The organism is Clostridium ragsdalei P11, from assembly GCF_001675165.1.
Taxonomy (GTDB): Bacteria; Bacillota; Clostridia; order Clostridiales; family Clostridiaceae; genus Clostridium_B; species Clostridium_B ragsdalei.
Genome location: NZ_LROS01000003.1, coordinates 1 through 57671, shown reverse-complemented (window position 1 = coordinate 57671; position 57671 = coordinate 1). Strand labels below are relative to the sequence as shown.

56 protein-coding genes, 1 tRNA gene, 3 pseudogenes and 2 riboswitches (1 of these 62 running past the window's edge) are annotated in these 57671 nt (G+C 30.2%); of the genes and pseudogenes, 40 read left to right on the top strand and 20 right to left on the bottom strand.

What is annotated here, in order from left to right:
• On the bottom strand, positions 1 to 167 hold the start of the coding sequence (locus tag CLRAG_RS01380) for a hypothetical protein (RefSeq protein ID WP_065076725.1). The gene continues 586 nt to the left of window position 1, outside the view; 167 of the gene's 753 nt are visible here — the first part of the coding sequence; the start codon lies at positions 165 to 167; the stop codon falls past the left edge of the window.
• Positions 168 to 382: 215 nt separating this feature from the next.
• Between CLRAG_RS01380 and CLRAG_RS01375 the strand changes: the two genes are divergently transcribed.
• A complete protein-coding gene (locus CLRAG_RS01375) occupies positions 383 to 610 on the top strand; it encodes a DUF3892 domain-containing protein (protein WP_065076724.1) in 228 nt (75 codons plus the stop codon).
• Positions 611 to 730: 120 nt separating this feature from the next.
• Here CLRAG_RS01375 and CLRAG_RS01370 read toward each other — a convergent pair whose 3' ends face one another.
• The gene (locus tag CLRAG_RS01370) at positions 731 to 1711 is read right to left on the bottom strand and encodes a D-isomer specific 2-hydroxyacid dehydrogenase family protein (protein WP_065076723.1); all 981 of its coding nucleotides are present in this window, start codon (positions 1709 to 1711) and stop codon (positions 731 to 733) included.
• A gap of 440 nt (positions 1712 to 2151) precedes the next feature.
• Here CLRAG_RS01370 and CLRAG_RS01365 point away from each other — a divergent pair, with 440 nt between their 5' ends.
• Positions 2152 to 2724: a nitroreductase family protein gene (locus tag CLRAG_RS01365; protein ID WP_065076722.1), complete on the top strand. Its 573-nt coding sequence runs from the start codon at positions 2152 to 2154 to the stop codon at positions 2722 to 2724.
• A 771-nt stretch (positions 2725 to 3495) separates the two neighbouring features.
• Here CLRAG_RS01365 and CLRAG_RS01360 read toward each other — a convergent pair.
• Together CLRAG_RS01360 and CLRAG_RS01355 are read right to left on the bottom strand one after the other, a co-directional pair.
• Positions 3496 to 4206, bottom strand: a complete 711-nt coding sequence (locus CLRAG_RS01360; RefSeq protein WP_065076721.1) for a DUF554 domain-containing protein — start codon at positions 4204 to 4206, stop codon at positions 3496 to 3498.
• A gap of 76 nt (positions 4207 to 4282) precedes the next feature.
• Positions 4283 to 4789: pseudogene (locus CLRAG_RS01355) on the bottom strand (amidase domain-containing protein).
• A gap of 151 nt (positions 4790 to 4940) precedes the next feature.
• On the opposite strand from CLRAG_RS01355, the gene CLRAG_RS01350 reads away from it, so the two are divergent.
• The 3 genes from CLRAG_RS01350 to CLRAG_RS01340 all read left to right on the top strand — a co-directional run bounded on the left by CLRAG_RS01350 (position 4941) and on the right by CLRAG_RS01340 (position 8881).
• Positions 4941 to 7418, top strand: a complete 2478-nt coding sequence (locus CLRAG_RS01350) for an MBL fold metallo-hydrolase (RefSeq protein ID WP_065076720.1) — start codon at positions 4941 to 4943, stop codon at positions 7416 to 7418.
• Positions 7419 to 7523: 105 nt separating this feature from the next.
• Complete coding sequence (locus CLRAG_RS01345) at positions 7524 to 7796, top strand: metal-sensing transcriptional repressor (RefSeq protein WP_065076719.1); 273 nt, start codon at positions 7524 to 7526, stop codon at positions 7794 to 7796.
• A gap of 23 nt (positions 7797 to 7819) precedes the next feature.
• Positions 7820 to 8881: a DMT family transporter gene (locus CLRAG_RS01340; RefSeq protein ID WP_065076718.1), complete on the top strand. Its 1062-nt coding sequence runs from the start codon at positions 7820 to 7822 to the stop codon at positions 8879 to 8881.
• A gap of 421 nt (positions 8882 to 9302) precedes the next feature.
• Here the strand turns inward: CLRAG_RS01340 and alr are convergent, their stop codons facing one another.
• Both alr and CLRAG_RS01330 read right to left on the bottom strand, forming a co-directional pair.
• The gene (alr, locus tag CLRAG_RS01335) at positions 9303 to 10469 is read right to left on the bottom strand and encodes an alanine racemase (protein WP_065076717.1); all 1167 of its coding nucleotides are present in this window, start codon (positions 10467 to 10469) and stop codon (positions 9303 to 9305) included.
• A 184-nt stretch (positions 10470 to 10653) separates the two neighbouring features.
• Positions 10654 to 11544, bottom strand: coding sequence for a D-alanine--D-alanine ligase (locus tag CLRAG_RS01330; protein WP_065076716.1), 891 nt, complete (start codon positions 11542 to 11544; stop codon positions 10654 to 10656).
• Positions 11545 to 11793: 249 nt separating this feature from the next.
• Positions 11794 to 11901, top strand: a riboswitch (SAM riboswitch).
• A 135-nt stretch (positions 11902 to 12036) separates the two neighbouring features.
• Between CLRAG_RS01330 and CLRAG_RS01325 the strand changes: the two genes are divergently transcribed.
• Positions 12037 to 12858, top strand: coding sequence for a MetQ/NlpA family ABC transporter substrate-binding protein (locus tag CLRAG_RS01325; RefSeq protein ID WP_065076715.1), 822 nt, complete (start codon positions 12037 to 12039; stop codon positions 12856 to 12858).
• Between the two features lie 359 nt (positions 12859 to 13217).
• On the opposite strand, the gene CLRAG_RS01320 is transcribed toward CLRAG_RS01325, so the two are convergent.
• From CLRAG_RS01320 to CLRAG_RS01310, 3 genes are all read right to left on the bottom strand, one after another.
• Positions 13218 to 13778: a ferritin family protein gene (locus tag CLRAG_RS01320; protein ID WP_065076714.1), complete on the bottom strand. Its 561-nt coding sequence runs from the start codon at positions 13776 to 13778 to the stop codon at positions 13218 to 13220.
• Positions 13779 to 13934: 156 nt separating this feature from the next.
• Positions 13935 to 16094, bottom strand: a complete 2160-nt coding sequence (locus tag CLRAG_RS01315; RefSeq protein WP_065076713.1) for a YhgE/Pip domain-containing protein — start codon at positions 16092 to 16094, stop codon at positions 13935 to 13937.
• Between the two features lie 190 nt (positions 16095 to 16284).
• Positions 16285 to 18447 (bottom strand): YhgE/Pip domain-containing protein, encoded by a 2163-nt coding sequence (locus tag CLRAG_RS01310; protein ID WP_065076712.1) that lies wholly within the window; start codon positions 18445 to 18447, stop codon positions 16285 to 16287.
• A gap of 203 nt (positions 18448 to 18650) precedes the next feature.
• On the opposite strand from CLRAG_RS01310, the gene pdxR reads away from it, so the two are divergent.
• From pdxR to CLRAG_RS01180, 26 genes are all read left to right on the top strand, one after another.
• A complete protein-coding gene (gene pdxR, locus CLRAG_RS01305; protein ID WP_065076711.1) occupies positions 18651 to 20099 on the top strand; it encodes a MocR-like pyridoxine biosynthesis transcription factor PdxR in 1449 nt (482 codons plus the stop codon).
• Positions 20099 to 20647: an NUDIX domain-containing protein gene (locus CLRAG_RS01300; protein WP_065076710.1), complete on the top strand. Its 549-nt coding sequence runs from the start codon at positions 20099 to 20101 to the stop codon at positions 20645 to 20647. The genes pdxR and CLRAG_RS01300 overlap by 1 nt, the downstream gene beginning before the upstream one ends.
• A gap of 99 nt (positions 20648 to 20746) precedes the next feature.
• A complete protein-coding gene (locus CLRAG_RS01295) occupies positions 20747 to 21553 on the top strand; it encodes an energy-coupling factor transporter transmembrane component T family protein (RefSeq protein ID WP_065076709.1) in 807 nt (268 codons plus the stop codon).
• Complete coding sequence (locus CLRAG_RS01290) at positions 21550 to 22275, top strand: energy-coupling factor ABC transporter ATP-binding protein (protein WP_065076708.1); 726 nt, start codon at positions 21550 to 21552, stop codon at positions 22273 to 22275. The genes CLRAG_RS01295 and CLRAG_RS01290 overlap by 4 nt, the downstream gene beginning before the upstream one ends.
• Positions 22276 to 22386: 111 nt before the next feature.
• A riboswitch (cobalamin riboswitch) is annotated at positions 22387 to 22559 on the top strand.
• 176 nt (positions 22560 to 22735) lie between these two features.
• Positions 22736 to 24253, top strand: a complete 1518-nt coding sequence (locus CLRAG_RS01285) for a cobyric acid synthase (protein ID WP_065076707.1) — start codon at positions 22736 to 22738, stop codon at positions 24251 to 24253.
• A gap of 50 nt (positions 24254 to 24303) precedes the next feature.
• Positions 24304 to 25257: an adenosylcobinamide-phosphate synthase CbiB gene (cbiB, locus tag CLRAG_RS01280; RefSeq protein WP_065076780.1), complete on the top strand. Its 954-nt coding sequence runs from the start codon at positions 24304 to 24306 to the stop codon at positions 25255 to 25257.
• A gap of 33 nt (positions 25258 to 25290) precedes the next feature.
• Positions 25291 to 26400: a pyridoxal phosphate-dependent aminotransferase gene (locus tag CLRAG_RS01275; protein ID WP_065076706.1), complete on the top strand. Its 1110-nt coding sequence runs from the start codon at positions 25291 to 25293 to the stop codon at positions 26398 to 26400.
• Positions 26401 to 26421: 21 nt separating this feature from the next.
• Entirely contained in the window at positions 26422 to 27084 is a 663-nt protein-coding gene (locus CLRAG_RS01270; RefSeq protein ID WP_065076705.1) for an NAD(P)-dependent oxidoreductase, read from the top strand.
• Positions 27081 to 27953, top strand: a complete 873-nt coding sequence (gene hemC, locus CLRAG_RS01265) for a hydroxymethylbilane synthase (RefSeq protein ID WP_065076704.1) — start codon at positions 27081 to 27083, stop codon at positions 27951 to 27953. Before CLRAG_RS01270 ends, hemC begins: the two co-directional genes overlap by 4 nt.
• Positions 27954 to 27963: 10 nt before the next feature.
• The gene (gene cobA / locus CLRAG_RS01260) at positions 27964 to 29424 is read left to right on the top strand and encodes a uroporphyrinogen-III C-methyltransferase (protein ID WP_065076703.1); all 1461 of its coding nucleotides are present in this window, start codon (positions 27964 to 27966) and stop codon (positions 29422 to 29424) included.
• A gap of 5 nt (positions 29425 to 29429) precedes the next feature.
• Positions 29430 to 30404, top strand: a complete 975-nt coding sequence (gene hemB / locus CLRAG_RS01255) for a porphobilinogen synthase (protein WP_065076702.1) — start codon at positions 29430 to 29432, stop codon at positions 30402 to 30404.
• 23 nt (positions 30405 to 30427) lie between these two features.
• Entirely contained in the window at positions 30428 to 31762 is a 1335-nt protein-coding gene (locus CLRAG_RS01250) for a cobyrinic acid a,c-diamide synthase CobB (RefSeq protein WP_065076701.1), read from the top strand.
• Between the two features lie 106 nt (positions 31763 to 31868).
• The gene (cobT, locus tag CLRAG_RS01245; RefSeq protein ID WP_023162145.1) at positions 31869 to 32945 is read left to right on the top strand and encodes a nicotinate-nucleotide--dimethylbenzimidazole phosphoribosyltransferase; all 1077 of its coding nucleotides are present in this window, start codon (positions 31869 to 31871) and stop codon (positions 32943 to 32945) included.
• A 38-nt stretch (positions 32946 to 32983) separates the two neighbouring features.
• On the top strand, positions 32984 to 33604 hold the full coding sequence (locus tag CLRAG_RS01240) for a precorrin-8X methylmutase (RefSeq protein ID WP_013239823.1): 621 nt from the start codon (positions 32984 to 32986) through the stop codon (positions 33602 to 33604).
• A 25-nt stretch (positions 33605 to 33629) separates the two neighbouring features.
• Entirely contained in the window at positions 33630 to 34712 is a 1083-nt protein-coding gene (cbiD, locus tag CLRAG_RS01235) for a cobalt-precorrin-5B (C(1))-methyltransferase CbiD (protein WP_065076700.1), read from the top strand.
• A gap of 22 nt (positions 34713 to 34734) precedes the next feature.
• Positions 34735 to 35352, top strand: a complete 618-nt coding sequence (cbiE, locus tag CLRAG_RS01230) for a precorrin-6y C5,15-methyltransferase (decarboxylating) subunit CbiE (RefSeq protein WP_065076699.1) — start codon at positions 34735 to 34737, stop codon at positions 35350 to 35352.
• A 17-nt stretch (positions 35353 to 35369) separates the two neighbouring features.
• Positions 35370 to 35936 (top strand): precorrin-6Y C5,15-methyltransferase (decarboxylating) subunit CbiT, encoded by a 567-nt coding sequence (cbiT, locus tag CLRAG_RS01225; RefSeq protein ID WP_065076698.1) that lies wholly within the window; start codon positions 35370 to 35372, stop codon positions 35934 to 35936.
• A gap of 179 nt (positions 35937 to 36115) precedes the next feature.
• Positions 36116 to 36781 (top strand): cobalt-factor II C(20)-methyltransferase, encoded by a 666-nt coding sequence (locus tag CLRAG_RS01220; RefSeq protein ID WP_065076779.1) that lies wholly within the window; start codon positions 36116 to 36118, stop codon positions 36779 to 36781.
• Between the two features lie 12 nt (positions 36782 to 36793).
• Complete coding sequence (gene cobM / locus CLRAG_RS01215) at positions 36794 to 37570, top strand: precorrin-4 C(11)-methyltransferase (protein ID WP_023162139.1); 777 nt, start codon at positions 36794 to 36796, stop codon at positions 37568 to 37570.
• Positions 37551 to 38552, top strand: coding sequence for a cobalt-precorrin 5A hydrolase (gene cbiG / locus CLRAG_RS01210; RefSeq protein WP_065076697.1), 1002 nt, complete (start codon positions 37551 to 37553; stop codon positions 38550 to 38552). Before cobM ends, cbiG begins: the two co-directional genes overlap by 20 nt.
• 58 nt (positions 38553 to 38610) lie before the next feature.
• Positions 38611 to 39333 (top strand): precorrin-3B C(17)-methyltransferase, encoded by a 723-nt coding sequence (gene cobJ / locus CLRAG_RS01205; protein ID WP_023162137.1) that lies wholly within the window; start codon positions 38611 to 38613, stop codon positions 39331 to 39333.
• Positions 39334 to 39367: 34 nt separating this feature from the next.
• Positions 39368 to 40192, top strand: a complete 825-nt coding sequence (locus CLRAG_RS01200) for a sirohydrochlorin cobaltochelatase (RefSeq protein WP_065076696.1) — start codon at positions 39368 to 39370, stop codon at positions 40190 to 40192.
• A gap of 12 nt (positions 40193 to 40204) precedes the next feature.
• Complete coding sequence (locus tag CLRAG_RS01195) at positions 40205 to 40981, top strand: cobalt-precorrin-6A reductase (RefSeq protein ID WP_065076695.1); 777 nt, start codon at positions 40205 to 40207, stop codon at positions 40979 to 40981.
• Positions 40982 to 40993: 12 nt separating this feature from the next.
• Complete coding sequence (locus CLRAG_RS01190) at positions 40994 to 41851, top strand: GHMP family kinase ATP-binding protein (protein WP_065076694.1); 858 nt, start codon at positions 40994 to 40996, stop codon at positions 41849 to 41851.
• A 137-nt stretch (positions 41852 to 41988) separates the two neighbouring features.
• Positions 41989 to 42504: a cob(I)yrinic acid a,c-diamide adenosyltransferase gene (gene cobO, locus CLRAG_RS01185; RefSeq protein ID WP_023162133.1), complete on the top strand. Its 516-nt coding sequence runs from the start codon at positions 41989 to 41991 to the stop codon at positions 42502 to 42504.
• Between the two features lie 549 nt (positions 42505 to 43053).
• The gene (locus tag CLRAG_RS01180; protein WP_065076693.1) at positions 43054 to 43350 is read left to right on the top strand and encodes a DUF2325 domain-containing protein; all 297 of its coding nucleotides are present in this window, start codon (positions 43054 to 43056) and stop codon (positions 43348 to 43350) included.
• A 63-nt stretch (positions 43351 to 43413) separates the two neighbouring features.
• On the opposite strand, the gene CLRAG_RS01175 is transcribed toward CLRAG_RS01180, so the two are convergent.
• A complete protein-coding gene (locus CLRAG_RS01175) occupies positions 43414 to 44208 on the bottom strand; it encodes a metal ABC transporter permease (RefSeq protein WP_013239810.1) in 795 nt (264 codons plus the stop codon).
• 19 nt (positions 44209 to 44227) lie between these two features.
• Positions 44228 to 44893: a metal ABC transporter ATP-binding protein gene (locus tag CLRAG_RS01170; RefSeq protein WP_065076692.1), complete on the bottom strand. Its 666-nt coding sequence runs from the start codon at positions 44891 to 44893 to the stop codon at positions 44228 to 44230.
• 268 nt (positions 44894 to 45161) lie between these two features.
• Here CLRAG_RS01170 and CLRAG_RS01165 point away from each other — a divergent pair.
• Positions 45162 to 45236: transfer RNA gene (locus CLRAG_RS01165), tRNA-Glu, on the top strand.
• An 86-nt stretch (positions 45237 to 45322) separates the two neighbouring features.
• On the opposite strand, the gene CLRAG_RS01160 is transcribed toward CLRAG_RS01165, so the two are convergent.
• Both CLRAG_RS01160 and CLRAG_RS20060 read right to left on the bottom strand, forming a co-directional pair.
• Positions 45323 to 46504 (bottom strand): tyrosine-type recombinase/integrase, encoded by a 1182-nt coding sequence (locus CLRAG_RS01160; RefSeq protein WP_065076691.1) that lies wholly within the window; start codon positions 46502 to 46504, stop codon positions 45323 to 45325.
• 81 nt (positions 46505 to 46585) lie between these two features.
• Positions 46586 to 47113: pseudogene (locus tag CLRAG_RS20060) on the bottom strand (recombinase family protein); the annotation flags it as partial.
• A 543-nt stretch (positions 47114 to 47656) separates the two neighbouring features.
• On the opposite strand from CLRAG_RS20060, the gene CLRAG_RS01155 reads away from it, so the two are divergent.
• From CLRAG_RS01155 to CLRAG_RS01145, 3 genes are all read left to right on the top strand, one after another.
• The gene (locus CLRAG_RS01155) at positions 47657 to 48493 is read left to right on the top strand and encodes a hypothetical protein (protein WP_065076690.1); all 837 of its coding nucleotides are present in this window, start codon (positions 47657 to 47659) and stop codon (positions 48491 to 48493) included.
• A 244-nt stretch (positions 48494 to 48737) separates the two neighbouring features.
• On the top strand, positions 48738 to 48986 hold the full coding sequence (locus tag CLRAG_RS01150) for a hypothetical protein (protein WP_065076689.1): 249 nt from the start codon (positions 48738 to 48740) through the stop codon (positions 48984 to 48986).
• A gap of 253 nt (positions 48987 to 49239) precedes the next feature.
• Entirely contained in the window at positions 49240 to 50385 is a 1146-nt protein-coding gene (locus CLRAG_RS01145) for a hypothetical protein (RefSeq protein ID WP_065076688.1), read from the top strand.
• A gap of 43 nt (positions 50386 to 50428) precedes the next feature.
• Here CLRAG_RS01145 and CLRAG_RS01140 read toward each other — a convergent pair whose 3' ends face one another.
• The 3 genes from CLRAG_RS01140 to CLRAG_RS01130 all read right to left on the bottom strand — a co-directional run bounded on the left by CLRAG_RS01140 (position 50429) and on the right by CLRAG_RS01130 (position 52273).
• Positions 50429 to 50773: an ASCH domain-containing protein gene (locus CLRAG_RS01140; protein WP_065076687.1), complete on the bottom strand. Its 345-nt coding sequence runs from the start codon at positions 50771 to 50773 to the stop codon at positions 50429 to 50431.
• An 89-nt stretch (positions 50774 to 50862) separates the two neighbouring features.
• The gene (locus tag CLRAG_RS01135; RefSeq protein WP_065076686.1) at positions 50863 to 51237 is read right to left on the bottom strand and encodes an ASCH domain-containing protein; all 375 of its coding nucleotides are present in this window, start codon (positions 51235 to 51237) and stop codon (positions 50863 to 50865) included.
• Positions 51215 to 52273: a GNAT family protein gene (locus CLRAG_RS01130; RefSeq protein WP_065076685.1), complete on the bottom strand. Its 1059-nt coding sequence runs from the start codon at positions 52271 to 52273 to the stop codon at positions 51215 to 51217. The genes CLRAG_RS01135 and CLRAG_RS01130 overlap by 23 nt, the downstream gene beginning before the upstream one ends.
• Before the next feature lie 182 nt (positions 52274 to 52455).
• On the opposite strand from CLRAG_RS01130, the gene CLRAG_RS01125 reads away from it, so the two are divergent.
• Positions 52456 to 53454, top strand: coding sequence for a GTP pyrophosphokinase (locus tag CLRAG_RS01125; RefSeq protein ID WP_065076684.1), 999 nt, complete (start codon positions 52456 to 52458; stop codon positions 53452 to 53454).
• Positions 53455 to 53662: 208 nt separating this feature from the next.
• On the top strand, positions 53663 to 54235 hold the full coding sequence (locus CLRAG_RS01120) for a DUF1643 domain-containing protein (protein WP_065076683.1): 573 nt from the start codon (positions 53663 to 53665) through the stop codon (positions 54233 to 54235).
• 465 nt (positions 54236 to 54700) lie between these two features.
• Here the strand turns inward: CLRAG_RS01120 and CLRAG_RS01115 are convergent, their stop codons facing one another.
• The 4 genes and pseudogenes from CLRAG_RS01115 to CLRAG_RS01105 form a co-directional block, all read right to left on the bottom strand.
• A complete protein-coding gene (locus CLRAG_RS01115; protein ID WP_065076682.1) occupies positions 54701 to 55330 on the bottom strand; it encodes a VanZ family protein in 630 nt (209 codons plus the stop codon).
• A gap of 99 nt (positions 55331 to 55429) precedes the next feature.
• Positions 55430 to 55588: a glycine zipper domain-containing protein gene (locus CLRAG_RS20800; RefSeq protein ID WP_167351545.1), complete on the bottom strand. Its 159-nt coding sequence runs from the start codon at positions 55586 to 55588 to the stop codon at positions 55430 to 55432.
• Positions 55589 to 55620: 32 nt separating this feature from the next.
• A pseudogene (locus CLRAG_RS01110) lies at positions 55621 to 56060 on the bottom strand (ImmA/IrrE family metallo-endopeptidase).
• A 15-nt stretch (positions 56061 to 56075) separates the two neighbouring features.
• On the bottom strand, positions 56076 to 56510 hold the full coding sequence (locus CLRAG_RS01105; protein WP_065076681.1) for a helix-turn-helix domain-containing protein: 435 nt from the start codon (positions 56508 to 56510) through the stop codon (positions 56076 to 56078).
• A gap of 252 nt (positions 56511 to 56762) precedes the next feature.
• Between CLRAG_RS01105 and CLRAG_RS01100 the strand changes: the two genes are divergently transcribed.
• Both CLRAG_RS01100 and CLRAG_RS01095 read left to right on the top strand, forming a co-directional pair.
• Positions 56763 to 57374: a YqaJ viral recombinase family nuclease gene (locus CLRAG_RS01100; protein ID WP_065076680.1), complete on the top strand. Its 612-nt coding sequence runs from the start codon at positions 56763 to 56765 to the stop codon at positions 57372 to 57374.
• Positions 57374 to 57562 carry a hypothetical protein gene (locus tag CLRAG_RS01095; RefSeq protein ID WP_065076679.1) on the top strand — a complete coding sequence of 63 codons (189 nt, stop codon included), beginning with the start codon at positions 57374 to 57376 and terminating at the stop codon, positions 57560 to 57562. Before CLRAG_RS01100 ends, CLRAG_RS01095 begins: the two co-directional genes overlap by 1 nt.
• The last annotated feature ends 109 nt before the right edge of the window (positions 57563 to 57671 follow it).

The following is a 57671-nucleotide window of genomic DNA, read 5'->3' as shown; positions in this document are numbered from 1 at the left end:
TCAGAAGTATTTGGTTTTACATAAATGTTTTTGGATACCTCTTTAAAATTTGATAAACTTACTGTATAGCAATTTAATGCATGAACAGTTGATTTATTTAATGCTATAAAAAATAAAGCAAAAATTATCATAAATACTATAGAACTCTTAATAATAGTTTTTTTCATAAAATCCCCTCCAAAGTGATATATTTCTAACTTATGTTATAAATATATCACTTACATTTTGTACTGTCAATAACAAGACTCAGTTCATTATTAACTTCAATTGTGATTAGAAAAGTTATAATTGTGCAATCATAAGATAAAAAAATATGTTGTATAAGTAATTGAGTTTTCTACCAAAATATATATGAATGATATATCTAATCAGGAGGTATAGAATGAAAAATTCAAAAATAACTAAAGTAAGAAAAGATAAAAATGGAAAAATTACAGATGTATTACTTGAAAATGGAGAAGTGCTTCCTTTAAATCACGCTATAATGATGGCAAGGGAACACATAATTGAAGGTGTTGGTGTATTTAAAGGTAAAGATGGAGGAGAATATTTAGTAGCTGACCCTGATGTTATGGATGTTGAAAATTTAAAGGATTTACCAAGATTTTAACTTGATTATGGTTTAAGTCTAGTTGCTAAGATTTCTATATTCTATAAATAAGATAAAAAAACATTAAAATCAATGCACTCTTCTTTTATCAAAAAAAGAAGAGTGCATAAGAACTTTTGTTTATTCAATTTGCCATGGATTTTCTTTGCCTTCCATGAATAAAACACAACTTAAAATAGAATGTTCTACCATGTCACTTACAGCTTGATCTGTATAAAACGCTGTGTGAGGTGTAACAATTACATTTGGAAAAGACTTTAAAATTGCCATTTCCCTTTTATCTAGTATCTCACATTTTAAATCGTTATAGCAAAGTCCGAATTCATTTTCAATAACGTCTATAGCTGCACCACCAATTTTTTTATTTTCAATGGCGTCTATGAGATCTTCAGTATTGATAAGTGAGCCTCGGGCTATATTGATAATAAATGTACCATCTTTCATAAGTGCTATGGAATCCTTATTTATCATGTGATAATTGTCATCTGTTGCAGGTGCATGCATTGTAATAATGTCACTGTTTTTAAAGAGATCTTCTAGTGTAACATATGTAACATACTTCTTTATTTCTTCATTTTCGTATAAATCATAAGCCAATATTTTGCAGCCGAATCCACTTAAACGACTTATAACTGCACGGCCAATTCTTCCTGTACCAATAACACCTACAGTTAAATTGTGAAGCTCTTTACCTTGAACACCTTTTAAAGAATAATCCTGTACATTACTTCGTTCCATAATAGCTTTCATTTTTCTTATAGCCATAAGAATCATCATAATTGTATAATCGGCTACACTATTTGGTGAATAGTTTACATTGCCTATATGGACACCTAGCTCTTTCGCCTTTTTTATGTCTATATGGTCATATCCTATTGTTCTTGTGGATATAAATTTTACTCCAATTTCATGAAATTTTTCTACTAATTTATCTGAAATTTTAGTTGTGATAATGCTGATGCAGTCAAATCCTTTGGCCAAGTCTGCATTTTCCATAGTTGGTGGATCATCACACAATACAACCTCCACGTCGTATTTTTCACTGAATTTTTTGAAATATTCAGTTTCATCTTGTCTATGACTATATGCCAAAACTTTCATTGTATTCTAGCTCCCCCTTTTTATGAATAATATTTACTACATATAATTTTATAGTAACAGGAGATATAATTCAATGTTACCTTTGTATTTACTATATTTGATTGATATTCAATTTGTTTAGAGATATGATACTTGTAATGATATTAGGCATTTTCAAAGAAATAACAAGTCAGTATGCTAGCCTATTTTTTATCATACTGCGTCGGTAGAACCCTTAGATAGGATTCACTATCTGTGGAACCTGCCTCCTTGTCTGATAAACAAAGTTCTTGGCACTTGATGCTTAGAAATTGTTATCCAGGGACATAGCCGCTCTTTACTCACACTTGGAAAAGTGTGAGTATTAGAGCGGGTTAGTCATCGGATAAAAAACATTCTTCGTATCTTTGACTTGTTATTTTCTTTCAAATGCCTTAAGTTATTAGTTTGGAGGGATGAATATGATAAAAGAACTAGTTTTAAAAAATAGATCCTGTAGAAGATTCTATCAGGATGAAAAAATAACTGTGGAAACTTTAAAGGAGTTAGTAAACCTTGCTAGATTGTCAGCATCAGGTTCAAATTTGCAGCCACTAAAATATGTTATATCAAATACCAAAGATAATAATGAAAAAATATTTAAGACTTTGGGTTGGGCAGGGTACTTAAAGGATTGGAATGGACCTGAAGAAGGAGAAAAACCAAGTGGTTACATTGTTATACTTAATGACACGTCTATTAGTAAAAGTCCATCATTTGATCCTGGAATAGCAGCTCAAACTATTTTACTGGGAGCTGTAGAAAAAGGATTTGGCGGATGTATGCTTGGAAATGTGAATAAAAAAGAATTAAAGTTAAGTCTTAATTTGGATGAAAAATATGAAATTATATTGGTAGTAGCTCTTGGAAAGCCAAAGGAACAAGTGGTTATAGAAGCTATGGATTCAAATAATGATGTGAAGTACTGGAGAGATGAGAATAAGGTTCACCATGTACCAAAAAGAAGTTTAGAAGATATAATCTTAGACATTTAGATATTTCTAGGTTGAAAGTTCACTTATACAATATCATATAATGACAAATTCCATCACTATAAAAACTTTTAATAAGTCTAAAGCTTGGCATTTTGAAAAACTAAAGGAACTTAGATAAACTCGTACCTCAAACATATCTAAGTTCCTAAGGTTTTCTAAAATACCAAGCTAAGACTTATTTAAAAAAGTTTTTAAATGTGATTTCAATTTTGTCATTATATTTCATGTATAAGTTAAAATTTCAAGCTAGAATAACCCATATAGTGTTACTTTTAAAAATCAACTTATACTTTAAATATTTTTAATTAATAGTTAAGAATGAAGAATTAATAGTTAATGTGGATTTTTTTCCGTTGTACTACAAAAAATCTTTGATTAAGCTCTTCACAACTCGTTTTGCTAAAGCGAAACATTGCTGATTTATATAAATTTAAAGATTTTTTGCGATAGCTAAAAATCATCTTTTACTATTAACTTTTCATTATTAATTCTTAACTTAAAGATATGCCTGCGTATAAGTTGATTTTTAAGTTAGAAAATATACAGTAAAGTATCTCTTCATATACATTTATCCGATGGCTACCAACCGTAATACCTATCGCACACAGCGAAAGCGACTGTCGCTAAATCAAATATTTGGAATATATGATTTCCTTATAAAGTGGGGAATAACGTCTGAAACCAAGAACTCTGTTTATTTTTAGAAGTAACATCGTACGAAAAGTTCTAGTTGAAATTTGTAAGTATATGTTAAATTTTTATTTACAATGTTTAAAATGGAATATAGGATAAAAAGTGATGAAAGTTAGTATAAATTATGTATGCAAAAATTGGCATAAAGACTGAAGGCAGCAAATTTGCTATTTTTATTTTAGTTATGTTAAGCATATTTAGGGCAAGTCCAATAATGAGGAGGCTTCCTATTCCAGTCATATCAGCAATAACTGAGCTCGTCAGTACACTTTTTAAAAACACTGCTCCAAGGGTTATAGCACCCTGGTATATAAGTACACTTACAGATGAAATCATTACACCAATGCCTAAGGAAGAGGAAAAAATAATTGCGGAAACTCCATCTATTACGGATTTTGCAAAAAGTGTTTTGTAATTTCCATCAAGACCTGCTTCTAGAGATCCGACTATTGCCATGGCTCCTACACAAAATAAAAGGCTTGACGTTACGAACCCTTCTGATATCTTTCCACCTTTAGTTTTAAATTTACTTTCTATTAAATTTCCTAGACTTGTTATATGTTTATCTATATCTATTAGTTCTCCTAAAATTGTACCTATTACTATGGATATTATTAGAGTAAGTACATTATTTGTCTTTAAGGAACCTGAAATTCCAATGTATAGAACACATAAAGCAAGTCCACTAAAAACGCTTTCCTTAACTTTTTCTGGTATACCATTTTTTAAAAATATTCCAATTATACTTCCTATTATTATGGAAATAAAGTTTACTATAACTGCTATCATGTTTATCAAACCACCCATTTTTCTTATCTACATAGAGATATTATATACTTTTATAATAGGCATTGTAAACAAAATTTTATAGCCATATTTTCATAAAGTGCATTTTAGATGCCCAATCTTTTACGTAAGTTATGTTTAAGGCATTAAAAGTATGCTGGGATATGAGTGGCCGACCGTTACGGAAAGAAGTGATGATGGCAGAATGAGCTATTGTACCTTTACTATTTCGATAAAATATTAGATCGCCTATCTCAAGAGAAGAAATAGAAGGCACTTCTCTTCCTTTTATGCCGTAGGAATTTTTTTCAGCGTTAATTTTTAAATACCAGTAAAGAGAACCTGCCACGGTCCAGGAAACTGACCATTTATTAGTTCTAATGTTATACCACCAGGTGTTTTTACCTGAAAAGACCATAGGCGCTCCTCCTGCATGCAAGCACTGTGAAGTGAAATTTGTGCAGTCGCCGCCGATAGTTTAGTATATGGAAAAATATTTGTAGTTTGGATTGGGGGTGAGGGCGTACTTTATTGCATAATTTATAGCTGAAGTTCTAGAGTAGGATGAAGTATCTCTATAACTCATAATTTCTCCTATAAAATTAATCACAGTATATTTTATGTATAAATCTTAGGCAAGTGCGTAAAATAACAAATCTAATTTTTACTTTGCAATTCTATAGGATATAATAATTATAAAGTTGTAAAGGATAAAAAAGGAGAGGTGATAGACCAACATGAACATTTCATTTTTAGGAGGAGCTAGAGAAGTAGGTGGAAGTTGTATCCTTTTGAACATATATAATAAAAATATACTTCTTGATTGCGGCATAAGACAGAGTTCCTCTAAAGATACCCTACCGGATTTTAAATCAATTCAAGATCAGGGAGGAGTAGATGTTATAATTGTAAGTCATGCTCATATGGATCACATAGGTTCTCTGCCTATAATAAGTAAGGAATATCCAGGGGCTAGAATATATACAACTAGGATGACAAAGGATTTAATGAAAGTACTTTTGTATGATAGTTTAAAAATAATGAAAAATAGGGAAGGAGAGATTCCGCTTTATGCTGAAGGAGACGTTATAAGCATGTTAAATCGTGTATTTCCTATAAATTATATGGTGGAATTTTCTATATTTGAAAATATAAAACTTACTTTTTATACAGCAGGACATATAGCAGGAGCTGCTTGTATTTATATTACAACTCCAGAGGGATCATTATTTTATTCTGGAGATTTCTCAATATTTTCACAAAAAACTGTGGAAGGGTTGAAAGTTCCAAAACTAAGGCCAGATGCAGCAATCTTCGAATCCACTTATGGAGATAGACTTCATTCAAATAGAGAAGTGGAAGAGGAAAAACTCATTAATATAATAAGTGACTGTATAGAAAAAAAGGGGAAAATGCTTATTCCTGCTTTTGCTCTTGGAAGGGCTCAGGAAGTGCTTCTTATTATAAAAAAAGCAGTAAATAAAAATATATTAAAAGATATTAAAGTTTATGTGGATGGTATGATAAAGGATATAAACAGGACCTACAAATTAAATCCGCTGTACCTTAAAAATTCTTTAGGAAAAAAGATACTCAGAGGAATTGAACCTTTTTATGATGACAATATAATTGCAGTAGATAATAATAAACTTAGAGAAGAGATATTAAAAGACGATAGGCCTTGTGTAATAGTGTCAAGTTCAGGAATGCTTACTGGAGGGTACAGTCAATATTATGCAGAAAAAATAGCCCCTATGGAAAATGGGTACATAGTTATAACGGGATATCAGGACGAGGAATCCCCGGGAAGAAAATTACTAAATCTTTTAGATGAAGAAGAGGACAAAAAACTTTACATAAATGAAAAAACTGTTCCTGTAAATTGCAAGGTAGAAAAAGTAGGACTTTCCGCCCACAGTGATAAATATGAAATAAAATCTCTTATAGATTTTTTAACACCTAAAAATATATTTCTAGTTCATGGAAATGAAGAGGTAGTGGAAAACTTGTCAAAAGAGCTTTCAAAAGATGTAAGAGGAAGGGTATATGCACCTAGGTGCAGCGAAGTTTATGAAATAAATATAAAAAATCCAAGAAAACAGTGGAAAAAAAGTATTGATAAAGTTATGAACTGTTGTGAAGAAATGGATGAAAATAATGTAAAAAGGTTATGGGAGTTCGTACTTTATAATTACGGTGAAAGACTTTTTACATTAGAAGAACTTATATTTATATGGAAGGGAAATAACAAGAGCAAAAATGCTTTAGAAGATTTTCAAAGAATTATAGTAGAATGTCCTTATTTTGAAAGTGACACAAGGAGATTGTTTCTATTTAAAATCAATCCTGAGGATAAGGTCTCTCAGAATTTAAAAAATAATGAGATCAAATTAAATGAATTAAAAGAAGCTGCAGATAAATATTTTAATAAATTTAATACAAAGAAAATTAGTTTTATATGTGACCAGAAAAAGGTGATTTTAAATTTTGATTTTCCAGCTGTAGTTGATAAGAGTATATACGAGGAGATAAAAAAATTTGAAGAAGAGGTTAAGTGGAAGGTAGAAATAAATAATGCTGTAAATATAAATGCAGTTTCCGAAGTTGTAAGGATAAATTTACAGGATGTATCTATTAAAAAAATATCTTATAGATTAGGAGAAAATCAGGTTGTAGTTATGCTGAATTCTAAATGTAATGTGGAAAAAGAAAAATTATCTGAAATTGAAAACATTACAGGACTTCAAGTATTAGTACAATCTCCAGGAATAGATCTAAAAGATAGTACGATTATTAAAGCTGAAGATGAGTGCGAAATGATGGAACAAAATAAAGCTTTAAATATAATAGATGAAACTTTTGAAAGAGAACAGTTTAGGCCTTACAAAAAAAGTGTAAAGTCGAATCCTAAGGGAAGATATATAGAACTTACATTTATAAGCCCTGTAATTGGTAAAAAGTATAAAAAAAACATAGAGGAATTAGTTCGCCTTACAGGGTGGAATATGAAAGTAGCAAATAGTGCAAATCAAAATGAAATATTGCAAATTGCATCTATACTTTGTAAAAGTAAAGGGATAGATTTGAAGAAAAATCCGTCTTTTAATAGCAGTGATTTAAGTGTGGAATTAAAATTAGAAGATGATAATGTAGAAAATATGGAGGATGTAAAGAAAGAATTTGAGTATAAAACTGGATGCACGTTAAAATGGTAGAGATCAGGCCCCATAAGGGGGCTTGTTTTTTTAACACTATTTACAATAAAAGTATGATGTATTATAATTAAAATAACCCCTATAGGGGGATAAGGAGATGTTTATATGGAAAAACACAATCATCCAAATAATAAAGCAGTTGTAAATAGATTATCCAGGATAATTGGACATCTGGAGGCTGTAAAGCGTATGGTAGAAGAAGGAAGGGACTGTAGTGAAGTCATTATTCAAATATCTGCAGTAAGATCTGCACTCAATAATACAGGAAAAGTAATATTGAAAGATCATATCAATCATTGTGTGAAGGATGCAGTTGAAAAAAATGATAAAGAGGTCTTAGATAATTTGAATAATGCCATTGATAAATTTTGGGAATAATTTTTAAATTAGGAGTGTTATAAATGAGGAATACTAAATTATATCCAATATTTCAAGCTCTTTTTTCTGCACTACTTTTTGGAGCCAGTGCACCTATTTCAAAAATCCTTCTTGGACAAATAGATCCAGTTCCTTTGGCTGCTCTTTTATATATTGGAAGCGGTGCAGGGCTTTTAACATTTCAGACGTTAGAAAAAATTTTATACAAAAAAAATATAGACGAAGCAGGGTTAACTAGAAAAGACTTCCCATGGCTTTTAGGAGCTGTTATTTTTGGAGGAATTTTAGGACCTATAATTCAAATGATAAGTCTAAAAGTAACTCCAGCAGCTACTGCATCATTGCTTTTGAATTTTGAAGGTGTAGCTACTACAATTATTGCAGCACTGTTTTTTAAGGAGAATATCGGCAGGAGAGTTGGTGCGGCTATAGTATGTATACTCTCCGCTAGCGTGATTTTATCCTGGAACTTTGCAGGTCAGTGGGGAATATCTTTAGGGGCCTTAGGAATAATACTGGCTTGCGTATGTTGGGGAATAGATAATAATTTTACAAGAAATATATCTGCTAAAAATCCTTATACAATAGTTATAGTAAAAGGATTGGGAGCAGGGACATTTTCATTAATTTTGTCAATGATTTTAGGAAGTCATTTGCCAGACTTTAAAATAGTTCTTATGGCACTGTTGCTTGGATTTTTAAGCTATGGATTTAGTACGGTTTTGTTTGTATTTGCAATGAGAAATTTAGGTAGTGCTAGAACCAGTGCATTTTTCAGTGCAGCACCTTTTATAAGCACTATATTATCTTTTATTTTGCTAGGAGAAGTTCCAGGTGTTACTTTTGCACTTGCACTTCCTCTTATGATTGCAGGAACGGTTCTTATTATAAGGGAAAATCACAGTCATATGCATGTTCATTTATATATGGCCCATGAACACAGACATTGTCATACAGATGGACATCACAATCATCATCATCCTGGTATACCTGATAGTGTGTATCACACTCACTATCACGTTCATGAGAGAATGGAACATTGTCATCCTCATACTCCAGACTTGCATCATAGACATGCCCATTAAAGAATAGAGTTTCTAAACGAAAAATCAACGTATACTCCAAATATTTTTTACAACCTTCAGCTCGTTAAATATTTTGATAAGGCTAAGTAAAAAATTTAAAAAAATACTGAGAACTTTTGAAAACTCGTACCTCAAACAATTCAAAAGTTCTAGATTTTTTAAAAATTTTTTACTAAGTCTTATAAACAAAATATTTAAAAGAGCTTCATTGTTGTAAAAATATGCTTGCGTATAAGTTGATTTTTAAGTTAGAAACATATATCTGTAAAGTTTCCAATTGAAGTTTAAACTTATACATAAAATATAATGACAAAATTGAAAGCACATTTAAAAACTTTAGACTTATTAAAGTTTTTAACGTGATGAAATTTGTCATTATATGATTTAGTATAAGTGAACTTTCAATCTGGAAACTCTATATTTATTTCAGGTAATTTCTAATTTTGATTATTTTTCCGTCTTTTATATATACCCTTGGAACTCTTCTACTTATGGAGCAGAGTATTTCATAACTTATAGTTCCAATTGTTTTAGCTATATCTTCTGCATCAAATTTTAATCCGTTTTTTTCACCCATGAGTATTACCTCATCGCCTACATTTACTTCACCTACATCTGTAACATCTATCATGCACTGATCCATACAGATGTTGCCAACTACTGGTGCAAATTTACCATTGACTATTACTTTTGCCTTTCCTGAAAGCATTCTAGTATAGCCATCTGCATATCCTATTGGAAGTGTAGCTATTACACTTTTTCTTTCAGATTTGAACTTTCTTCCATAGCCAACGTATTTCCCGGCTTCTAATGTCTTTACGTAAGCTACTTTAGCTTTCAAACTCATTACAGGTTTTATGCTTAGATCATTTCTATCTACGTCATCTGAAGGGTAGTATCCATAAATTATTATTCCTGGTCTAACTGAATCACAATAGGTATCAGGCAATTCCATTATAGCTGCACTATTTGCGATATCTCTTATGTTTATTTTTATGTTTCTATTTATGAGCTCATTGTAAAATGTTTTGTACTTTTCAAATTGTTCATGTGAATATGTTTTGTCTTTTTCATCTGAAGTGGAAAAATGAGAAAATAAGCTTTGTATTTCTATATTGGGAAGCTTGCTTATGTTGTATATTTCTTCTATGCTATTTTCATTTGGCTGAAATCCTATTCTTCCCATTCCAGTATCTACTGCAACGTGTATTTTTGCAGTTTTCCATTTACTTTTAGCTACCTTTGATAATTTACTTGCATATTCATAAGAAGGCACCACTGGCTCTACGTCATAATCTATTATGTCATTCAAAAAAGTATCTGGTACTATGCCAAGTATCATTATGGGAGCTTTAATTCCATTTTCTCTAAGTTCTATTGCTTCATCTAACTCAGATACGGCCAATCTATTTACTCCATTTTCTAATAAAACCTGTGATACTTCTAAAGCTCCATGACCATAGGCATTAGCTTTAACAACACCTATCAGTCCTTTATTGTTGCCAACTTTCAGCTTTATTTGACGTATATTATATACAAGATTGTCTAAATTAATTTCTTCCCATACAGGTCTGTAATCTTTAAACAAAACACATTCTCCTTTCGATATTGATAGATATTATCCTATCAATAATAATGCATAATTAAAAATTAAGAGTTAAGAATTAATAGTTATAGATGATTATTAATTCTTAACTTAGAATATAATTTTCAATTAATAAAAATCTATTGATGTCTATGAATGCAACTTCAAATTAGAAATTCCACAAAAATTAGAGTGAATATTGAATTACTTTATCCAATAGTTGAGAAAAGGATATATCAACTCCACCAGCACTCTTAGGAAATAGGCTATTTTTTGTAAGGCCTGGTAAAGTGTTTAGTTCAAGCACATAAGGAATACCATTTTCAACTATCATATCTACCCTTGCATAGCTTTTGCATTTGAGAACTTCCCAGCATTGAACACATATTTTTTCAACTTTTTCTTGAAGAGATTTTTCAAGTTCTACAACTATTTCATCAGAACCACCATCTGCATATTTTGCAGTGTAGTCAAAGAATTCTGCATTAGGTTTTATTGCAATTACAGGAAGAGTTTTACCTTTTAACATACAGCATGTTATTTCATCTCCCTGTATATATTTCTCAATAACAACTTCAGTGTCATAATCTAGAGCTAACTTTACATTATTTTCAATATCTTCTTTTTTCTTAACTATATTAGTAGCAACACTTGAACCACCACAGTTAGGCTTTACAACTACAGGATAGCCTATCTCATCCAATTTATCATAATCAATTTCTTCTATAGATTTAACACAAATCCATTTGGCAGTATTTATATCTGCAGATTTTAACACTTTTTTACTCATATCTTTGTCCATGCAAATGGCACTTGTCAAAGGTCCGCATCCTGAGTAAGGTATATCCATGGTTTCAAGTACTGATTGTATAGTACCATCTTCACCAAATTTACCATGAAGTGCAATAAAGGCAAAATCTATATCTTTTACTTTTTCAAGTACATCTCTCTTTTTATCTATGACAATGGGTACAACCTCATATTTATTTTTATCTAAGCAGTTTACTATTTCTTTACCTGAATTTAGTGAAACCTCTCTTTCAGAAGATATTCCACCCATTATAACTCCTATTTTCATGTTAATTCCTCCACTGAACTTGTTATTTAATATTTTTCAATTACTATGTCTAATATTTATTTTATACATTTTCCATATAAAATAAAGAACCACAGGATAACTAGTTTATCCTAAATGTGGCTTTATGGTTAAGGAAAAATATTAAGTTAAAAGTAAAGTAAAAAATCTTTAAGAACAGAAAATGTTGTTGTTGACATCTTTAAATTTCGCTGTTATAATGTAAATCACAAGTTAACAAAATTTAATATTAACTTATCAAGAGAGGTGGAGGGACTGGCCCTATGAAGCCCGGCAACCAATACTATTTTTAATAGTATAGTGGTGCTAATTCCTGCAGCATAAGCTGGAAGATGAGAGGATCATTGAGATTTTTAGCTCGAGGTTGTTCCTCGAGCTTTATTTGGTTTTAAATTGAAAATATGATATGAAAATTTTATATTTCAGCTTAATGCTTAGAAATTGTCTATTATTTTATAATTGGAGGGAATCAAAATGAAAAAATTAATTACAGTTATTTTATCGTTAACATTGATCTTGGCATTAGCTGGATGTGGTGCGCAAAGCAGTACAAGTTCTTCAAGCAGTAGTAAAGGTGATGACAAAAAAGTAATAAAAGTAGGGGCATCTCCACAGCCTCATGCTGAAATACTAGAAAAGGTAAAGCCTATACTAAAGAAACAAGGATACGATTTACAAATAGTTCAGTTTACAGACTATGTAACTCCTAATAAGGCTTTGGATTCAGGAGATATAGATGCAAACTTTTTTCAACATATTCCATATTTAAATGAATTCAATAAAAAGAACAATACAAATTTAGATTATGTAGCAAAAGTACATCTTGAACCTATGGGGGTTTATTCCAATAAAATTAAGAGTTTAAAAGATTTGAAAAATGGTGCTGAAATTGCAATACCAAACGATCCTACAAATGGTGCAAGAGCATTAAAATTATTGGCTCATGAAGGAATTATAAAAGTAAAGAGCGGAGATCTTATTTCAAAGTTAGATATAACTGAAAACAAGAAAAACTTAAAATTCCAGGAGCTTGATGCACCACAACTTCCAAGAACTTTAACAGAAGTAGATGCGGCAGTTATAAATACAAACTATGCACTTCAGGCAAAGCTAAATCCACTTAAAGATGCTATTGCCATAGAATCTAAGGATTCACCTTATGCTAATATAATTGCTGTTAAAAAGGAAAATAAAGACAAACCTTATATTAAGGCATTGGCAAAAGCCGTTAATGATCCATCAATTAAGAAGTTTATACAGGAAAAATATAATGGAAGCATAATTCCAGCATTTTAGGGGATAGAGTTTCAAAACGAAAAATAAGCTTATACTCCGAATGTTTTTACAACCTTATATTTAAATGGGCTTCATTATTGTAAAAATGTTTCTGTGCATAAGTTTATTTTTAGTTATAAATAATACATATTTTAATTAATAGTTAATAATGAAGAATTAATAGTTAATGTGGATTTTTTTCCGTTACACTACAAAAAATCTTTGATTAAGCTTTTCATGGCTCTCGTTTAGCTAAAGCGAAACATTGCTGGTTAATATAGATTTAAAGATTTTTTGCGATAGCTAAAAATCATCCTTTACTATTAATTTTTCATTATTAATTCTTAACTTGTGAAACTTTGTTTCGCAATTCTTTTAAATTATTCACCTGTAAGCTTTACATGTTCCTCTTCAACCTTAGAAAGTGCATTAAATATCTTTGCAATGTTTTCTTCATGGATTTCTTTTTCATACTTTTTATAATACGCTACAGCATGTTTTTCTCTTTGACAAGCTGCAGCAAGCAAATTTTCATCGGTATTATATTTTGAATAATCCATATCCTTAAGTACTGGCATTTCTTTAATGCCGGCTATTTTCTTATGAATTCTAGCATGCATATATTCTATGCTTGATAAAGACTTAAACATACTTTTTACATTTTTATCTTTTGCCATATATGAAGCTTTCTTATAAAAATCTCCATTAAAAACTTCCAATTTAACTGCATGATCTATTATTTTCAAGGAATTTTGATTCAATTTATTTCTATCATATTTTATTTTTTGTCCATTTTCTATTAAATATTCAATTGGCGCTCCGCAAAATGGGCAATACATTATTTTTTCTTTACTATTTGAATTTATAAATGCTTCTTTATTAAAATTATAATTTTTTTCATTTATTTCCATACCACAAACAATACAAGTCATTTTAACCATAATAAACATCCTTTCTAACTTTCTTATATAAACAGTATTCATCATTCCCTTACATATTAGTTTTGCACCATAATAATTTACTATTCTGCATTATCAGATAAATACATTATACTATAATTATTTGTTATCAAGTTAATTATATAATTGTTGGTATTACTATAAACCTGATTCTTTGAATTCACTTTCTGCTTTATCAGTTAATTTGTGAAGAGGCTTTTTTAAAACAGAAATAATCAAAAATGCACCTGCAAAAGCTATTAAAGTGAGAAAATCCTTATACACATTACTCCAAATAGGTCCTGCTATAGCTTCTCTGAATCCATTTATAGCATATGTAAAAGGCCAAAGAGGTTCTAGTACTCCAAATATCTGAGGTAAGGTTTTTACAGGATAAAGTCCTCCTGCCCCTGCTATTTGAAAGACCATTATTACAACTGCAACGGCTTTTCCAATGTTACCCATAATAGATACCAATGTAACTACAATAATAGTGAAAGTAAAGCTGCAGGTAAGTGCAAATCCTATCATAAGCCATGAATTTTCAGGATTTATTCCTACTATATATATGTCTCCTAAAGTTATAATGGTAGTTTGTATAATTGATATTACCAAAAACAGAAGCAATTTCGAAAAATATTTATGTGACAATTTCACCTTTTCTCCACTTTCGAGATCTTTACATTTTAGTGTTAGTATGGAGCATAGTAGCAAAACTCCCACCCATATTGCAAGAGTAGTGTAAAAAGGTGTTATTCCATATCCAAAAAGACCTGAATTATATAGTTCAACATTTTTTACTTCAATAGGTGATGATATAAGATTTGATATTTTATTAGGATCCTTTTCCATTATATTTATTATTGAAGTTAAGTTTTCATCGTTTAAATCCTTCATTTTATCGCTTAATTTGTTCAAGTTATTTTGAATATCTATTAATTTTTTATTTAACCTGTCTCTTTGATTAACTAAATTTTTACTGCTTGATATTCCTGAGTTTGCCACAAGATTTAATTCAGGTACTAATTGCCCGGTTGCGCTAAGTACTGAATCAATACTATCTAAATTGGATGTCAATGCGTCTGATAATAAATTCATGGATTCATATGTTCCTGAATAAAACATATCTGATATATTGCTTATATCTTCCGATAATTCACTACTTAATGATGAAGATTCATATATAACTTGATTAATGCTATCTTGTGAAGAATTGCTATTTATTAAATCTTTTAACTCCGCTAAATAAATGTTTTCAGTATTTAACGAACTTCTCAGTGATTTCAATGAATTTATAAGATCACTTGTTATATTAGTATTTGTAATTTCATTTATCTCATTTAGAATTTTAATATCCATATCTACTTTGTCAATTAAAGAATTATTTAAAGTAGTCATATTTCCTATAATACTTGCGGCTGAGCTTTTACCAGCATCGGTATTATTTATATTTTGTAGGTTGTTAAGTAAAAGTTGAATTTGATTTTCTTTTGATTCAATTTCATTTATATCTTTATTCAAATCATTTTGTGTAGAATTCAGAGATTGTTTGGTAGATAAAGTAAGTGTTCTGCTCTGTGCTGTAATATTATGGAGACTGCTTATCTCTTTGGATAACTTTGGTAAATCTGTTTGAACTCCACTTAGATATTGCTGAAGACTTTTGGAGTTGGAATTTTCTTGTGATATATGATTTTTTATATCATTTACAGTGGATACGGCTTCGGGTAATGTATCCTTTAACTGTAAAATTTCAGGCTTGTCTGTTTCAAGCTTTCTACCTGTAGAGTTTAGTAGTTTGAGAGCTTCTTTGTTTACTGATTTTGTAAGAGAGCTTTTTATAGTATCTGCTAAGGAAGTTTTAGCTGAATCCGTAATTTTAGTTGCTATTCCATTTAGCTTTTCATTGGATTTATAGATTATATTAGGCTTTTCAGGGGATGCTGTAATTAAAGTTGAAAGCTTGCTGGAAAAGTCAGCAGGTATCTCTATAAGTGAATAATATTTTCCTGAATTAAGGTTATAATTTCCCTGCCAGTCATCTATAAAGATCCAATTTATAGAATTGTTTTTCTTTAAATTTTTAACTATTTCATCTCCAACATTTATATTTTTACCATTAATAGTTGTACCACTGTCATTGTTTACTACACCTATAGGCATTCTATTTGTATTGGCATAAGGATTCCATGAGGCTTTAATGCTAATCCAGGCATAGGGAGATGGCAGGATACACAATAATAAAATTAAGGCAAGTACTGATGGAGTTTTTATTATATTTTTAAAATCTCTTTTTAATAGTTTGAATACTACCTTCAATATAGTCCCTCCTAAAATTAATATTGTCTTAGGCATTTTCAAAGAAATAACTAGTCAGTATGCTAGGATATTTTTTATCATACTGTGTCGGTAGAACCCTTAGATAGGATTCACTATCTGCGGAACCTGCTTCCTTGTCTGATAAAAAATATCCGTCGCATCTTTGACTTGTTATTTTCTTTCAAATGCCTTAATCTCCCATACCAGATTGTGTAAGCTTGGTTCTAAATTTATAGATTTTATCTTGCAAATGTTTCTTTAAAAATATACCAAATAGTATAAAGCACATTGAAATTAAAAGCATAAATGTAAAATCCATAGCTACAGTACTTATGAGAGGTCCTGCGATGGCTTCTCTGAATCCGCTTACTGAATAGGTAAATGGAAACAAAGGCTGTATTATTCTAAAAATAAGTGGATCAAGTTGTATAGGATAAGTGGCTCCACTTCCTGATATCTGAGTTATAAGCAAAACAATGGATATAGCCTTCCCTAAGTTCCCAAACGTGGAAACAAGAGTGTATGTTATTACAGTAAAAGTAAAAGATGAAACTAGTGCTACCATTACCATTAAAAATGCATTTACCATTTGGACATTTAGCAAAAGTTTGTCCCCAACAGCAACTATAAATCCTTGTGCTAAAGCAAAAACTATAAAAGTACTCATTTTACCAAGATATCTTTCTTTCAAGTTCAAACCTTCATCACCTTTAAATCTGTCTGCATCCGTTTTAAAAATGGATACAAGAATAATAGAACCAATCCAGATGGAAAGTGTAGTATAAGCTGGAGCCATGGAGGAGCCAAAGTTTGAAATAGTGTATATATTCTGTTCCTTGATATTAAATGGACTTGACGCGACATTCCCCATAAAGTTGGGGTTATTTTGCAATATGGTGATTATCTGTATTATGTCATTATTAGTTACTAGTTTAAGTTTATTTGCCAAATCGTTAATAATACCCTTGAATTCAAGTAATCTATTGTTTAGTTTACTGGATGAATTTGCTGTCAGCTCACTCCCGTTTATTAACACATCTAAGGAATTATCTCCATGGGAAGTAAGATCCTGCATAGATTTTAAAACAGAAGAAGCTTTATCTGTGGACTCAACAAGTTCAGCTGCTGTGGAATTCAAGCTTTTTCTTACCTGTCCATTGTATTCATTGGTTTCGTCTATTAATTGCTGATTTAAATTTGCAGTGTCATTTGTTACTGAATTAATCAAATCTTTATTTATTTTATTTGAACTTTCAAGCTGTTTTTCAATATCGTTTATTTTGTTTTTCTCTGTATTTAATGAATCCCTAGTATTTTTTAATGAATTTATAAGTCTTGATGTATTGTCATCGTTCTTAAAATCATTAAATTTTTGAAGAATGTTAATGGTGGAATTGATTTTATTGTATAAGATATTTATCTCATAATTGATTTTAGTTACAGTGGTATCTATATTTGAGTACTTCAAATTTGAGGCTGCTGAATTAAAATTTAATATCAAATTTTGAATTCTATACACATCAGTCTTTGAGGTGTTTAAATTAATTGTAATGTTATCAAAGGTATTATTCATGGAAGACTGAAGGGATAGTATAGATGAGTTGTTGGTTTCATTACCATTTTCTAAGGTAGATATTCTTGAATTTATCATAGGAATAACTGATTTAATCTGAGAAAGCGTTGAATTCAAATCATTTGAATCATCACTTATGCCTCCAAGAACATCTGTTATAACATCCATATTGTCACTTAATTTTATTATTGCATCCTTCAAATTTATAATGTTTTGTTCATCATTTTCTGCGTTTTTACCAAGAATGTTCAAAGAAGAAAATATAGTTTGATTTACTGTATATATAAAGCTTGATTTTATTTGTTCTGCCAGTGTATTTCTAGCTGCATCAGTTATTTTAAGAGCTACTGGACTATTTTTTGTATTCACTTTATAAATGATTTGAGTTTTTTTAGGAGCATCTGATGTTATGCTGGTAATGTTCTTTGAGAAATCTTCTGGAATTTTTATCACCGCATAGTATGTACCATCTATAATACCCATATCTGCATTTTTAGCGTTTACAAATTTCCATCCTATTTTATGGTTATCTTTTAATTTTTCTACAATTTCATTTCCTGTATTTAAATTTTTCCCTTTCAAGTTCGTACCCTTGTCCTCATTAACTATGGCTACAGGAATGCTGCTTGTATTTCCATAAGGATCCCAACATGCTTTTATATTGACCCATGCATAGAGAGATGGAAGTATGCATACACCTGCAACAATCAACATTGTCATTTTATTTTTAACAATACTTTTCATATCTCTTTTAAAAACTTCTATAATATTTCTTAGCATATATGAATCCTCCTATTATAAATATCTAAAATAAATATATGGAAAATTGTTTTCAATAATGAAATAATATAATATTTTAGTATTAACTGACTAGTCAGTATTATTGAAACATTTTTTTTAATATATGTCAATAACTTATTTATAATATTATTCTTTATTTATTAGTAAAATTGTGCAAGAATATATTTGAGGTGAAACTTGTTATGTTTTCGGAACTGAAGATAAATAAAGAGAAACTTGTATATATACAGCTAAAAGATTATATTAAAGATATGATACTGAAGGGCATGCTTAGAAGCGGAGAAAAACTTCCTTCCACAAGAGAGATGGCTTCAATGCTAAAAATAAGCAGAAATAGCGTAATGTATGCTTATGAATTTTTGCAAGATGAAGGATTTGTATACATAAAAAAAGGAAGAGGTACCTTTGTATCGGATGTAAAAGTAGATTTTCAGGAAAAGTGGAGTATAGATTGGGAAGATAAAATAAATCAATATGGAAAACTTTCCGAAAGATTAGATATAATAAAACATGAAGCAAAATGGGAAAAAGGAATGATATCCTTTAAAAGTATAGCTCCTGATGAAAAACTTTTTAATGTAGATGAATTTAAAAAAGCTTTTTTAAATCGTATGTCTATAGAAGGAGAAAAAGTGTTGAATTATGGGTATGCTAAAGGTTATAGACCTCTTATTCAATATTTACTTAAATATATGGAAAGTAAAGGAGTTTGTACAAAGGAAAAGGGTATACTTATAACAAATGGATTTACAGAAGGATTTGATTTGATATTATCTTGCCTTACGGACAGGGGAGATAATATACTGTGTGAAAATCCAACCCATAATACTGCAATTAAAATTATGAAATTACATGGACTCAATATAACTGGAGTGAAAGTTGAAAAAGATGGAGTATGTTTAAAGGATCTTAGTGAAGAGCTCGGTAAAAATAAATTTAAGATATCATATTTTATTCCATCCTATCAAAATCCTACAGGTATTGTCATGCCTCCTGAAAATAGGGTAAAATTGTATAATATACTTAAAAGTTATAATGTACCTATAATTGAAGATGGATTTAATGAAGAGCTTAGGTATTCAGGAACTCATGTATCACCTATAGCTGCTTTTAGCGGCAGTGGAAATAGTATCCTATATATAGGAAGCTTTTCAAAGGTATTATTCCCTGGAATAAGGATAGGATGGATACTCGCGGATAAAGTGCTTATAAACTATTTAGAGAGTTGTAAAAGGGCTAGGAATATTCACACTTCTTCTTTAGATCAGGCAATTTTTTATGATTACTTAAATCAGGGAAATTTTGAAAAGTACATAAAGAAAGCTCGAAGAGTATATAAGGAGAAATATGAATTTACCTTAAAGTGTGCAAGAGAGTATATTCCTTGCGAAGAGATATTGGGTGAGGGTGGTATGCATATATTTATAAAGCTAAAGAATATAAGCTCCAGAAAGCTTTTAGAAAGGTGCTGTAATAGAGGAGTAATATTTACTCCTGGTGATGTATTTTATGTAAATGATGAGGGATATGATACCTTTAGGCTTGGATTTTCAAGGGTCAGTGAAGAAGATATAAAAAAAGGAATTATGATAATAGGCCAGGAGGCTAAAAAAATAGGAGGATGGACTTGATGAAAAAAATATCGGAAAAAACACTGTATAAAGGAAAGTGGATTCAATTACAGGAAATAACTTATAAGGGAAAAAATAATGAGGACTTAAAGTGGGAAAGAATAAAGAGAACTAATACCACAAATACAGTAGTAATAATTAGCAAGCTTGTACCATCTAATAAGTATATATTTATCAAACAATACAGAGCTGCTATAGATAAATACGTTATTGGATTTCCAGCAGGTCTTGTGGAAGGGGATAATATAGGCGAAAATGCACTACGAGAATTGGAGGAGGAAACTGGATATAAGGGAGAAGTAAAGTCAATGAGCCCTTTGCTTTATTCAAATCCTGCACTTTTAACAGATAAAGTTACATTAGCAAGGGTTGATATATATGAAGATTTAATTGAAAATCAAATTCCTATACAGAAATTGGAGCCAGAGGAAGATATACAGGTAATTGCACTTCACAGAGAAGAACTTAAAGATTTTCTAATTAAAGAACAGGCAAGTGGAACTGCTATAGGAATGGGTGTATGGTATGTTTTTTATGGATTAAACTAACAAGAATGTTTTTGTATTTAGTTGAATAATAATTGTTAGTATGATATATTTTTAACAAGGAAGTAGGAAAATTAAAAAATTAGAATTGAAGGTGTATTTATGGAGGATTGGCTTTTTAAAAAAGATGAATACGTTCCCAAAGAAGATAAAGACAAATTTATAGATAAAAGTATATTTTCTATATTACATCTATTATCTCTTATTAAAAGGAACAATAAAGTAAATAATAGCTTTATGTACAATTTAAATCCTATGTTAAAACTTTCCTTTACTATCCTAAATATATTATTTTTATCATTGTCTAAAAATTTTACCTATATAATGCTTGTAGATGTTTATTTTCTACTAATTCTAAGTTTTTTAGATGTTCAAGATATAAAAAGAATACTGCTTTTAAGTATTTCTATTCCATTTTTTACATTTATAATGCTCATACCTTCCATACTTATGGGGAATATTAGAAATAGTGAAATGCTTTTACTAAAAGTAGCTGGTACTATAATTTCAATAAATGTTTTATCTTACACAACTAAATGGCATGATATAACTAAGGCACTAAAAATGTTTTTTATACCAGACATATTTATTTTGGTATTTGACATAACTTTAAAATATATTTATATATTAGGTGAATTTTCTTTGGACATGTTTTATGCACTAAAGCTTAGATCTATAGGAAGAAATAGTAAAAAATATTCTTCTATTTCAAAGATAATTGGCAGTTTATTTTTAAAATCAAAAGAAATGGGAGATGAAATGTATTGCGCTATGGAATGCAGGGGATTTACAGGAGAGTATGTGTCTCACAAAAAATTTAAATTTAAGTTTTTTGATCTAATATATTTAATAGTTAATGTATTTATCATAACTATGTATTTTTACATATCTAGGGTGGGATTAAGATGATAAAAATTGAGGACGCTTTTTTTAAATATAAAAATAATGAAGTATTAAAAGATATAAATGTAACTATAGAACAAGGAGAATCCATAGCACTTATAGGTGCAAATGGAAGCGGTAAATCTACCTTCTTAAAATTATTAAATGGAGTGGTATTTCCCACAAAAGGAAATTACTATTTTGGTGATGTGAAAATATGCAAAAATGAATTGGAAAGAGGTAATTTCTCAAAGAAGTTCCATAAAAAAGTAGGATTTGTATTCCAAAACTCCGACGCACAACTTTTTTGCTCTAGTGTATACGAGGAAGTTGCTTTTGGACCAAGGCAAATGGGAATGGATGAAGATGAAGTAAATAAAAGGGTAAATGACTGTCTAGAACTTTTAAATGTGAAAGATTTAGAAAACAGGGAGCCCTATAACATAAGTGGGGGAGAAAAAAAGAGAGTGGCTATAGCTGCTGTACTTGCTCTCAATCCTGAAGTTCTGGTTTTAGATGAACCTATGAGTGGAATAGACCCTAAGGGAAAGAAATTCTTAAATGATCTTTTTATCAAATTAAATAAAGCAGGGAAAACTATAATATGTTCAACACATGATTTTGAATATGTTAATGGACTTTTTAAACGAGTTCTTGTATTTTCTGAAGATCATCATATAATAAGGGATGACTCTTACAACAAAGTAATGGAAGATACTGAATTTTTAGTAAAATATAATATCAAATAATGCTATTAACTGTAATACTTTAGAATTACATGAAATTTTTATTTGTTTTATGTAATATATTGGACATTTCAAGTTGACATAAAACTCTAATTATAATAAACTTAGAGTATAAATTAAATAGAAGACTCAGGTGCCTTTATAGGTGAAAAGGGAATGCGGTTAAACTCCGCAGCAGCCCCCGCTACTGTATTTGATGATGAACTTTAGTTACCACTCTTAAAAGAGGAAGGTTAAAGTAAATATGAATCATAAGCCAGGAGACCTGCCTGATTGTTATTATATGCTTTCGGAGGGAGAGAAACTTTTAGTGTGTTTAACCTCAGCTTAAGTTGAGGTTTTTATGTTAAAGGCAGTTAGCTTTCTAAAGCTTACTGCCTTTTGGTTTTAATATAGATATGTGTGTATTAATTAAAAGTAAACTTTTTATTATATTTAGGAAGTTTTGGGAGGAGTAATTGTTATGGCAAAAATTATGATTCAGGGAACTGGTTCTTCTGTAGGAAAAAGTATAATTGTTTCAGCCCTTTGTAGAATATTTAAACAAGATGGTTATTCAGTGTGTCCTTTTAAATCTCAAAATATGTCATTGAATTCCTATATAACATTAGATGGCAAAGAAATGGGACGGGCTCAGGTACTTCAGGCTTATGCAGCTGGATTGCAGCCGGAAGCATATATGAACCCTATATTGTTAAAACCAACTTCAGATAAGAAATGCCAAATCATAGTTAACGGAAAAGTGTATGGCAACAGCACTGCTATGCAATATCATAATATGAAGCTGGAATTTAGGGATATGCTTAAAGAACACTTTGAAAAGATGGAGAAGAAATTTGACATAATAGTAATGGAAGGGGCAGGAAGTCCTGCAGAAATAAATTTAAGAGATAGAGACATTGTGAATATGGGTATGGCAGAATCAGTAGATGCACCAGTACTTTTAGCAGGAGACATAGACAAAGGAGGAGTATTTGCATCCATTGCAGGAACAATGTTGCTTTTTACAGAGGATGAGAAAAAAAGAGTAAAGGGTACTATAATAAATAAATTTAGAGGAGACAAAGATATACTGGAGCCTGGCCTTAAGATGCTTGAGGATATAGTAAAGGTACCTTGCCTTGGCGTCATACCTCATTTTAGATTGGCCCTTGAGGATGAAGATGGAGCTGTAGAATTCAATAAAAAGGTTACAGCACCTATTGACATAGCTGTAATAAAGCTGCCTCATATATCTAATTTTACAGATTTAGATGCACTTAAAAGTGAAGAAGACGTTTCCGTAAGATTTATAACATCTGTAGAAGAGTTTGGGAATCCGGATTTAGTCATTATTCCAGGAAGTAAAAATACTATAGAAGATTTACTTAAAATTAGGCAGTGCGGCCTTGAAGACCGTATAAAAGAATATAGTAAAACTGGACTTGTCATAGGACTGTGCGGTGGATATCAAATGCTTGGTAAAGTCATAGAAGATCCTTATGGAGTGGAGACAGATGTAGGAAAAGTAGAAGGTATAGGACTTTTGGACATAGAAACTATATTTGAAAAAGAAAAAGTTACAACTAGAGTAAATGCAAAAAGCGAAATTGACTTCCCAATGAAAAAGGACGGCGAATCCTTAACTAATAGAAAATTGGATGTATACGGATATGAAATACATATGGGAATATGCAAATATGGAAAAGATGCAAGACCATTATTTAATATAACTGATAAAAATGGTGAAAAGGTTGACACAGAAGATGGTGCCATAAATATGTCAGGAAATGTAATTGGATCTTATATACATGGAGTTTTTGATGGAATTGACTTTAGAGAATTCATTGTGAATAAAATAAGGGAAAATAAAGGATTAGGGTATAAAAAATCAAAAGCATATGAAAATCTCAGAGAAGGAGAATTGGATAAGTTAGCAAGCATAGTGCGAAAGAATTTAGATATAGATAAGATATATAGTATTATGGGCATTAAAAGATAATAATTAATATTAGAAAAGAGGGGTTAAATTTGTCCAGTTCTTTTGTATTTATGAATTTAATAGATATTGTGATAGCAGTTGTAATTGATTGGATAATTGGAGATCCCTATTGGTTTCCCCATCCCGTTATATATATAGGAAAACTTATATCTTATTTAGATAAAAAGGGAAGAAAGCTTTGTAAAAAAAATGAGAGCTTAAAGGCCTTTGGTGGTTTGATAGTATTTCTAGTAGCAATGGTTAGTTTTATTGTGCCTTTTGCAGTGCTGATGCTTTTAAGAAAAAATGTTATTTTATATAACATATTAAATACATTTATTATTTGGACAACTATTTCTGCTAAATGCCTTGCTGTAGAGGCGAAAAAAGTATCCTATGCCCTTAAAAAAGAAGATATTGAAGATGCAAGGACCAAGCTTTCTTATATAGTTGGAAGAGATACATCCTCTTTAAGCAGTCAGGAAATAATAAGGGCAGATGTGGAAACTGTGGCGGAAAATACTTCCGATGGAGTAATAGCACCACTTATATATGCAGCTATTTTTGGAGCACCACTTGCTATGCTTTATAAGGGGATAAATACCATGGATTCCATGCTTGGATATATGAATGAAAAGTATAGGTACATAGGATTTTTCCCTGCAAAGGTAGATGACGTATTTAACTTTATACCTTCTAGAATTACAGGGGTACTTATGTGTATATCAGCTTTTGTAGTAAAAGGAAATCCTTTTAAGTCTTTTAAAATAATGATAAGGGACAGGAAAAATCACAAGAGTCCTAACTGTGCCTATCCTGAGGCAGCAGCAGCTGGGGCTATGAGAATACAGCTTGGTGGCACAAATGTTTATTTTGGCCAAGTAGTATATAAACCTACTATAGGGGATAAACTTATGGAACTAAGTTTTAAACATATAGGACAGTGCATAATAATTATGTATTTTACTGAAATACTTTTTATGATTTTATGTGGAATAGTTATAATTGGATTACCCAGAGCGTAATTTAGAAAATTAATGATATAGGGATGTGTTATTATGGAACATGGTGGAGATATATATACAGAGGGACTTTTAAAGGGAAGAAAGCTTTTGGATTTCAGTTCAAATATAAATCCACTAGGAGTACCTTTAAGTTTCAAAGAAAATATAGAGAAAGCATTAAAAGATGTAGAAAAATATCCTGATGTGGAGTATAGACAACTTAAAAATTCAATAAAAGAGTACATAAATTTCTCGTTAAGTTATTTTTATATTGAAGAAGAAAAAATATCAAGCAGCATGGAAGATACAAACATTGTATTAGGCAATGGAGCTGCAGAAATAATAGATCTTGTAATAAGTTCTTTTAAAAGCATCTGCATTGTAGTACCTTCTTTTATAGAATATGAAAAAAATGCAGCAAAATGGAACTGCCAAATAATACATTCACATTTAAAAGAGAATATGGAGTATGATTATAAAGATATCAGACAAAAAATCACAAAGTCAGAAGCATTAATTATAGGTAATCCCAATAACCCAAATGGCGGCGTAATAGATAAAGAGAAGTTTAAAGAAATACTTGATTACTGTGAGGAAAATCATAAAACAATAATTATAGATGAAGCTTTTGTGGAGTTTACAGGAAAAAGAGGATGTTCTTTTTTAAGGGAAGTTCAGAAATATAAATGTGTATTTTTAATCAGAGCTCTTACTAAATTTTTTGCACTTCCGGGAATAAGAATGGGATATGGTCTTTGTAAAAATAAAAATTTAATAAAAAGTATAAAATCCAAACAAAATCCATGGAACATAAACTCTTTTGCGGAAATAGCAGCTGAGAATGTTTTTAAAGATAAGAAATACATAGAAGACTCCATTTGCTGGATAGAAAAAGAAAGAAAATTTATGATAGATGAGTTAAAAGAAATCCCTTTGTTTGAAAAAGTGTATGATAGCTACAGCAATTTTGTATTATGCAAAATGAAATATGAAGATTGTGAGAAGCTATATGATAGATGTTTAAAGGAAGATATTCTCATAAGAAGATGCAGTAATTTTAAGGAACTTGATAGTAAATTTATAAGATTAGCAGTAAAAGATAGGCGGAGAAATGAAAGAATACTACAGGTGTTAAAAAAAATAAGTAAAGATGTAACTACTTAAGTTTTAAGGGGAGAAGGAGAGATGAAGGTAAACAATTTAGAAAATAATAATATGCTTGTGTCACTGCTATCTCCTAAAATAAAAGTAATTATATTAGGTGGAGGACATGCAGCTTACATTAAATCAAAAACCTTTTCAAAAAAAGGATGCCAGGTTTATATATTGTCTAAAAAGTTTATGGATGATTTTGAAAATATATCTGGTCTCTCTAATGTAAATATAATTAATGCAGAGTATGAAAAGAAGTATATAGAAGACAAGCACCTTGTGGTAATAGCTACAGATGATGTGAAAGTAAACAACAGCATAGCAGAGGATTGTAGAAAGTTATGTAAAATATATATAGATGCAACTAAGCCTGAAAATGGAAATTGCATTACACCCTGCCAGAGAAATACTAAAAATATTTCAATTGGGATAAATACAAAAGGAGTATCACCTGTAACTTCTGTATTTATTGCAAACAAGCTGGTAAATTATATAAAAGGCTATGATGAATTTGTAGAATTTACTTCTCATATAAGAAACAGCATTTGTAGTATAGATGATAAGAAAAAAATTATGAAGTTTATATGCACAGAGGATTTTTACTTTTTTTATAAAAAGGGAAAGGCCCTAGATGTAATAAATATGTTTTTTACAACAGCAAATTTAAGGATAACACAGGATGGTGATAACATTTGAATTTTAAAATTGCAACTCGAAAGAGCAAATTAGCCCAGACTCAAACTGAAATAGTAATGGATATACTGGAAAAAGATTATAATGCAAAATGTGAAAAAGTGCTTATAGAAACAATGGGAGATAAGAGACTTGACATAGCTTTAAACAAAATAGGTGGAAAAGGTCTTTTCTTAAAGGAAATTGAACTGGCACTTCTCAAAGATGAAGCAGATGCGGCAGTTCACAGTATGAAAGATGTACCTTTTGATGTGCCGGAAGATTTTGAAATAGCTGCTATTATGCAGAGAGAAGATGTAAGAGATGCCTTTGTATCTAAAGATAAAGTACCTTTTAATGAACTTCCTAGAGGAGCTAAAATAGGGACAAGTAGCAATAGAAGAGCAGAACAGTTAAAGATATTAAGGCCGGATATAGAGATAGCTCCTATAAGGGGAAATATACAGACTAGAATAAGTAAAATAGAAAGCCAAAATTTAGACGGTATAGTTTTGGCAGCTGCAGGAATTAAAAGATCTCACTTAGATGAACTAGTTACTGAGTATTTTAAAGTGGAAGATATGGTACCTGCAATTGGACAAGGAGCTCTCGGCATAGAAACAAAAAAAGATAGTAAAAATAAGAGCTTTTTCAGTAAATTAGACGATGAAAATACAAGAATTTGTGTAGAAGCTGAAAGAAGCTTTATGAGGACATTAAATGGAGATTGTCATTCCACCATAGGTGCTTATGCAAAAATAGATAAAGATACTATAAATATCATGGGAATGTTCATGGTAGGAAATAAACTTATAAAAAAAGATGTAACAGGGAACAAGGAAGATTATATGGTTTTAGGTGAAAAACTTGCAAAAATGATATTGAAAGCTTAAGGAGGATACTATGGGTAAAGTTTATCTTATTGGTGCAGGACCTGGAGATGAAGAACTTATAACTTTAAAGGCAGTGAGAAAACTAAGTGAATGTACTGCAGTTATGTATGACAGATTGGCAGGCCCTGGAATTTTAAAATATGTAAATGAGGACTGTGAAATATATTACTGTGGTAAGGAACCAGGTTGCCATTATAAAAATCAAGATGAAATAAATAACATGTTAGTTGAACTTGCTAAAAAGGGACATGTAGTAGGAAGAATTAAAGGCGGAGATCCCTATGTATTTGGAAGAGGAGGAGAAGAAGCACTGGCTCTTTTAAAAGAAAATATAGAGTTTGAGGTCATACCGGGAATAACTTCTCCAATATCAGCCTTAAATTATGCAGGAATACCTGTAACTCATAGAAAGGTAGCTCGAAGCTTTCATATCTTTACAGGAAAGACTGCTGAAAAGCTGGATATAAATTGGGAAGCTGCAGCTAAAATAGGAGGAACACTGATTTTCTTAATGGGATTTAGAAACTTGGAAGTAATATGCAGCAAGCTTAAGGAAAATGGTATGGATGAAAATACTCCTTGTGCAGTAGTTATGAGGGGAACTACTTCAAAGCAGAAAAAAGTTGTAGGAAAAATAAAAGATATAAAAGAAAAAGCTGAAGAGGCAGGATTAACTTCTCCCTGCATAATAGTCATAGGAGATGTTATAAAATTCAATGATCAGCTTGATTGGTATGAGAAAAAGCCTCTCTTTGGGAAAAATGTATGTATCACAAGATCAAAGGCCCAGTCTCGTGAAATGAGAGAAAAACTTCTTGATTTAGGAGCTCAGGTTACTGAAATACATTCTATAGAAATAAAATATACTTCAGAAAATATCAAAGAGTATTTAGATAAATTGCCGGAGTATGATTATATTATTTTCACCAGTGTAAATGGGGTGAATAGCTTTTTTGAAAGGCTTCTAACTGAAAATTATGATATTAGAAATATAAAAGGAAAATTTGCAGCTATAGGTCCTGCTACAGAAAGAGCCATAAAAAATAAGGGAATTATACCTGAAATAGTGGCAGAAAAGTTTGTAGCTGAAAGTCTCCATGATAAAATGAAAGGTTTCATAAGAAAAGGAGACAAAGTATTTATTCCAAGATCTAAAAATGCAAGGCCTTATTTGGCAGAAGCCTTGAGAGAAGAAGGCTGCATAGTAGATGAATGTTATACTTATGAGACAATAGCTGGTAGCTTAACTGATAAAAATTGTTTTAATGATGTAGATACAGTTATTTTTACAAGTCCAACTACAGTTAGAAACATGATAGAACTTGTAGGACTTTCTGCTATAAGGGAAAAGCAGGTAATTTCTATAGGACCTATAACAGGTAAAGAGCTGAAAAAGCATGATATAGATTATGAAATGTCTGAAGAATATACTACAGACGGAGTTATAAAACGACTATTAGAAGGGAAGTAAAAAACATGTTTAGAAGACACAGAAGACTTAGAAAGAATCCAATTATAAGAGATATGGTTAGGGAAACTGTACTCAATCCAAGCGATTTTATTTACCCATTATTTGTGGTAGAAGGAGAAAATATTAAAGAAGAGATATCTTCACTGGACAATAATTACCACTATTCTATTGACAGACTTCCTGAAGCTGTAAAAGAAATTAAAGATGCGGGAGTAAAGAGTGTAATTTTATTTGGAATTCCAGATCATAAAGATGAGGTGGCAACTTCAGCTTTTGAGGAAAATGGAATAATTCAAAAGGCAGTTAGAAAACTAAAAGAATTAGACTCAGAACTTTATGTAATTACAGATGTATGTATGTGTGAGTATACAAGCCACGGCCACTGTGGAATACTCAACGGACATGAAGTAGACAATGATGAAACACTTAAATATATAGCTAAAATAGCACTTTCTCATGCACAAGCTGGAGCAGATATGGTAGCACCATCTGATATGATGGATGGAAGAGTTGAGGCTATTAGAAACATATTAGATGAAAATGGATTTAAAAATGTAGCCATAATGGCTTACAGTGCCAAATACTGTTCTGCATTTTATGGACCTTTTAGAGATGCAGCGGATTCAGCACCTAAATTTGGTGACAGAAAGGGTTATCAGATGGATCCAGCCAATGTAAGAGAAGCTATGCTGGAAATAGAAGATGATATAAAAGAAGGGGCAGATATAATAATGGTAAAACCAGCTCTTCCTTATCTAGATGTAGTGAGACTTGCCAGGGACAAATTTGATTTGCCAGTAGCGGCTTATAATGTAAGTGGAGAATTTGCCATGGTTAAAGCAGCAGCTAAAGCTGGTCTTATAGACGAAAAAGCCATAGTAAAAGAAATGCTAACTTGCATAAAGAGGGCAGGAGCAGGAATGATAATTACTTATTATGCTCTTGACATATGCAGGTGGATTAAAGAAGACTTCAAGTAAAAAATGAAATAGGGTGATGGGTATTGAAAAGTATTATTGTATCATCAAACAGTAGTGGAGGCGGAAAGACTACAGTAACTATTGGACTTATGAAAGCACTTATGAAAAAAGGTTATAAAGTTCAAGGTTACAAAGTGGGACCGGATTATATAGATCCTGCATTTCATAGAAGTATAACTGGAACTAGTTCTAGAAATTTGGATTTATACCTTATGGGAGAAGAGGGAGTAAAGGCTTCTTTCAGTAGAGGAAAAGGAGACCTAGGAATAATTGAAGGTGTTATGGGATTATATGACGGCAAGGGGATAGACAGCAAGTATTCTACAGCTAATATAGCTGAGGTACTGGACTTGCCTGTGGTACTTGTTATGAGCCCTAAGTCTCAAAGTACTACCTTATGTGCTGAAATAAATGGAATAGTGAACTTTGAAAATTTAAATATAGCAGGAGTTATATTTAATAATATAGGAGATAGTTACTATAAACTTTTGAAAGCTGCTGTAGAAAAAAATTGCAATATAAAGGTATTTGGCTACATTCCAAAGGATGAAAGGCTTTCCCTTAAGAGTAGACATTTAGGACTTGTCCAAAGCAGTGAAGTAGGTGACTTAAATGAAAAAATAGACCTATGCAGTGAACTCATTTTAAAAAATGTGGATGTTGAAATGCTGCTGGGATGTTTTAAGGAAAACAAGAACTTTAAGGACGACTATCATATTGAAAATAGGAAGATAAGAACGGCAGTAGCTTACGATAAAGCCTTCAGCTTTTATTACAAGGAAAATATAGAACTTTTAGAGGAACTAGGTGAAACTACATTTTTTAGTCCCCTTGAAGATAAAAAGTTACCTTCTAATATAGATTTTTTGTACATAGGAGGCGGATATCCTGAAGTTTTTATAGAAGAGCTTAGCAATAATAGATCTATGATGGAAAGTATAAAAACAGAATTAAAAGCGGGACTTAGGTGCTATGCTGAATGCGGCGGACTTATGTATTTGACAGAGGGTATGGAAAATGTAGATAAAAGTGCTGTTTTTGATACAGTTGGATTTTTTAAAGGAAAGGCTCACATGACTTCAAGGTTACAAAACTTTGGATATGCAGAGATAGAAGTGGCTGAAAAAAATAACATTTTACCTTTAGGACTTAAAGTAAATTGTCATGAGTTTCATAAATCTTATATTGATTCACAGGAACAAAAAATTTACAACGTCACTAAAGATACTTACGATGGAAAAATAAAAAAATGGAACTGTGGCTATGTTAAAAACAATACTTTAGGAGCTTATGCCCATGTCCATTTTTTCGGAAACTTAGATATGTTACAAAAGATTTCAGGGGCATCAAAAAAATAAAAATAAAAAAGTTTTAAAAAATGCGTTACTATTTTTGTGTTTTTAGTGTCTTATATAGTAAAGGGTCAATTTAATAATTTTAAAAGTAAATTTGGGGGTATGTATTATGAGTTTATTTGAAGAAACTTTAAAGTGCATAGAGGGAAAAGATGAAGAGGCTGTAAAAAAGGCATGGAAAAGATTGGACAGCTTGACAAAACCTATAGGAAGCCTTGGAAAACTTGAAGAAATAGCTGCCAAGATGGCAGGAATTACAGGAAAAATACATAATAAAATAAATAAAAAAAATATAGTTATTATGTGTTCTGATAATGGAGTAGTAGAAGAAGGGGTAAGTAACTGTCCTAAAGATCTTACAGTAACAGTTACTAAAAATTTTGCAAGAGGTATAACAGGAGTTTGTGTGCTTTCAGATTTTGCCAAGTCTGACATAACTGTAGTAGATGTAGGAGTGGATTATGACTTTGATGATCCTAAAATAATAAATAAAAAAGTAGCCTACGGTACTAAAAACATGGTTAAAGGACCAGCCATGACTAGAGAAGAATGCATAAAGGCCATTGAAGCAGGAATAGAGTCAGTAGATGATCTTGTAAAAAAGGGATATAACCTTTTTGGAACAGGCGAAATGGGTGTAGGTAATACTGCCACTAGTTCTGCAATTTTAAGTGCAATCACAGGTTTACCAGTAGACCTTACAGTTGGAAAAGGTTCTGGAATAACAGATGAACAACTTAAAAGTAAAAAGAAAGCTGTACAAGCTGCTATTGATGTAAATAAACCAGATCCAAAAGATATTATTGATGTATTGTCAAAAGTAGGTGGGTTTGATATAGCAGGAATGTGCGGGTGCTTTTTAGGAGCTGCAAAAAATAGAGTACCTATTGTAATTGACGGATTTATATCTTCGGCAGCTGCCTTATGTGCTTTTAAATTAAACGAAAAGGTAGGAGATTATTTATTTCCTTCTCATCTTTCTGCAGAACCAGCTATAAGCTATGTGATGAGGGAACTGGGATTAAAGCCTATGTTAAATTTAGATATGAGACTTGGAGAAGGTTCAGGATGTCCTTTAGAGTTTTCAGTAATAGAGGCCGCACTTTATACTATGGACAATATGGCAACTTTTGAAGAAGCTGATGTAAAAAATTCAGATAAATTTATAGATATAAGGGAAAAGTAGTTTTTAACTTCATATAAGGAAATGGAGAATAGATTATTATGGATTATATAAAATCACCTATGGGAATAGAGAAAAGAAGTTTTGAAATAATAGGAGAAGAAATGGGAGAATGTAATTTCCCTGAAAGAGAACTTTCTATAGTGAAGAGGGTAATACATACTACAGGAGATTTTCAATATAAAGATATACTCTATATAAGAGAAGGAGCTGTAGATAGTGCCCTGGAACTTTTAAAAAAAGGTGTTACCATATATACAGATACAAATATGGCTGCAGCAGGAATAAATAAAAAGGCTCTTGCAAAGCTAAACTGCAAAGTAGAATGTTTTGTAAGTAGAAGTGAAATAGCAGATATAGCTAAAGAAAAAGAAATAACTCGTTCTATGGCAGCTGTAGAAAAAGCTGTAGAAGAAGGTGTGGAGTTTTTTGTATTTGGAAATGCCCCTACAGCACTTTATAAATTAAAGGAGCTTACTTTAGCCGGAAAGGCAAAGCCTAAATTTATAGTAGGAGCACCAGTAGGATTTGTAGGAGCTGCAGACTCCAAAGAGGAAATAGAAAAACTTGATGTACCTATGATAACTATAAGGGGAAGAAAAGGTGGCAGTAACATAGCAGCTGCTATAGTAAATGCACTTATGTATATGATAACTAGATAATTTAGCACTTTTAGGTGGTGATATTGTGCTTGACATGTATGTAAATTGTGATGGAAAAAGACTTAGATGTGGATATACTACAGGTTCTTGTGCGGCAGCAGCTGCAAAGGCTGCTTCCACTATGCTGTATTTTAAAACTGATTTAAAAGAAGTGAAAATAGATACTCCAAAAGGTATTGAACTTGTGATACCTATTGAAAAAGTAAAGCATGGAAAAGATTTTGTAGAGTGCTGTGTTTTAAAAGATGGTGGAGACGATATAGACATAACAAATGGCATAGAGATATGGGCAAGAGCAAATAAAATATCTAAAGGATATAGATTAAAAGGCGGCATAGGGGTTGGAATAGTTAAAGGTGAAGGACTATATGTGAAAAAAGGTGAAGCTGCTATAAACCCTGTGCCTAGAAAGATGATTGAAAAAGAAGTAAAAGAAGTACTTCCCGAAAACTCAGGTGTAGAAATAACTATATTTGTGCCCGAAGGTGAAAAAATAGCAAAGAAGACATTTAACCCAAGGCTTAATATAGTAGGAGGAATCTCTATACTTGGAACAAGTGGAATTGTAATGCCTATGTCTGAGGAAGCACTTAAACAGTCTGTGGAACTTGAGATAAATCAAAAGATAGCTAAAGGGTGCAAAGATCTTATACTTCTCTTTGGAAACATGGGAGAAAATATGGCAGCTAGTTTGAAGCTGGATAAAAACAAGATGGTTATAATGTCTAACTATGTTGGCTTTGCACTGGGATGCTGTATGAACAAAAACATAAAGAAAGTACTTGTAATTGGACATATAGGTAAGATGAGTAAAATTGCTTCAGGATGTTTTAACACCCACAGCAGGGTATCAGATGTAAGACTTGAGACAATGGCACTGGAACTTGCTTTAATGGGAGAAGACTTGCAACTTGTAAAAAAAGTGTATAATGAAAAAACTACAGAAGGAGCTGTGGAACTTCTAGGAGATGGATATGACGAGCTTTATGAAAATATAGGTATTAAGGTAAAAAATAGAATAGAACAGTACACCTATAATTCAATCGAAGCAGATGTTATAATGTATTCAATGAAAAGAGGAGTTCTCTACAGCAGTCTTTCTAAGTAAAATTTTAATAGTAGGTGTGGTTATGAATACAAAGGTTTTTATAGTAGGCATAGGACCTGGAAATAAAGATTACATACTTCCAAAGGCTGCAGCTGTAATGAAACAGTCGCAGGCTATATTGGGTTTTGAAAGAGCAGTAGATAGTTTGGACTTTATAGAAGGCAATAAGATAAAGGTAAAAAAGTTAACGGATATACTTGATATTTTGCAATCTGGAAAATATGAAAGCGTATCTGTTACAGCTTCTGGAGATCCACTTTACTATGGTATAACAGAGTATTTAAAAAAGAATTATGATGGTGACATAGAAGTTATTCCAGGTATAAGCTCTTTTCAATATATGATGGCAAAAGTAAAACTTAGCTGGCAGGGAGCCTTTTTAGGAAGTCTCCACGGCAGAGAGGAAGATTTTTTAGGCATAGTGAAGGAAAATCATATTTCTATATGGTTTACAGATAAAAAACATTCACCAGATTATCTGTGCAGCATTCTAGAAGAAAATGCTGTAGATGCAGTAGTGCATGTAGGAGAAAATCTTTCTTACGAGGATGAGAAAATCACTTCAGGAAGTGCTGCAGAGCTAAAAAATAAAGACTTTGGAGGTCTTTGTGTAGTTGTAATTGAAAATAAAACTCTATAAAAGTGGGAGAAATTTTTATGAGATATATAAAAGATGATGAATTTATAAGAGGAAACTGTCCCATGACAAAAGAGGAAATTAGAATACTCAGCATTGCAAAACTTGGCGTTGAGTCAGATTATAGGGTGCTGGATGTAGGTGCTGGGACAGGTTCTGTAAGTGTGCAGATGGCTAAGATATGCTCTAAGGGACAGGTAGTTGCCATTGAAAAAAATGAAGAAGCACTTTCTGTAATTGAAAAAAATATAGAAAAATTCAATGTAAACAATTTAACAGTTGTAAAAGGAGAAGCACTTGAAGTAGAGAGCAGTATAAAGCCTTATTTTGATGCTGTATTTATAGGCGGCAGCGGAGGAAATATAGAGGAAATAATAAAGAGATATGGTGCAAAGCTAAAAGAAAATGGAAAAATGGTGCTCAATTTTATAACCTTAAATAATTTATATAAAACTTTGGATACTTTAAAAAGTATGAATTATGAAGTAGAATGCATACAAGTATCAATAAACAAGACCAGGGCAAATAGCTATATGATGACTTCTAATAATAGTATATTTATAGTAAGTGCAATTCGTAATTTATAATTTGTTAAATAACAAATAACAGATAATGACAATTTATCTTCTAATATCACAAAACATTAAAATTATAGATTTGCTGAGGTGCGAAGGAAGTCATCATTATTTGAACTTTGATATTTGGACTTTAAACTTTGTATTATGTAGTGAGGATGTGAAAACTTATGGAAAAAGATACCTTAAAGATGGGTACTCTCTATGGTATAGGAGTTGGACCTGGAGATGAAGAATTACTGACGCTAAAAGCTGTAAATGTAATAAAGAAATGTGAAGTAATAGTTGCACCTTCAGCAAAAGATGGAGATAGAAGCATAGCTTTTGATACAGCTAAAAATTTTGTAGATGAAAGTAAAGAAGTTATAATAAAACACTTTCCAATGGGTGGAAAAGAGCAGGAAGGAAAGATATTTGAAGCTTTTAAGACTATAGAGGAAAGATTAAATGAAGGTAAAAATGTTGCATTTTTGACTATAGGTGACCCTTTTGTATACAGCACCTATATATATCTTTTGGAGCATATTAAAAACAAGGGGTATAAAACAGAAACTGTGCCTGGAATAACATCTTTTTGTGCTGCTGCAAGTCTGGCAGGACAGAGCATTGTTATAGGAGATGAAAGGGTTTTGATCCTTCCTGCATCTCAGGTAGATAAGATAACAGATGAAAAATTTGTAGTAATAATGAAAGTGTATAGAAAAGAAGAAAATGTGTTAGATGTATTAGAAGAAAAAGGATTCAAGTATGTATGTGTAAAGAGAGCTTATAGAGAAGGACAAGAAATACTTAAAAATAGAGAAGATATACTAAAAAGCAGAGATTATATGTCTCTTATAATAGCCCAAAGAGATTAAAGGAGGAAGAACATGACAAATAAAGTTTACTTTATAGGAGCAGGACCGGGAAATGCTGATTTAATAACAGTTAAAGGAAGAGATATATTAAAAACTGCAGATGTGGTTATATATGCAGGTTCACTCGTAAGCAAAGATCATTTGGAATACTGTAGAGTTGGAGTAAAAATATATAATTCTGCTTCCATGACCTTAAATGAAGTTATCGATGTTATAAAAAAATATCATGGAGAAGGAAAGAAAATAGTTAGACTGCATACAGGAGATCCAACCATATATGGGGCTATAAGAGAGCAGATGGATGAACTAGACAAGCTTGGAATAGATTATGAAGTTGTTCCAGGAGTAAGTTCCTTTACGGCTGCAGCAGCTGCTATAAACAGAGAATTTACCCTGCCAAGTATAAGCCAAACTATAATTCTTACAAGAGTAGAGGGAAGAACTCCCGTACCAGAGAAAGAAAATTTGGAAAGATTAGCTTCTGTAGGAGCTTCCATGGCACTGTTTTTGTCTGTAAGCATGATAGACAAGGTAGTGGAAAAATTAAAGAAAGGCTATGGTAGAAATGTGCCTATAGCAGTTATTCAAAAAGCTACCTGGGAAGATGAAAAGTGTGTTATAGGAACTTTGGATGATATTGTAGAAAAAGTAAAGAAGGAAAATATAACAAAGACAGCGCAGATACTTGTAGGAGATTTTATCAATTGCAAATATGATAAAAGCCTTTTGTACGATGAAAATTTTACCCATATGTTCAGAAAGGCAAAAAATGAAAATAGCGGTAATTAGCGTTACAACTGCAGGAGATAAAATAAGTGATAAGATAAAAAAGCATTTTCCTATAGATCTTTATTCTAAAAATAATATGGAAGGTTTTAAACTTAAAGATGCAGCGGAAACTGCCATGTCAAATTACAAGGCAGTTGTATTTATAAGTTCTACGGGTATAGCTGTAAGAGCCATAGCAAGCTTTATAAAATCAAAAGATAAGGATCCTGCAGTAGTTGTCATAGACAGTTCCTGTAAATTCATAATCAGCCTTTTAAGTGGTCATTTAGGCGGGGCAAATGAACTTACATGCAAATTGGCAAGTATCCTTAAAGCTGTTCCTGTAATAACTACAGCTACGGACAATATTGGGGTAAAAGCACCGGATGTTTTTGCAAAAGAAAATGGACTCATTATAAATGATTTAAAAGATGCTAAATACATAGCTGCCCTTTTGGTGGAAGGCAAAAAAGTAGGATTTATAGATGAGGATAAATTGTTGGATGCTCCCAAAGGTTACAGCATCAATTCAGACGATATACAAGGACTTTTGTATGTTACAAATAAATGTAAAGCCTTTGGCAAGGAAAATTTTAGAGATATAAAAACATTAAAACTCATAAGAAAAAATATTGTGCTGGGAGTTGGCTGTAGGAAAAATTTCGATTCGAAGCAGATGATAGAAACAGTTAAAAAGCTGCTTTTAGATTACAATATAGATGAAAGGGCTGTAAAGTATATTTCTACTGTGGAAATAAAGGCAAAGGAAGAGGCCATATTAAAACTTGCAGAATATTTCAAATGTGATTTGAAAATCTATTCTATAGAAGATATAAAGAAGGTACATCACAACTATAAAGGCAGTGACTTTGTTGAAAAAACCATAGGTGTAAGGGCAGTGTGTGAGCCTTGCACAGAACTTACGGGAGCATCTTTAATTACGGATAAAATAAAGGCAAATGGAATGACATTGTGTATAGGTGAAGTACATAAAAAACTGTGAATTAAAAATTGTGCATTGTAAATTGTGAATTGTGCACTGGATAAAGGATGTGTGTAAAATGGGTAAACTTTATGTAGTAGGAATTGGACCAGGTGGATATGAAAATATGACTTTACGTGCTGTAAAGGTAATAGAAAATAGTGAAATAATTGTAGGATATACTAAGTATATAGAGATGATAAAAGATCTAATTAAAAATAAAGAGGTAATTTCAACAGGTATGAGAGCTGAAGTGGAGAGATGTAAAAAAGCACTTGAACTTTCAAAAGACCACGTAGTTTCCATAGTGAGTACAGGTGACCCAGGAATATATGGTATGGCAGGGCTCATCTTAGAAATGAGAAAAGATGAAGATGTAGAAGTAATTCCAGGACTTACAGCTTCTTCTGCAGCAGCTTCCATAGTTGGAGCACCTCTTATGCATGATAACTGTAACATAAGTTTAAGTGATCTTATGACTCCCTATGAGCTTATAAAAAAGAGAATTGAACTTGCAGCTTCTGGAGATTTTGTAATATCACTTTATAATCCTAAAAGTAAGGGTAGACCTCATTATTTAAAAGAATGTATTGATATTGTGAAAAAATACAGGAAAGGCGATACCCCTATAGCCGTAGTTAAAAATGCACTTAGAGAAGGTCAGGAGCATAAGCTTTTTACACTTGATTCTTTTGATGATAGCGTAGTTGACATGATGTCTGTAGTTATAATAGGAAACAGTAACAGTTATATAAAAGATGGGGTATTTATAACTCCCCGTGGTTACAAAATTCCACAGTAGAATTAAAAACTATTCTTAAAAGAGGTGATAAGATTTGAAGGAAGCAAAAAGAGGAATACTTGTGGTAAGTTTTGGTACGAGCATATTGGAAACACTTAAAAACTGTATTGAAGACACGGAAAATGAAATTAAAAATGAATTTAAGGGATATGCAGTTAGAAGAGCTTTTACCTCCGGAATAATAATTAAAAAATTAAAAAATCAAAAGGGAATTTATATAGACACAGTGCCTGAGGCCCTGGATAAAATGAAAAATGAAGGCTTTAGAGAAGTTTATGTTCAGCCACTACATATAATGCCAGGAGATGAATATGACAAGGTAGTTCGCTGTATAAATGAATATCAAGGGTCTTTTGGTAAACTGGTTTTAGGTCGCCCTGTACTTTATAGGCAAAGCGATTATGTAATAGCTGCAAGGGCATTAGAAAAGCAGCTTCCACCTCTTAGTCAAAATGAAGCTGTAGTGTTAATGGGACATGGCTCTTCGCATCATAGTAATTCTAGTTATGCTCTTTTTCAATATGTATTAGATGATTTGAAAATAAGAAATATTTTTATAGCTACTGTAGAGGGGTATCCTGAAATTGATAATGTAATACCTAAGCTGAAAAAAAACAATATTGAGAAAGTAACATTAATGCCTTTTATGTTAGTAGCAGGAGATCATGCCACAAATGACATGGCAGGTGAAGACAAGGATTCTTGGAAACAAATACTTGAATCTAAAGGATTTGAAATAGATACATATCTTCATGGACTTGGAGAAAACAAGGCTTTTCAGAAGATATATGTGCAGCACATTAGAGATTGTATAGAAGGCAATCCTCTTATGGATGAAAAGATGAAAGTTAGAATGTAAGGAGATTTTCATATGATAGGATTAATTCTTGGAACTTCTGAAGGTAGAAAAATACTTTCTTTGCTAAATGAATTTACTTCTGATATATTTGTATCTACAGCAACGGAATATGGTGGAGAGCTTCTTAAAGAATATAAATATGCTTATATGAATAATAAACCACTTGATCTTCATGATCTTATAAGTGAATTAAGGGAAAAAGGTGTAAAAGTACTAGTGGATGCCTCACATCCTTATGCAGTGGAAGTTACTAAAAATGTAATTAAGGCATGCAATGAGCTAAATATACAGTATATAAGATATGAAAGGCCCTCTTGTATAGAAAAATTTAAAAATGAGGCTAAAGTTGTAGAAGTAGAGGATTATAATGAGCTTAAAGTGAAGCTTAAAGAGATAAAGGGAACTATATTAAATACTACAGGTAGTAAGAGCTTAGATAAGGTGTTGGGCCTAAACCTTAAAAATAGAATAATTTATAGAGTTTTACCTTCTGTTAAAGTTATAAAGGAATGTAATGACAGAAAAATAGACCTAGGGGATATAATTGCCTTAAAGGGGCCTGTCAGCTATGAACTAAATTGTGCCTTTATAAAAGATTATGAAGCTGAAGCCATGCTGCTTAAAGACAGTGGAAGGGAAGGCGGAACTTATGAAAAAATAAGAGCCTGTCTGGATTGTGGAATATATGCTTTTATAATTGGAAGAAAAAAAATGAATTATGATAATATTAATGTTTTTTACAATGTAAATGAACTTGTGAAATATATAAAGACAATAAAAAATTTGTAAAGGGTGTATTTTATGGAGACTTCAACAATTTATCCTGGAAGTTTTGGAGAGATACTTCAGGGAAAAATAGAAAATAGAGATCTTTTATTGTCTTGTCCAGTAAATATTTATACTAAAGTTAAGCTTATAGAATGTAATAATCCCGTAAGGAAAAGGTACTTAAAGAAGTCTTCTAGTTTTTTGTACAATATTCTTAAATCCTGGGGATATGAAAAGTATTTTGATAGTCTAGATATAGAAATAAACTCCGAGATTCCATATGGAAAGGGACTTGCCAGTAGTACGGCAGATCTTTGTGGAGTTTATTATTGTCTTATTAATATGTTTAATAAAAAATTCAATGAGGTAGAACTTGTGAAAAACTGTATAGATATCGAACCTACGGATAGTATAGTATTTAATAAGATGACTTTATTTGATTACAAAAGTGGTAATTATAAATTCACCATAGGAGATTATTTATCTTATAATATACTTGCTTTTGAAGGAGATAAAACAGTAGATACAGTTGAATTTAATCACAAAAATTTACCTAATTTATGTGATGTTAAAGACTTAGTTCCAATACTTAAAGAAGCAGTGAAAGAAAAAGATTTACATAAGCTAGCCTATGTATCAACTGAAAGTATAGTGAAAAATCAGGAGCGGCTTTATTATGACTTTTTAAACTTAGTGATGGATATAAAAGAAAAAACTTCAGGCCTTGGAATAATAGGTGCACATAGTGGAAATGTTTTAGGAATAATATATGATGATGCAGAAAAGTTTAAATTTGAAGAAAAGTTCCTAGGAGGATTAAATTTAAAAAATATAAAGATATATAAAGTAAAGGCTTTAAGTGAAATTTTACTGCCAGTGGAATGTATTTAGTATGATTATGTGATTGAAAAAATTCTATTTATAATAATTATTGACATAATATATGCATACTAATAAACTTAAAGTAAGAGAAAGAATTTAGGCATTTGAAAGAAAATAACTTATTATAAGGAAGAGGGTTGTTTGTTATGGATAAAGGATATATTCAAGTTTATACTGGAAACGGAAAAGGTAAGACTACGGCTTCACTAGGTTTATCTCTTAGAGCTGTATGTGCTGGTAAAAAAGTATTCTTTGGACAATTTGTTAAGGGAATGGAGTACAGCGAGTTAAAGGCAAAAGAATATTTACCTAATTTTACATTAGAACAGTTTGGAAGAAATTGCTTTATATGCGGTAAACCAAGCAAAGCTGATATAGAAGCAGCTAAAACTGGACTTAAAAAAGTTGAAGAAATAGTTACAAAGGGAGATTATGATGTAGTAGTATTGGATGAAATAAATATAGCTATATTTTATGAGCTATTTACAGTAGATGAAGTTTTGCAAATTTTAGATAAAAAGCAGGAAAAGACTGAAGTAATACTAACTGGAAGATATGCAGATAAGAGAATAATAGAAAGAGCAGATTTAGTTACAGAAATGAAGGAAATAAAGCATTACTATACTGAAGGGGTTCCAGCAAGAGTTGGAATAGAGAATTAACCTATAGAGTTTCTAAACAAAAAATCAACTTATACAGGTCATGTAATGACAAATTTTAGCACCATAAAAACTTTTAATAAGTCTAGAGCTTGGTATTTTGAAAATCTAAGAACCTTAGCTAAACTCGTGCCTCAAACATATCTAAGTTCCTAAGATTTTCTAAAATACCTCGCTAAGACTTATGGAAAAGTTTTTAAAGGTGCTTTCAATTTTGTCATTACATTTTATGTATAAGTTTAAATTTTAGTTAGAAGCTCTATATAAAGTTTACAAAACAATAGCATTTCTAAGATTATCAATTAAAACTATTCGATGAGCAATTTCTTACAACCTTCAGCTCGTTAAATTTTTCCCTAAGACTTATATACAAAGTATTTAAAAGAGCTTCACTATTGTAAAAATATTTCTACGTATAAGTTGATTTTTAAGTTAGAAGACTTATATAGAGTTTTTAGCTTAGTCGCAATATAAGGTTTACAAAATAGTGATATCAGTTTATAATTGATTATGAGAATTAATATCAATTATAAACTGAGGAGGAATTAATTTATGAGTATTTTAGTAGTAGGAGGAGACCGACTTGGAAATATAGAAGATAAATTGAGAGAAAAGGGATTTAATGAAATTGGCCATGTTACAGGAAGAAAAAAAGGTGATAGAAAAATAAAAATTCACGAAAATACAGATTTGGTATTGGTGCTTATAGATTATATAGGACATAATATGGCTAACATAATAAAAGAAAGATCAAGGAGAAATAATGTAGAAGTAATGTTTTGCAAACGTTCCTGGCCAAGTATAAGAGAGAATATAGAAAATTATACTACAAAAATAGTAAACCAATGAGCTTAAGATATGCGTAAGTATTTAAATTTATAAATACCTAAACATATCTGAGAACATAGAAAGTTATTTATTGAATAACCTTTTACCTATAATAACAACTAAAAGCAATACAACTGAAGTAATTGCTATAGTACCACCAGGGGCACTATTTATATAATAGGACAAGAATAATCCAATCATTATATCTAGAAATCCAAATATTATTGAAAATAAAAATGTAATTTTAAATCCTTTGTGAAGTTGAAGGGCTGCAGCCACGGGCATAGCTATCATGGATGAAATTACAAGAATCCCAAGAATTCGTATAGAAACAGAAATTGTAGCACCTACCAAAAGGGCAAATATGTAATTTATAAGCTTTACTTTTATTTTGCACACTTTTGCTCCATTTTCATCAAAGGTTATATACAATAATTCATTATGTAAAAGAGTTAAAGTTATAACAGAAATTATGCTTAATATAACTACTGTGTAAATGTCATTTTCAGATACAGTAAGTATACTTCCAAAAAGAAAGGAGTTTACATCTGCATTGGCTTTTCCAGTACTTATAAGTACAATGGCAATACCAACGGATAATGTAAGGACTATAACAAGTATTAATTCAGCGTATTTCTTATAATAATCTCGTAAAAACTCTATTACGAGTCCTGCAATGGAAGTAAATATAAAAGCAGTTAGTATTGGATTGAATCCGAAAACTAGACCTATTGCAACTCCAGCGAGGGATGAATGAGATAGGGTATCTCCAATCATAGAATATCTTTTTAAGACTAAAAATATGCCTACAGCAGGACAAAGTATAGATATAAATATACCTGCAATAATTGCATTTTGCATAAAACCGTATTGTAACATGATTTTCCTCCAGTAAAATTTAATTAAAATCAGATAGATTATGTACTTGTTGTTTGTATTCTTCAACAGTATACATTTTTAAATTGCCATCCTTCATGGTACAGATATGGGTAGAATTTTCCAGAGCAGCTTTTAAGTTGTGTTCTACAGCTAGAACCGTTATGGATTGGTGCCTATTTAAATGTTTTATTATACTGTATATTTCTTTTTGGCTTGGAACGTCTATTCCAGTAGAAGGTTCATCAAATATTAGGAGTTTAGGGTAGCCAATGAGAGCTCTTGCTATAAATATTTTTTGACGCTGGCCGCCAGAAAGATTCCCTATCAGTTTATTTTTAAAATCGCTCATTCCAACAGAACCAAGACATATATTTGCAGATTTTTTATTTTTTATTTTTAAAACTTTACTATGACATCTCATTAGTTCTGAAACTGTAATTGGAAATTCAGAATTAAAATTATCTACTATTTGAGGTACATATCCAATTCTTTCAGCTGCTATGTGTATACTGCCGCTTAAAGGACTTAACAGTCCTAAAATCAATTTTACAAGGGTGGTTTTAGCGCTGCCGTTTTCGCCTAAAATTGAAACATAGCTTCCGTCTTGAATATTTAAGTTTACTTTATTTATTAAATAAGGACATTTACCTGTATAGGAAAATGTCAGATCTTTAATTTCTATCATTAATGATTTCCTCCATTTATATTAAATGTACACGATAGGTGCAGTACATATAAGACCGACATATACTATTATATAACTAGTTGCGAACTAGTTGCAACTAAAATATTAATTTCTAATTCAATCTTTAATGTTTTTAATTGTGTATCTAGAATGGATGCTATCTAAAATAAAGTTTTTAGAAAAAATATTGAATAAAAAATGAAAAAAGTGTTGACTAATTGCTGATCAGGATATATAATATTAAATGTTGATTGCGAAAATTAAATATGGTCCCTTGGTCAAGCGGTTAAGACGTCACCCTCTCACGGTGAAATCAGGAGTTCGATTCTCCTAGGGACTACCAAAGATCAAAGAATGGCTCAGCTACAATAGTTGAGCCACTTTTATTTTTTGATTTAAGGTGTGCTTTTTTAAAATTTTACACCATTTTTACACCATAGTTTTAATATCAGCTAAAATGTCTGCTGATTTCTCCTTTTCTTTTTTTAAAACATGAGTATAAATATTGGCAGTTATTTCAATACTGCTGTGACCTAATAGCATAGAAATAGTTTTTAAAGGTATATTATGTTCAAATTGCTTAGTGGTATACGTATGTCTTAAAGCATGAAATTTTTTGTGAGGAATATTTAAGGACCTTAAGAATTTTGACCATGTTTTGTCTAAGTTTCCAGCGTTAATTAAGTTACCTTGTTCACTTAGAAATATGTAGTCTAAGTTGTCTTTGCAGTAGCTACTACCAGCTTTTAATTTTTCTGATTTTTTAATTTTAATTGAAGCTTTGACTATTTCTACTAATGATGCTGGAAGTGGAATTGTTCTTTTAGAGTTTTTGCTTTTTGGTTCTTGAACTATAGTTTGTTTACTTCTTTTATTGTTATCATCAAAAATTGTAGTAGTTGCCACAGTTCTTCTAATATGAATTTCTTTTAACTTATAGTCAATGTCATTTTCTTTTAAGCCAATTATTTCTCCACGTCTCATTCCTGTTGATAAAGAAAATAGAGCAATGTATTTAATTTTAGAGCTTTCAGCTTTAACGATTTTTGCTAGATCTTCATTATTGAATACAGGTATATGCCTTTCAGATACTTTATCTGAGTTCTCTTTTGGAATAGCAATCTTTTTCCCACCACATGGGTTCTTGAGAATATACCCACAGTCAACCGCATAATTTAAAAATTGTTTTAAAAATTTATTTACATAGTTAATTTGATTGCTGCTTTTGCCTTGCCTAAATAGCTTATTATAATATCTCTGTATTTGTATTGACTCCAATTTATCTAAACTCATACATCCTATAGGAGAATTTTCTATGTAATTTCTATATAATCCTTCATATCTTGCAAATGTAGTTGGTTTTATATTACCAGACATTTTTACAACTTCAAATAACCAACTTTTTAATGTTTGTGCAAGCCACATATTTTTTGTATCTTTTAAACCAGCATTCATGTTATTTATGTAGTCTAGTTTCTTTTTTTCAGCTTCTTTTCTGCTTTTACCAACAAATTGTTTCCTAATTCTTTTTCCATCAGCATCTATACCAATATCATAGTTTATTCTATAATACTTTTTCCCATTAGAAATAAAGTTTGTTTTTGTTGCCATTTAAATACCTCCTTGATAGAATTTTTGTTCGATATAAAATTAAAAAATATATAGGAGACATTGCTCCTGATAAGATTTTTACTTATGCATGGATTTTTGTTTTATTTCAGCGTCATAGTAGATCACCTTTTCTGATTTAAATCCCATAGGAGGAGGTCCACCTAACCAACGGCCTGTTTTTGCCAGTTCAATCATATTATCACGTACACGTTCAGCGATGGTTTCACGCTCTAATTGTGCGAATACAGAGGCCCTTACTTACCCATAGGAGTACTTGTGTCAAATTGTTCCTTTATGCTTATAAAAGATATATCATGTTGCTGTAGTAATTCAAGGGTGCTAGAAAAGTCAGCAACATTTTCTACTTACACGGTCAAGTCTATAACAGACTAAAGCATCAAATTTCTCATTCTTCGCATCTTTTATCATTTGTTGAAACTGAGGCCTGTCTATATTTCCACCACTAAAGCCTTCATCTTCATAAATTATAAATTCAATTTGTTCATCAAAATTTTTATTGCAGTATTATTTACACATTTCAATTTAATTTTCTATAGATTCACCTTTACTAGTGAACTTTGATTTCCTGCTATATATTGCTACTTTCATTATTAAATACCCCCAATATTAGTATTTAATAAGTTAATTCTAGCAAACACATGTTTGTATGTCAAAACAGATTATGTGGGAAAGTTATATATAAAGCCTTACCTTTTATATATAACAGTGTGTTTTGATAAGCATATAAAGTAATATAGAAAAATAATTAAAATGTTAATTGGAAGCCAATGAAATGTATGGAGTGCTTAGAAGTATTGCTTACAGGATAAGAAAAGAAGTTATAAATTACATATTAGAGTTAGGTGTGGTCAAAATGACTACGCCTAAAGTTATTTGAAGAATAAGCAGACATTTATTTTAGGTAAAAATTAGAACAATATAAAGATATATAAATACAATGATATTAAAAAACAAGTCATATGTTGACGAACGAAAGTTAAAGGATATTGATTCATATTGTAGAAATATTATCTAAAGAGTTGATGTAGGTAACATTATATATGAGTATAGAATTTGGTGAATAAAAGATAACCTTAAAATAGAAAAATTATTTTTATATACTGAATATTAATTTTTAAGAGGTGAGTAAAAGTGTTTCTGAAAATTGAACCAGGAAATGGAGCTGTAATAGGTGCTATAATAGCTGCAGGAATTTCTCTTATAAGTGCATTTATAAATATTTTTATTGTAATTAGCCAGTCTAAGAAGCAAAGGACTGCTGAAATTATAACAAGTAATAGAGTTGAATGGATGCAAAAACTTAAAGATTATATATCTGAATACTTAAGTAAAGTTAGATATTTTTATGATACGACTTTTCCTGAAAATCTTAATGAGTACTTTGGTGACTTGGGAAATATAACTGCAAAAATTGAATTACATTTAAATTTTAAAGGAAAGCAAGATAAAAAAATTATAAATATAATTCAAGAATTAAATAAGTCTTTAGAAACATTTCTACAACTAAAAAAGTATAATATTTACAGCAATCATGAAAAAAAGAAATTTGAAGGACGCAAAAAACTTATTCAGTTCTATTTTTATAAGGATAAAGATTTGGAAATGACAAAGAAGACGTTAGCTAATGTATTAATAAAGAATAAAATTATTTTTAAGAGTGAAAAAGAATTTAAACAATATATTAAAGATATTGTTCAAAAAGAAGACTTTGGTAAATTGGGTTTTGATATATGTAATGAATTGGCTAGTTATATTAATAATGATATAAAAAAATGTGTTAAAAAAGTAAAGTATAGTTCACAATTAATAATGCTATTAACTCAAGTATATTTAAAGACTGAGTGGGAAAGAGTTAAGGTTGAATCAAAAAAAGGAGATGCAAGTAAATTTAATTTTGATGAAAAATATAATGAAATTAAGCAAACAGTAAAAGATAAAATTTCAGAGTTGGAAAAATTAGTAGAATGAATTGTAGGGTACTCTTGATGTCTCAAAATAAATATGAATGGAACCAATATATATATTATACATATTGGCAAGGAATTAAGAGTACGTAAAAGGAGATCATATTTAATGAAATTTTTGAAATAGTAAGGATATTACAAATAAGGCCTAGAGCAGTGGATTTGTTTTAAGTTTTATTTTTTTGTAAAAATTAGCAGGAATATATAAATTATTGGAGAATATATGTTGATAAAGGGGGGTATTTATTATGAGTAATTATTTTGAAGATGATGTACCAGAAAAATTAGAAATAGGTAAAAGTTATACAGAAAAGGAATTATTGATTTTTGTTGTTGAAAATGAAGACTCAGTTATTCTTTGTGAAGATATTTCAATGTTTGATGAATGTTCAACTCGAAAACATACTGTTAAAAATATAATAAAGGCATATCCTCATTACTCTACAGGGAGGAATTATCAAATTGTATCTAAGCCAAAAACATATTATGTTATTTAAATCTGAAATATAGTCAGGGAAAATAAATAGCCACTGACTACGTTCGGAATTAGTGCTGACAACTACCAATACAATGTGTACAATTATCATAACCCTGTAGATGAGTTTGAGATAAAGTATCTGTATAGAATGTTCTTATATGTTCAGTCTTGATATTATTTATTTAACAATCATCTTGGTTAGTATCTAAATTATGAATTCCCATTGTATTACGATTGCCAATAAAATGGTTACCATTAAAAGGAGGAGAGACATGAATTTAATAGATGCTATAGTGAAATGGTCATTTATAATAATAATAGTCTATACTTGTTATGAGGCAATTTTTAAATGGTATAAGAATATGAATATATATGATATTATGAATTATTATCTAAAACATTATGAAAAATATGTTATGTGTATAAGTGCCTTAAAAGACATTGATATATCAATAAATAATGCGAATGAACTTATATCAGAAATTATAAAAATATATGGGGAGAGAAAAGAAAAAAAATTAATTATATCAGATAAACTACAAATTAAAAATATTATTAATAATTTAAATAATACTAAAGTTTCAATAATACCTTGGATATGCTCATTGATAACTATTGCTGTATCTATTGGAACAGCAATTTTAAATACAAGTACATTTAAAAGAATAGATGATAATACTAAGATTCAAACTTTGATTTATCTAGTTATAGTTATCATGGTTGGAATTACTGCAGAAATAATAGCAAATGATATTAAGGAAATAAGTGAATCTAGAAGATTAAGTTTTTATCAATTGTGCCTAGAAATAATTGATGATGTGGAAAATAGTAAATTTAATGATGAAAAATTAGAAATTGCTGATGAAAAAATTAGAAATAATAAGTTTTTTCTGAGAATGATAATTTTGATAGTGAGTATTATTATACTTATCTTTATTTTGAAAGGAGTTGAGCCTAAAATTATGAATTCCTTATTAGGAGCTATTGTTGGTGCACTAGTTGGTGGCGGTGTTACTTATTTATCTCAAAAATATTTTAGAATAATTGATGATGAAAAAAAAGAAAAACATTATGCTTCAGTGTTATATTATGATCTGGTAAGTATTGAAGACTATATAAATAATGAAAGGGGATCTGTGGATATAAGATATTTTGAAGATTGGCAACATATAGTTGCTAATTGTAATTTCTTAGAGTCATCAGATGTACAAGTCATTTACAGATTGTATGATCTTGTTTATAATTTTGACTTTGAATTTAAAGAGCGTAAACGTAACAGTGATGTTAGAAAAGAAAACATAGATGCATATAAAGAGTTAAAACATCTCTTAAACAATAAGCTCTTAGAAAATAGTGATACTGAAAAATTTTATGATTATAAAAATATGAAATCCAAATTACATAAAAAAAGTATATAAGAGGTTATTCACAAATTGATTTATAACCTCCTGGTATATATAGTTAATCTAAAATATGGAATTTTATGCCTAACACACCGAGTTGTTTTTCATCTGCAGACGAATAGATAGAAGATAACTCCTGTAAAAAGACATTTTTATCTTTTTTACTGATCCCCAAGTCTTTAATGTCAATTTGAGATAATAAACATTTAAAAGAAGAAAATTTAGTTATTTTATCTACAGATACTTTAATAGATTCACTGTGATTGGACATTTTAAAAAATATGATAATATCATTTATTGATAAAGATTTTCTTTTTGTATCGTTTAGTCTAACTTCGATTATTTTGCGATTTAATCTAATAAGATCAAAATATTTTTCTTGTAATCTCATGGTATGAACCATATGTATTCCTCCAATATATAATTAATAAATGATTATAGCATAAAAGGAACATATGTTCAAAAACAAATTTTACTAACTGTTTAAAGACTCTAATTTCTTAGATAACAGAAAGATTGAGGGGCCTTGAAGTCCGGTAATATGCTTGATGGATCTATAGGATGATCATATATCCATAAGTCATCTATTTTTAATGCGTATGCTACAGAATTATTTTTGAAGTATTCCTTGTAGTATTTGTATGTTATGCCAGCTTTTTTATTAGTTTTTGACCAAACTTTATCTACATCACCTGATACAATTTTATTTACTTTAAATTCACCTATAAAGACACCTGCAGGTTTTGTAGAATATATTATAACGGATTCAATATTTTGTTTAAAAACTTTTTTTCGAAATTCATACTTTTTTTCGCCTGATAGAATTTTATTTACAAATTCAGGTTTAATGGATAATATAGCCTTCATTTACTTCACCTATTTCAATTATTTTTTTTAGCTGATTAGAATTTAATTTAAAGAATCCCCAATATGAGGATGAATCTAATCCTACATTTTCAATTAAATCTTTGTTAATTATACGTTTTTTTAATGCAACATTATATGTCATTTTTATTATATAATAACCGTGCTTTGAATAGAATATTTTTTCTAACCTATCATCAGGAAAAACGCTATAATTTTTACAATACTTTTTAAAGTCCATAAAGTTATTAAATGTTTTAGTAGATTTAACATCTTCAACAGTACATATACTAGTAGCAACAGAGCGAAATTTTGCAAGTCCTGGTTTATCTGAAGTTCTATAGATTAATAGTAAGTCGTTTTTCCTTAAAGAGGCCACCTGTCGCATTTTACAAATATATATTTTTTCTATGCTATTTGTATGAGATACATCTTTAACTATGTCAAAAGGTTCGTTATTTAGCTTAGAATCTGGAAATAAATTAGTATGGTATTTTGGATAAATGCCTAATAAATATATATTGTTAGTATTTGGATTTATTCTAGGATAATCTAAAAGTGTATCATTATTTATTGATTCTAGGTCTTTTACTAAGACAAATTCTATTCCATTTGAAGTTGTTTTTTTACCATATTTATAAAAACCATATTTTTCTAAAAGCTTAATAAGTTCGGGATGACTTTCAAAAACAGTTACATAAATTGTATTAGCTTTAACATCTATTGCATAATCAATACTTTTTTTAATAAATCTTTCTCCTAATCTAGTTCCATGTGGGTTAATTTTTAATGTACCGATTTTGATTGCTGATTGAACATTTAAGATAGGATCAACATCTTTTATAGGTCCTTTTTCTATCTTTAGATATAAAAATCCTTCAATTTTGTTATTGATTTTTTGAATATATGCTTTTTGATTTTGCAATGTTTTTCTATGGAACCAATCTATAAATTCCTTATAATCATTTTTTAATGAATCAAAAAATGGATCATTTAAATTTATACTTGCAAAGTATTCGTAAGAAAAACTTTCTGACATAATATAGCCCTCCTTCATAGTGTAATATTGTTAATATTTATTAGATCTATGCTAACTAAGTTCTACATAAATTTTCTAATTCCTTCAAAATTATAAAAAAATGCTATGAGTAGGAGTAAAATGATTATGTAGAAAAATAAGTAAATATGTGGTAAAATATTATTTAAAAGGAAGGATAAAAGTTGGAATACTTAAAGAGTGAGAAAATTAAAAAATTATATATATCTAAAAGTAAAAATTACAAAAAACTAGGATTTAACCTTGTACAAGCCTTAAAGATATTACTAGATGAGGCAGGTATTAGTTATCTTACAGTATGTTATAGAATTAAAGATACTAACTCATTTATTGAAAAAATTGAAAGAAAAAATTATTTAAAACCTTTTGAACAAATTGAAGATATTTGTGGAATTAGAGTTATTTGTTATTATAAAAGCGATATAGATAAAATATGTCAAATAATAAACAAAGAATTTAAAGTCTTAGAATCTCAAGATAAAGAAGAATTATTAAAGCCAGATCAGTTTGGATATAGGTCATATCATTTTATAGTTAAAATAAAAGATGAGTGGTTGTGTACTCCTAATTATAAGGGACTAGGTGATTTAAAAGCAGAAATACAAGTAAGAACTAACTTAATGCATACATGGGCTGAAATAGAGCATAAATTAGAGTATAAAAAAGAAGAAGATATTCCTAAAGAATTTAAAAGGAAGTTCTCATTTTTAAGCGCAAAGCTTGAAGAAGCCGATGAACAATTTGAGTCTTTAAAGGATGATATTACAGATTATAGAAATAAATATAAGGAGAAAATATTAGATGCTGAAAAAAATAATATTGATCTATCTGAGTCAAGTGATGAAGTAAATCTTGATAACTTGCAAGCATTTTTAGATTGTTATTTTAGCGATAGAAAAGGAAATGTTAGAGGTGTAAGTGTAACAGTTTCTGAGCTTAACAGATATAAAATCAATATTCCGATGTTAACTAAGTTTTACAATAAATACAAAGATACGATATTTGAAATAGAAAGAAATCTATTTACGTCTGGTAGAAGAATTATATTTCTTACCCAGGTAGGAGCATTAAGAATACTATTAATGTTAGCTGATAATGAATATTTTAAGGATACTAAGTATTTTTTATATTATAAAAATGAAATTAGTAAATATAAAAAATGATAAAATAGGTAAATAATATTTTGTTAAAAAATTAGGGGTGATAGGTGTAGAAGATAAATTAAGAGTATTTAAATTGGAACAATTAAAAAGTATGGATACACCATGTTTCAATGCCTTTGTTTGCATATTAGAGAATAAATATAAGTTGATTTTATATATTATAAAAAAGATACATATTTTATGAACTTAAACAGTGAGGATGATATAGATGAGCAAAAAACAAATTTATAAGTACAAAGATTATGTTGATATAGAAGGAATTTTAATAAGTAAAGAGCAAGGTTATAGATATTCATTATTTATACCATTTAAAGAAGCTAGAAACAATAAATATGTTATTGTAATAATGAAAAACCCTAGTGAAGCAAATAAAACTATATCAGATAAATCTATTAATAATGTGCTTAATTTTTGTTATAATAAATATGACGGAGTTTATATTGCTAATTTATACCCATACTGCACATCTAATCCTAATAATTTGAAATATTTTATAGAACTAGAATCATATGGTGAAAAAATGAAAAAAAATCTTCAAGTTTTAGATACATTATTGAAAAAGACAGATGAAGTAATTGTTGCTTGGGGAACTAGCAGTAAAGGGAAAAAGTGTGAACAAAGTTATAAAAGTATTACAAAGATTCTTTCAGATAAGTTAAGTGAAACTAAAAAGAAAGTTTATGCTATGCGATTTATATCAAGTAAAAATCCTTGGCATCCACGAAATTGGGAAGAGGGTTTTAACTTAGAACTTTATGAGTTGAAAAAAATAGTACGTTAATTACAATTTCGGTTGAGAGTAAATAATAAAAATGGATCTATAACCAATATAACTCCATTTATGATACATGGCCATTATATAACTCATCTACCACAATTCTATTCTTATACATATACTGCGTGTCCAAGCCCTATGATATAATATATTTTAGACATAATTTGTAATTCATTCTGTTATTTATATAAAGACAATGGATTAAAGAGAAATTCACAGTTGTAATTTATTGTATAAGAAACTAAAAAGGAGGTTACTTCTTATGGATTCAGATATAACTCCATTTGTAATAGGAGCTTTAGGCGGCATTTTAATGATAATTTTAGGTTATATAAGCAATAAAGAGGATGAAAAAGAAAATAAAAATTGATACGTATTTTCTTATATTGTTTACTAACTAAGGCCACATCAAGATATTAATTCCAGCATGTGATCTATTTTTATACATATAAACGTTCATTTTAACATTGATTAAAATTTATAAAGAATTTTAGCCAAACCAAATTCATTAAATATAAAGAAACGTCCTAAAAACATAGCACAAATAAATATAAAAGGTTCTATTTCCAAATAACTTGTCTTTATATCTTTCTTTTGCACTCTATTAAGCATCTTATATAAACAATAACCTACTATTGCTCCCAAAGTATTCAGTATGAAATCATCAATATCCGTACATCGAGTATTGAAAAGCTGACTTAATTCTATTAATATAGAAAAATAACTTCCAATAATTAGGGACTTCCATTTGTCCCAACTTGTCCAAATTAGTGGAATTAAAAATCCAAGAGGAATAAACAATATGATATTTAAAACATACTCTACTATATCTATATTTCCAGAAAAGGGTATTAAATTAATTTCATTTGGGTTTATTTTCAATCCATACATTTTAATATTATATAATGTTCCAGCACCCGTAAAATGTAGAACTCCAAAAATATAAACTGCAAAAATAAAATTCCAAATTAAATTTCTTTTTTTATTTCTCATTTTATCTTTTTTAAATACTGCATATAGAATCACATATGTGATAAAAAACGGAATTAAAACAGAAAGCATTTCATATCCAATCAAACCCCAATTACGTATATCACTCATTATAGCTCTCCTTTTCTCATACACATCAAACATGTATGCCATAACATAAGTAGCTTGTACCATATAAGTACATTACATGTCCAAATCCTATATGTAATACTATTTTGTTTTATTGTTACTCAAAGCTATTCCTAAAGCAGCACCAATTGATATTCCTAAAGCAAGATTATGGAATGATGTCCCAAATACAATTCCTAAACTTATTCCAACAGCTAAATAATTATAACTTTTTTTATTTTCTCCTTCATTCTGTTCCATAAAAAAATTCCTTTCTCAATAAATCAATTGCCCTATTTATTAAATTTATATTCAACTAATTTCTCGTTAACTCCAAAATATGATGCAATTTGGCTTTTACACATATTTTCTAAAGAATATTTGTCAATGTCTTTTTCGTCAATTAAAAGTTCAGCTGCAAACTTGTTTGCTTCATTTTCAATTCTTCCCCTGGGGGAAATAACGTATATTCTCTTATAAAGCAAGTGGATCTATGGTAGTGAAGCAGAGCATGTCCTAATTCATGTGCCAATACAATAACTTTTTCAATTTCGTTTAATTTAGAGTTTATTACTATATATTTATTTGTTATTAGACTAATGTAAAACCCCTTAGTATTTTCCCCTATATCTTCATACCTTAAATCTATTCCTAAATATTTAATTATTCTTTCAGGATCTTTTGTGTTATATCTTTGAATAAGGTGTTTTACTCTTGCATGAATGTTTATCATAAAAAAACACCTCTATCATTTTTTCTTTTTCCTTCCAAATTTTTCTTTGTTTTTAGCTTTTGCATCCCAGTATAGCTTATTTATTACTGTAACTAATTTTTCTTTATCTTCTTCACCAACTTCGTCATCCATCATAAAAGCTTGAGCGTGTTTTATCACTTCATTATGTTGCTCTATATCTTTTTTGGTGACTTTATATTTATCTGAGTATTCTTGTGGAATATTAATTTTAGGTTCTTTGGTATCAGTAAGTCCCATTAAATAATCAAGAGAAATACCAAAATATTCAGCTATTTTTTTCTTAACAGTATCACTAGGAACTCTTTTATCTGATTCATATTGAGATAATGTAGTGTTGCCTATATTAAGTATCTTAGCTAATTCTAATTGACTTATTGATTTTTCTTCACGCAGATTTCGTATTCTATTACCTAATGTATAGTTTTTCATTTTGTTAACTTCCTTTCACAATTAGTGAACTTAAGTTTATTATACCAAATTGATTTTTATAAAATATACTTTTTCACAATTGGAACGGAAAATAAATCAAATATGGAGGGATGGAGATTGTATAAAGTATTAGCAAAGACTAAAGATATGACCGAATTAGAATGGTTAAAAAGCAGACAGCAGGGTATTGGCGGATCTGATGCTGGAGCAATTCTTGGAGTAAATAAATAGAGAACACCATTTCAGGTATATATGGATAAAACTCAAGAAATAAATGAACCTAGTGAGCAGAGTGAAGCTGCTTACTGGGGAACTGAACTTGAGGATCTTGTTGCAAGAGAATTTTCAAAGAGAACAGGTAAAAAGGTCAGAAGGAGAAACGCCATACTTCAAAGTATTAAATATCCTTTTATGACAGCTAATTTAGATAGAGAGATAGTGGGGGAAAAGGCATTACTTGAATGTAAAACAGTAAATACTTTTGGAGCTAAAGAGTGGGACTCCGAAGAGATACCGGCAAGTTACTTAGTACAAGTCATGCACTATCTAGCAGTAACAGGATATGAAAAAGCATTTATAGCTGTTTTAATAGGCGGGCAAAAGTTCCTTTATAAAGAAGTAGATAGGGATGAGGAGCTTATAGAAATGATTGTAAGTGCGGAAAAGGATTTTTGGGAAAACTGCATAGTTAAGAAAGTATCGCCTCCACTAGACGGATCTAATGCAGCAGAAAAATATGTAAAGGAAAGATATAAAGATTCTGATTCTGGAATTAGTGTAAATCTAAAATCTGAATATAAGGATAAAATTAAGAATTATTTTGAACTTAAAAACACGATTAAGGAGCTGGAGGCACAGGCATAATGGCTAATCCAGCATTTACAACACTTATGGACAGTTTAAACGCACAGATACAGGCTTTAAACAAAACTGGTTTTAAACTTTATGATGAAGATAATCGTGAGTGTTTTATAAATAAAGTTAAATATGATGGTGATGATGATAAATTAATTTGTGAATTTGAGGAGGAGAACTATAGGGTTTCTAAGTGATAATTTAACTTATACTAGGAAACTTCTAGCATAAGCTAATGAATGAATCTTAGCAAAATTAGAATTAAGTTCGTCAAAAAGAATTTTAATATCTGATACTAATTCCCAT

What these genes read in the sequence shown, in the direction of transcription:
- CLRAG_RS01105 (WP_065076681.1), bottom strand. Translation starts at nt 56,510, where the DNA reads ATGAAAAACTATACATTAGGTAATAGAATACGAAATCTGCGTGAAGAA.
- cobA (WP_065076703.1), top strand. Translation starts at nt 27,964, where the DNA reads ATGGGTAAAGTTTATCTTATTGGTGCAGGACCTGGAGATGAAGAACTT.
- CLRAG_RS01135 (WP_065076686.1), bottom strand. Translation starts at nt 51,237, where the DNA reads ATGAAGGCTATATTATCCATTAAACCTGAATTTGTAAATAAAATTCTA.
- CLRAG_RS01325 (WP_065076715.1), top strand. Translation starts at nt 12,037, where the DNA reads ATGAAAAAATTAATTACAGTTATTTTATCGTTAACATTGATCTTGGCA.
- CLRAG_RS01290 (WP_065076708.1), top strand. Translation starts at nt 21,550, where the DNA reads ATGATAAAAATTGAGGACGCTTTTTTTAAATATAAAAATAATGAAGTA.
- CLRAG_RS01095 (WP_065076679.1), top strand. Translation starts at nt 57,374, where the DNA reads ATGGCTAATCCAGCATTTACAACACTTATGGACAGTTTAAACGCACAG.
- cobM (WP_023162139.1), top strand. Translation starts at nt 36,794, where the DNA reads ATGACAAATAAAGTTTACTTTATAGGAGCAGGACCGGGAAATGCTGAT.
- CLRAG_RS01140 (WP_065076687.1), bottom strand. Translation starts at nt 50,773, where the DNA reads ATGGTTCATACCATGAGATTACAAGAAAAATATTTTGATCTTATTAGA.
- CLRAG_RS01365 (WP_065076722.1), top strand. Translation starts at nt 2,152, where the DNA reads ATGATAAAAGAACTAGTTTTAAAAAATAGATCCTGTAGAAGATTCTAT.
- cbiG (WP_065076697.1), top strand. Translation starts at nt 37,551, where the DNA reads ATGAAAATAGCGGTAATTAGCGTTACAACTGCAGGAGATAAAATAAGT.
- cbiE (WP_065076699.1), top strand. Translation starts at nt 34,735, where the DNA reads ATGAATACAAAGGTTTTTATAGTAGGCATAGGACCTGGAAATAAAGAT.
- cbiT (WP_065076698.1), top strand. Translation starts at nt 35,370, where the DNA reads ATGAGATATATAAAAGATGATGAATTTATAAGAGGAAACTGTCCCATG.
- cobO (WP_023162133.1), top strand. Translation starts at nt 41,989, where the DNA reads ATGGATAAAGGATATATTCAAGTTTATACTGGAAACGGAAAAGGTAAG.
- CLRAG_RS01145 (WP_065076688.1), top strand. Translation starts at nt 49,240, where the DNA reads ATGAATTTAATAGATGCTATAGTGAAATGGTCATTTATAATAATAATA.
- CLRAG_RS01360 (WP_065076721.1), bottom strand. Translation starts at nt 4,206, where the DNA reads ATGATAGCAGTTATAGTAAACTTTATTTCCATAATAATAGGAAGTATA.
- CLRAG_RS01220 (WP_065076779.1), top strand. Translation starts at nt 36,116, where the DNA reads ATGGGTACTCTCTATGGTATAGGAGTTGGACCTGGAGATGAAGAATTA.
- CLRAG_RS01115 (WP_065076682.1), bottom strand. Translation starts at nt 55,330, where the DNA reads ATGAGTGATATACGTAATTGGGGTTTGATTGGATATGAAATGCTTTCT.
- CLRAG_RS01120 (WP_065076683.1), top strand. Translation starts at nt 53,663, where the DNA reads ATGAGCAAAAAACAAATTTATAAGTACAAAGATTATGTTGATATAGAA.
- CLRAG_RS01375 (WP_065076724.1), top strand. Translation starts at nt 383, where the DNA reads ATGAAAAATTCAAAAATAACTAAAGTAAGAAAAGATAAAAATGGAAAA.
- CLRAG_RS01300 (WP_065076710.1), top strand. Translation starts at nt 20,099, where the DNA reads ATGAAAAAAATATCGGAAAAAACACTGTATAAAGGAAAGTGGATTCAA.
- CLRAG_RS01330 (WP_065076716.1), bottom strand. Translation starts at nt 11,544, where the DNA reads ATGAAAATAGGAGTTATAATGGGTGGAATATCTTCTGAAAGAGAGGTT.
- CLRAG_RS01340 (WP_065076718.1), top strand. Translation starts at nt 7,820, where the DNA reads ATGAGGAATACTAAATTATATCCAATATTTCAAGCTCTTTTTTCTGCA.
- cobJ (WP_023162137.1), top strand. Translation starts at nt 38,611, where the DNA reads ATGGGTAAACTTTATGTAGTAGGAATTGGACCAGGTGGATATGAAAAT.
- CLRAG_RS01195 (WP_065076695.1), top strand. Translation starts at nt 40,205, where the DNA reads ATGATAGGATTAATTCTTGGAACTTCTGAAGGTAGAAAAATACTTTCT.
- CLRAG_RS01345 (WP_065076719.1), top strand. Translation starts at nt 7,524, where the DNA reads ATGGAAAAACACAATCATCCAAATAATAAAGCAGTTGTAAATAGATTA.
- CLRAG_RS01370 (WP_065076723.1), bottom strand. Translation starts at nt 1,711, where the DNA reads ATGAAAGTTTTGGCATATAGTCATAGACAAGATGAAACTGAATATTTC.
- CLRAG_RS01240 (WP_013239823.1), top strand. Translation starts at nt 32,984, where the DNA reads ATGGATTATATAAAATCACCTATGGGAATAGAGAAAAGAAGTTTTGAA.
- CLRAG_RS01190 (WP_065076694.1), top strand. Translation starts at nt 40,994, where the DNA reads ATGGAGACTTCAACAATTTATCCTGGAAGTTTTGGAGAGATACTTCAG.
- CLRAG_RS20800 (WP_167351545.1), bottom strand. Translation starts at nt 55,588, where the DNA reads ATGGAACAGAATGAAGGAGAAAATAAAAAAAGTTATAATTATTTAGCT.
- CLRAG_RS01350 (WP_065076720.1), top strand. Translation starts at nt 4,941, where the DNA reads ATGAACATTTCATTTTTAGGAGGAGCTAGAGAAGTAGGTGGAAGTTGT.
- CLRAG_RS01170 (WP_065076692.1), bottom strand. Translation starts at nt 44,893, where the DNA reads ATGATAGAAATTAAAGATCTGACATTTTCCTATACAGGTAAATGTCCT.
- cobT (WP_023162145.1), top strand. Translation starts at nt 31,869, where the DNA reads ATGAGTTTATTTGAAGAAACTTTAAAGTGCATAGAGGGAAAAGATGAA.
- CLRAG_RS01180 (WP_065076693.1), top strand. Translation starts at nt 43,054, where the DNA reads ATGAGTATTTTAGTAGTAGGAGGAGACCGACTTGGAAATATAGAAGAT.
- CLRAG_RS01285 (WP_065076707.1), top strand. Translation starts at nt 22,736, where the DNA reads ATGGCAAAAATTATGATTCAGGGAACTGGTTCTTCTGTAGGAAAAAGT.
- CLRAG_RS01175 (WP_013239810.1), bottom strand. Translation starts at nt 44,208, where the DNA reads ATGTTACAATACGGTTTTATGCAAAATGCAATTATTGCAGGTATATTT.
- CLRAG_RS01100 (WP_065076680.1), top strand. Translation starts at nt 56,763, where the DNA reads ATGGATAAAACTCAAGAAATAAATGAACCTAGTGAGCAGAGTGAAGCT.
- CLRAG_RS01320 (WP_065076714.1), bottom strand. Translation starts at nt 13,778, where the DNA reads ATGGTTAAAATGACTTGTATTGTTTGTGGTATGGAAATAAATGAAAAA.
- hemB (WP_065076702.1), top strand. Translation starts at nt 29,430, where the DNA reads ATGTTTAGAAGACACAGAAGACTTAGAAAGAATCCAATTATAAGAGAT.
- CLRAG_RS01275 (WP_065076706.1), top strand. Translation starts at nt 25,291, where the DNA reads ATGGAACATGGTGGAGATATATATACAGAGGGACTTTTAAAGGGAAGA.
- CLRAG_RS01270 (WP_065076705.1), top strand. Translation starts at nt 26,422, where the DNA reads ATGAAGGTAAACAATTTAGAAAATAATAATATGCTTGTGTCACTGCTA.
- CLRAG_RS01310 (WP_065076712.1), bottom strand. Translation starts at nt 18,447, where the DNA reads ATGCTAAGAAATATTATAGAAGTTTTTAAAAGAGATATGAAAAGTATT.
- CLRAG_RS01160 (WP_065076691.1), bottom strand. Translation starts at nt 46,504, where the DNA reads ATGGCAACAAAAACAAACTTTATTTCTAATGGGAAAAAGTATTATAGA.
- CLRAG_RS01130 (WP_065076685.1), bottom strand. Translation starts at nt 52,273, where the DNA reads ATGTCAGAAAGTTTTTCTTACGAATACTTTGCAAGTATAAATTTAAAT.
- CLRAG_RS01295 (WP_065076709.1), top strand. Translation starts at nt 20,747, where the DNA reads ATGGAGGATTGGCTTTTTAAAAAAGATGAATACGTTCCCAAAGAAGAT.
- cbiB (WP_065076780.1), top strand. Translation starts at nt 24,304, where the DNA reads ATGAATTTAATAGATATTGTGATAGCAGTTGTAATTGATTGGATAATT.
- pdxR (WP_065076711.1), top strand. Translation starts at nt 18,651, where the DNA reads ATGTTTTCGGAACTGAAGATAAATAAAGAGAAACTTGTATATATACAG.
- CLRAG_RS01150 (WP_065076689.1), top strand. Translation starts at nt 48,738, where the DNA reads ATGAGTAATTATTTTGAAGATGATGTACCAGAAAAATTAGAAATAGGT.